This window comes from Euzebyales bacterium (assembly GCA_036374135.1).
In the GTDB taxonomy this organism is placed as follows: Bacteria; Actinomycetota; Nitriliruptoria; order Euzebyales; family JAHELV01; genus JAHELV01.
On sequence record DASUUK010000031.1, the window covers coordinates 1 to 56,431 of the forward strand.

The following is a 56,431-nucleotide window of genomic DNA, read 5'->3' on the forward strand; positions in this document are numbered from 1 at the left end:
CCGCAGGATTGGCGGCCTGAACCGACCGCAGTTGCTGGAGCGCGAGGTTCTGGCCGTCGGTCAGCACGAACCAAAGCCGACAGCGGCGCTGTGCGCGGCTTCGCCGCCGCGGGCTGCCGCCACCGCTGCCGATGCTGTGGAGCTGTGGTACGCGTCGTCACCGTGAAGGCGGACGCCATCAACATCGACGGCGAAGACGATCGGGTCGTCGCTGTCCTCGTCGGGATGCTCCCCGGTACACAGGAACCCGCTGGGCGCGACTTCTTCGTACCGCGCCTTCGCGTCCGCGTGTGGGGGATTGTCGCCCGGCTGGTTGGTGGTGGGCACGGGACGTGAGCTTGCGACGACCCAACCGGTCTCACCCGCGCTGTCCTCAATCGCGTCGAGAATGTCTTGCTTGAGCACCGGCTCGTCGTGACCCTCCTCGGCGAAGTACATCACCGACTTCGAGCTTCGAGCAGTGGTGCGGGGCGAGCAGGACGTCCCACGCCGTGTTCTCAGGATCCCGGTTGTATTCGATGAACACGCGCTTGAGCGGCGGATAGTCCAGATCGCCGAGCAGCATCACGCGGCCACTCATGTCGCCCTCCGTCAGCGAGATCTGCATCCCCAGGCTGGTGGCGTTACGCGCCCTAGTGCTGTCGTCACCGAACGGTGAGTGGAGGAACGCCTGGAACGTCCCGGCGAGGTCAGCGCCGTCCAGCTCCGTGATCACTTCACCAGGCCGCCGCTTGTAGCGGGGCGGCAGCTCGGCGTAGCGATCCTCATCCAGGATGTCGTCGTTGCCGATGACCATGACGCGATCGCCGGAGCTGGCGTCACCGTCGAGACAGATGAGATCGACGCGGCGCAGCGCCTCATCCACGAACGCCTGCGCATCCTCGGACAGACTCTCGTGCTCCTCGTAGTCGCGGAACACCCGTGGTGTCGCCCACAGCTCGCCGATCGTCAACTCGCCCGCGTCGACCAAGTCCATCAACGCGGTGAACCCGCGGCAGTGATCCAAGTCGGCGTGGGTCAGCGCGAACACTGCCAGGTACTTGTGGTCCGGGTCCGCAGGATCAGGCGGCAGAATGTCCATGAGGGAATCCACGACCGGGTGGACCGGTGTCTCATCGTCGTCCGCTGCGGCTTGGTGATGGATGTCGACCTGGACGAACAGATTGTCATTGACCTTGATCGTCGTGCTGTCACCGGTGCCGACAGGCCAGAACACGAACGCGCGGGCCGGGAGCTCGATCTCCATGGAAGATCCTCTGCAGGTCGCCTCGCCCAGGACGGCTTCGGCGACGGTCGAACATACGTGCGATCGAGTATGCCGCACACTACCAAGGGTGGCCTGTCCGTTCGGACGGGGCCACGACCCTGGGACGAGGCCCATGGCGCGGACATCCCACGGCGTCACCGTCGAAGGGCGACCGAAGCGCGACCCGCTCCAAGTGCAGACTCGCGCGGCGAGCGCACGGACGGGCCCTGCGCGGCTGCCGTCCAAGCAGTCAGATGCGGCCGTCACTGCCGCGGCGGCGACGGACGCGGCGTGGCAGACCTGCGACCACGCCGCACGGCTCGACTCGCTACGTCGCCGTAGGCGCGACCGTAGGTGGGCGGGTTAGTATGATGTTGTCATACCAAGGGAGATTGCCGCTGATGGCTGTCAAGAAGGTCGCCGTGACGTTGCCCGAGGAGCTGTTCGACATGGTCGAGCGGGCTCGCAAGATCGAGCACAGGTCGCGTTCCGAGGTCATCCAGGAGGCGTTGCGGACGCACTTTGGCGAGCCCGTGTACGTCCCGACCGATGAGGAGCGGCGCATGCTCGACCGTGCGCTGGCGGACCTGCGTGACCATCCCGAGTCTGGGCGGTCGTGGGACGACGTCCGTAGTGAGCAGTGGCCGACTGAGTGAAGCTGCTGCTTCGGCCGGCGGCGGTCGACGACATCCGCGCTGCGCGCGAGTACTACGCGGACGCGGACCCAGGCCTCGCCGAGCGGTTGGCCGAGGACCTCGATCGGTTGTTCGCGATGCTGGAGGCGTTCCCCCGCAGCGCCTCGGTGGTCGAGGGCTATGAGTCGGTCCGGCGGGCGCTGCTGCGGCGGTTCCCGTACGCCGTGTTCTACCGGTTCACCGAGCCCGACCGGATCGATGTGCTGCGTGTCGTGCACACCGCGCGGTCACCGGCGACCTGGCCGGAGGAGTCGACCTGATCTCTGGAATCGAGCGCCGTCCGACGCCCCGCGTGTAGCAGTTCTGTAGCAGTCACCCCTCCGCACCCGGCTCCGAGGTGCATCGAAGTGGTGCGTGATGTTACGGAATGTGGGTCGCTGAGGCGCCTAGAGCAGCCTGCAAAGCCCTTATTCGCGGGTTCGATTCCCGCCCCGGCCTCCTCGGCGCGATCGCACGGTCCGCGGCGGGCGATCAGCGGCGCGAACGGGGCGCCAGGAGTACTGGATGTTCGTGCTGGTCAACACGGTGATCGCCGTCGTGCTCGGCCTGATCGACCGCGTGCTGTTCGGTGAGAACCTGCCGGTGCTCAGCGGGCTGTACGCCGTCGTCGTGCTGGTCCCCGCTCTCGCGGTGGCCATCCGGCGGCTGCACGACACCGGCCGGTCGGGGTGGTGGCTGCTCATCGCCCTGATCCCGTTGATCGGCCCGATCGTCCTGTTCGTCTTCTACGTGCTGGACAGCAACCGCGACCCGAACCAGTACGGCCCCTCGCCGAAGTACAGCGCGCGGGCCGCCGCCTGATCCCGGCGTCGGTCCCGGCCCGACCGCTCGACGAGCCGGCTTCGGGTCGGTCTGTCCGCAGCGACGGCTCGCGCGTGTAGCTCCCCGGCGGGAGCGGGTACGTATGCAGGGTCGGATTCGACACATGTCCGCGACCTCCGGAGGAGCGACGTCGTCATGCGCACCGAGACCATCAAAGGCACGTCCGTGCCGGCACTGGGCTTCGGCACGTTCCAGCTCGCCGGCGACGAGTGCGAGGGTGGCGTACGCCACGCGCTCGACGTCGGCTACCGCCACATCGACACGGCGCAGGCGTACGGCAACGAGGACCGCGTTGGCGCGGCGCTGGCGGGCAGTGGCATCGACCGAAGCGACATCTTCCTGACGACGAAGATCGACAACGACAACCACACCCCCGAGGATGTGCGCTCCTCGACCGAGGCGAGCCTGCGCAGGCTGCGGACCGACTACCTCGACCTGCTGCTGATCCACTGGCCTGTGGGTGGCACGCCGCTCGAGGACACCCTCGACGCCATGGCCACGCTGCGCGACGAGGGCAGGGTCCGCCACATCGGCGTGAGCAACTTCCCGCCCGAGCTGATCGAGCGCGCGGTCGATCATGCGCCGGTCTTCGCCAACCAGGTCGAGTACCACCCGTTCCTCGGGCAGGACGAGCTGATCGACCTGGCGCGCAAACACGACCACCTGCTGACCGCGTACTCGCCACTGGCGCGCGGCAAGGTCTTCGGCGACGAGACACTGGAGGCGATCGCCGCGGACCACGGAGCGAGCGCCGCACAGATCGCGCTGGCGTGGTTGATCGCGCAGGACCACGTGGCGGCCATCCCGAAGGCCACGTCGCCGGAGCACATCACCGCCAACTTCGCGGCGTCCGGCATCGACCTGTCCGACGACGAGATGGCGCGGGTCGCCGCCCTCGAGCGAGGTGAGCGCCTGATCGACCCGCCGTTCGCGCCCTGGTAGGGGTGCCTTCGCGTCCGCGGCGCCGGCACGCCGGCGCCGCGGCACGTTTCACGCCAGGAACGGCGACGCCGCGATGAACGGCGCCTCCTGCTCCGCGAGCGGAGTGGACGGTGGCGCACCGCGGATGAACTCGTCGCTGATCCGGTACCAGTTCGCGGTCGCGCGCAGCCGTCCCAGGATCGAGTTGACCCCCCACTGGATGCGGTTGAGCAGCAGGTAATCGGGCGGGAGGTTCAGCTGACGCAGCAGATCGAGGTATCCAGCGCGCGGATCCGTCGTGGAACGGATGACCTCGCGGGCGAACTCCGGTGTGTACGTCCACGGCGCATCGGCGAGGATGGGCCGGTTGAACATGCGGAACCACGCCATCAGGCGATTCCGATCGACCTCGCGTGCGCCACGCTCGGGCAGGAAGCCGGCGCGGTCGAGCAGCGCGGTGAGCTCCTCGACGTCGGCGCGACGGACCGAGTGCAGCTGCTCGCGGATGGCGTCCCGGGTGGCGGACGAGAACAGCTTCACGCTGCCGAAGTCCAGGAACACGACGCGGCCGTCGCCGGGGAACAGATAGTTGCCGGGGTGCGGATCGCCGTTGAACAGCCGGAACCGGTGCAGCGAGCCGTGGACGAAGCGGTAGATGATCTCGCCGTACCGCTGCCGCTCCGCCTCGGTGCTGGTACGCATCATCTCGTCGAAGCTCGCACCCCGCGCGTGGTCCATCACGATGATCCGCGGCCGGCAGTACTCGGTGTGCACCCGCGGTACCGTGATGAAGGGATGGTCGTCGTAACGCTCGTGGAACGCCGCCTGGTACTCCGCCTCGCGCTGGTAGTCGATCTCGTCCACCATGCGGTCGCGCAGCTCGTCCATCAGCGGACGGATGCGCAGGTTGGGCGAGATCATGCGCGCGAGCGGCGCGAACAGCTCGGCGTTCGCCAGATCCGACTCGATGGCCTCGGCGATCCCGGGGTACTGGACCTTGGCGACGACATCGGTCCCGTCCGGCAGGCGCGCCCGATGGACCTGGCCGATGCTCGCGCTGGCGAGCGGTCGGTCGTCCCACGCCGCGAAGACCTGCGCGGGATCCGCGCCGTACTGCTCGGTCACCACGCCCCGGATCGCGGCGGGATCGGCCGGCGGGGCCGCGTCACGCAGATCGGCCAGCACCTCGTGGTACGTCGCCTGTGCCTCGGGCGGCAGATCCAGATCGACGAAGCTCGCCAGCTGCCCGATCTTCATCGCCGCGCCCTTCATCGAGCCCAGCAGGTCGAGCATCTTGTCGGCCGTGGCCGCGTGGAAGCGCAGGTCGGCCTCGTCGTGGTCGCCGATGCCCCGCAGACGCGAGACCAGGTAGTTCGCGCTGGTGGATGCCGACAGGCGCGCCAGAGCTGCGCCTCGTGAAACACGCGACGCCGTGGAATGATCCTCCAAGGACATGCGCCCATGATGCCCCGTGGACACGACCGCATCGCTGACGCCCCGGACACGGGTGTCACGTCGGCGACGCTGCTGGGCCGTGCCCACCGGTTGTCCGGTCAGGTCGCGGTCGCTGACGCCGGGGGTCGGGCGGCCGTCGGGCTGGCACGGGGGTGGATGCCGAAGCCGTACGCGTACGTGGATCCCAACGAGGACGTCGTGGCGTGCTCGGTGGCAGACCACGGCCACCTGTTGATCGTCGCGGACGGCCACAACGGCCATCGGGCGTCACACGTCGCGGTGGCCGAGGTCATGGACACCTTCGCCGATGCCGTGCCGGAGCACTTCGACCAGGACACCGTCCTCGATGTCTCGGAGGCCGTCGAGCGGCGCATTGCCGCCGCCAACGCCGCCGACGGGCCGCGGTCGCGCACCACGATGGTCGTCGCCCTGCGCACGGCCACCCAGCTGTGGTGGTTCGCAGCGGGTGACTCGGCGCTGACGATCGTCAGCGCTCGCCGCACGGGCCCACTGCCGGCTGCGACCCGCTGGTTCTTCGGTGACGGTCTGGACCGCGGGGCGCTCGCCCGGTCGCTCGCGTCGGGGCGGATCGCGGTGCCCGACGGAGCGTGGGTCGTGCTCGCCACCGATGGCTACACGGACTACCTTCCCGACCACCTCACCGTGTCGTCGGCCACCGCCGTCGCCGTCGCCGGCGTCGACGAACCCGCGGATGCCGCGCATGCGCTGCTCGACCAGGCACGGCGTGGCGGCGCCGGCGACAACGTCGGTGTGGCCGTCAGCGCGGCGTGGTAGAAGCGACAGATGGACACGACCTCGATCCCGATCACGACAGGTGAGCAGTTCAGTGTCGTCGACATCACGGGCCCGGTCTCCGAGTGGGTGCGGGGACGCGGAGATGGTCTCTGCCATGCGATGGCGCAGCACGCCACCGCAGGTCTGGGACTGATGGAGACGGGATCGGGAAGCGAGATCGACGCACAGAACGTGCTGCGGCGGCTGCTGCCGGCCGACGACCAGCACTACCGGCATCAGCACGGCAGCGCCGGGCACGGGGGCGACCACGTGCTGCCGCTGTTCGTCTCACCGTCACTGACGCTGCCGGTGATCGACGGCCAGCTGGCGCTGGGAACGTGGCAATCGGTTGTGTTCGTCGATCCGAACGTCGACAACCCCAGACGGCGCGTCCTGCTGGCGTTCCTGCCGGGGTGAACCGGGGCCGAGATGAGCCAGACCGTCCAGTCGAGCGACGTCGTCGCGGGGGTCCTGGAGGAGCTGCGCCATCCGCTGCACGCCCTGGGATCCGACCTCGCAGAGGTGGTGCTGCGTCGCCACCCCCACGGGCTCCCGGCTGATCCCGAGACGCGTGTCGCCGTCATCGCCAAGGGTGCGCGGTTGATCGCTGAACGGTCACGCGGGACGCTGGCACTGGAGGTCTACAACCCGTCGACCAACGCCGGCTCCGTCATCTCGGTCGTTGTCGAGGACGCGCCGTTTCTGATGTCGACCGTGGCCAGCCGCCTCGAGCTGTCCGGTCTGCAGATGGCGAGCCACGCGTATCCCGAGTTCGGCGTCGAGCGGGACGACGACGGGACCATCTGCGGTCTGCGGTCGGCGCGTGGCGCGGAGGAGCGCCAGACCTGGATCCACGTCGAGCTCGACCGCAGGCTCGACGAGGACCGCATCGAGAGGCTGCGCGACCAGTTGCGAGGTGTCCTCGGCGACGTGCGCCGGGCCACCGGCGACTTCGACGCCATGCGGGCGCGGGTCGAGCGCATCGCCGACCGCGTCGCCGAGCTCGACGAGGCCGAGGAACCGCACGCGCTGCTGCGCTGGCTCCTCGAGGACCACTTCGTCTTCCTGGGAGTGGTCGACCATCGGCACGCCGACGGCGAGACCACCGTCGTGGGTGGCAGTGAGCTCGGGGTGTTCCGCCGGCCCGACGACAGGCCAGACGACCACGCATCCGGACTGGTGATCGACGTGGCCGGTCCGGTGGCGGCCGATGGTCCGCTGCTGTCGGTCTCGCTGACGCACGAGCGCAGCACCGTCCATCGCAACGAGCGCATGATCGACATCGTCGTGCGCCTCGACGACGCGGACGGCGTCACGACGGCACACCGCATCGTGGGGCTGTTCGCGAAGAAGGCCACGTCGGAGCCCGTCACGGCCATTCCGGTGCTACGCGGCTGGGTGGACGAAGTCACGGCGGCTGAGGACGTCGTCGCCCACTCCCATGACGAGCGGATGCTGCGGTCCGTGCTCGAGGCGTTGCCCAAGGACGCGCTGTTCACCACCGGTCCGGAGCAGTTGGCGGAGGTCTTCGACGCACTCGTCCGCGACGAGCGCGCGACCATCCGCCTGCTCACCTGGACGCACGAGCCGTCCGCGGCCGTGGTCATCGTCATCGCCGTCCCCCGCGCCCGGTTCGACGCCGACCTGCGGAGCCGCATCGACGAGCTGGTCGCCCGACGCCTGTCGTGTGTGCAGGCCGAGCCGTTCGTCGGGATCCACGAGGGCCAGTCGCTGCTGACCTACGTCCTCCAGGCCGACGCCGACGTCACCGAGGGCATCGACGAGCTGACCGACGGCCTGCGCGCGGAGATCGTCGAGCTCAGCCGGACGTGGGGTGAGCGCCTGCTCGAGGCCGCCCGCGCGGCCGGCCGTGCCGATGAGGTCGCACCGTGGATCGATCGGCTGCCGGCGACCTACCGCGACAGCATCACGCCGGACGAGGCCGTCGAGGACTGCTGCGCGCTCGCGGCGCTGGCCGCCGACGCACAGGAGCACGACGGCGAGCCCGAGCGTGATGTTCAGATGCGGGTGACGATCGCCGACCGCTCGGGCGGCGCCGGCCCCGCACTCGACCTGCGGTTCAAGCTGTACCGGCGGGGTCCGGCGGTCGAGCTGTCACGGTTCGTGCCCATCCTGGAGAGCCTGGGTCTGGTCGTGGTCGAGTCCGTGCCGCACGTGCTGCACCACGGTGAAGCTGGCCACGACGGGCTCGATCTGCGCATCCACGACTACGGCGTGCGGCTGCGGGTGGAGACCGAGTTCCACCTCGATGACGACGGCCGCCGCCTGGCCGGCGCCGCGTCGGCGATCTGGGCCGGCCACGCCGAGGCGGACTCGCTCAACCAGTTGGTGCTGCTGGCGGGGCTGCACTGGCGGGACGTCGCGGTGATCCGCGCCTACCGGCAGTTCCGCCGCCAGGTCGGGACCACGTTCTCCGCGCAGTTCCAGAACGACGCGCTCTGCGCCTACCCCGAGATCGCCCGCGCGCTGCTCGAGTACTTCGTGGCCCGGTTCCGTCCCGGCGTCGCCGGGGGTGACCGCGTCGAGGACAGCCGCGCCTGGCTGCTGTCCCAGCTCGAGGGGGTCAACCGGCTCGACCAGGACCGCATCCTGCGCGGGTACCTGGAGCTGATCGACGCCACGGTCCGCACCAACCGGTACCGCGACCCGCGGCCGCCGCAGATCGCGCTCAAGTTCGACTCGTCGGAGATCCCCGACCTGCCGAAGCCGGTGCCCTACCGCGAGATCTTCGTCTACAGCCCGCAGATCGAGGGCGTCCACCTCCGCGGTGGAGCCGTCGCGCGAGGCGGTGTCCGCTGGAGCGACCGTCAGGAGGACTTCCGCACCGAGGTGTTGGGCCTCATGAAGGCTCAGATGGTCAAGAACGCGGTGATCGTCCCCACGGGGTCCAAGGGCGGGTTCGTCTGCAAACGTGAGGTCCCGGCGGACGAGATGGGCGACGAGGTCCGACGCCAGTACGAGGCGTACATCCGCGCACTGTTCGACGTGACCGACAACATCGTCGACGGCGAGGTGCGTCATCCCGAGGAGGTGGTCTGCCACGACGGTGAGGACGCGTACCTCGTGGTCGCCGCCGATCGCGGGACGGCGGCGCTTTCGGACGTCGCGAACACGATCAGCGGGGAGTACGACTACTGGCTGGGTGACGCGTTCGCGTCGGGTGGCTCGCAGGGCTACGACCACAAGGACATGGGTATCACGGCGCGCGGTGCCTGGGTGGCGGTCCGGCACCACTTCCGCGAGCTGGACATCGACGTCCAGAGCGAGCCGATCAGGATCGTCGGCATCGGCGACATGTCGGGTGACGTGTTCGGCAACGCGATGCTGCGCAGCCGCGCGGTGAAGATGGTCGCAGCGTTCGACCACCGCGACATCCTCATCGACCCCGATCCGGACCCCGAGGCGTCGTACGAGGAGCGCAGGCGGCTGTTCGAGAAGCCCGGCGCGACCTGGCAGGACTACGACCGCGACGCGATCAGCGAGGGCGGTGGCGTCTGGTCGCGGGCGATCAAGCGCATCGAGCTGACCGACGAGGTGCGTGATCTCATCCGCAGCGAGGAGAAGTCGCTGACCCCGCCCGAGCTCATCCGCGCACTACTGCGTGCGCCGTCCGATCTGCTGTTCGCGGGCGGGATCGGGACGTTCGTCAAGGCGTCGTCCGAGCGTCACGCCGACGTCGGCGACCGCGCGAACGACGCCGTGCGGGTCGATGCCGATCAGGTGGGCGCCCGCGTCATCGGTGAGGGAGGCAACCTGGCCGTCACCCAACGCGGGCGGATGCAGTACGCCCGTCGCGGGGGGCGCATCAACCTCGACGCCATCGACAACGCCGCTGGCGTCGACACGTCGGACCGCGAGGTCAATCTCAAGATCCTGCTGCGCCAGGCGATCGACGCCGGTGAGCTCGAGCCCGACGACCGCGACCAGGTGCTCGCCGACGTCACCGACGACGTCGCCGACAAGGTGCTTGACGACGTCGCTGCGCAGACACGACTGATCAGCGAGGAATCGATCGACAGCGCGGCAGAGCTCGACGCGTACGAGCAGCTCATGGGCGACCTCGAGTCCTCGGGCCGCCTCGACCGTACCGTCGAAGCCCTGCCGGACAGCGAGGAGATCGCCAGGCGCCAGCAGGCCGGCGGGGGACTGACGCGCCCCGAGCTGGGACTGCTGGTCGGCTACGCCAAGTCCGATCTCGCAGCTCGCCTGGCCGACAGCGACCTGCCGGGACGCGACGGTCTCGGCGCGTTGACCGACCAGTACTTCCCCGACGCGATCATCGACCGGTTCGCCGACCTCGTCCAACAGCACCGGTTGCACGACGTGCTCATCGCGACGCTGCTGGCCAACGACCTGATCAACCACCTGGGCATCACATCGGTGAGCAGGACCGTGCACCAGCTGGGCTGCAGCGTCGCCCAGGTGGCGGGCGCCTACTGGCTCGCGCGGCAGGTCAGTGGTGCGGCCGGCGACTGGGAGTGCATCGAGGGGATGGATGACATCCTTGCACCGGGCCTGCAGCGGCAACTCAAGAGGCCGGTCGATCTGCTGGTGGGAAGCTACACGCGGCGCTACGCGTCCCGCCGGCTGCCCGACGACCTCCAGGCGCGGATCGAACGCGATCGCAGCGCGTTCCTCGAGCTCGAGGACGTGTGGCCGAGCGACCCGCCGCACGGGGTTGCCGTCGAGCGACGCGATCTCGTGTCGGCGGTCGTCGACGCCGGGGTCGACCGAGACGTGGCTGAACGTCTCGTGTCCCGGCCGGACCTCGTCTACGTGCCAGATGTCGCCGACATCGCCGCCGAGCGTGAACGTTCCGTGCAACAGGTCGCCGCGGCCTTCATCGAGGTCGGCCGTGAGCTGCCGCTCGAGCAGCTCCGCGTGAAGATCAACGCGACGTCGCCCGAGGGGCGCTGGCAGCAGTGGGAGCAGAAGACGCTGCTCGACGAACTGCACAGCGTGCGCCGGCTGGTCGCCCGCCAGGCGATGGACGCTGCACCCGATCTCGACGGTGGGGACGCCGTGGGGCGTCTGCTGGATGATCGCACGCAGCAGGTCGAGCGCATCTGGAGCCTGTTGGCGGCGATGGCTGAGGACGAGGACACCACCGATCTGGCCCAGGCGTCGGTCACGATGTCAGCGCTGCGCGGCGTGCTCGAGTAGCAGGGTCAGCGCTCGTCGATCGGCGTGAGGTCGCGCTTCTGGGCGCCTGTGTAGATCTGTCGGGGCCGGTTGATCCGCGTGTGCGGGTCGTGCGTCATCTCCTTCCACTGCGCGATCCAGCCGGGCAGGCGCCCGAGGGCGAACAGCACCGGGAACATCGGCAGGGGGATCCCCATCGCTCGGTAGATCAGCCCCGAGTAGAAGTCGACGTTGGGATACAGCCGGCGCTCCACGAAGAAGTCGTCGTTGAGGGCGACCTCCTCGAGGCGCTTCGCGATGTCGTACAGCGGATCGCTGCCCACGAGCTTGCCGACGACGCGGTCCGCGGTGTCCTTGATGATGCGGGCCCGCGGATCGTAGTTCTTGTAGACCCGGTGACCGAAGCCTGGCAGGCGGAATGGGTCGTCGGGGTCCTTGGCGCGCGCGACGAAAGCGTCGACGTCGTCATCCGACGCCTCGATCATCATCAGCGTCTTGACCACGTCCTGGTTGGCGCCACCGTGGCGGGGGCCCCACAGGGCCGTGATGCCCGCGGAGATCGAGCCGTACAGGTTGAGATGGCTCGACCCCACCATGCGGACCGTCGACGCCGAGCAGTTCTGCTCGTGGTCGGCGTGGAGGACCAGCAGCATCTCGAGCGCCTCCGCAGCGTCCGAGTCAACGACGTACGGCTCGGCCGGCACCGCGAACATCATGGACAGGAAGTTCTGGGCGTAGTCGAGATCGTTGCGCGGATAGATGTAGGCCTGTCCGATCGACCGCTTGTAGGACCAGGCGGCGACAGTGGGCAGCTTGGCCATCAGCCGGAAGATCGAGATCTCGACGTCCTCGGGGTCGCTCGGATCGTAATGATCCTGATAGAACGTCGACAGCGCGTTCGTTGCCGACGACAGGATGGCCATGGGATGGGCATCCGCCGGGAAGGCGTCGAAGAAGGGACGCATGTCCTCTCGCAGCAACGTGTGTCGCGTGATGTTGGTACGGAACCGCTCGAGCTCATCAGAGGTGGGCAGCTCACCGTGGATCAGCAGGTAGGACACGCCGAGGAAGCTCGCGTCGGTCAGTTCCTCGATCGGGTAGCCGCGGTAGCGCAGCACGCCCTGCTCGCCGTCGATGAAGGTGATGGCGCTCTGCACGCTGCCGGTGTTCGCGTAGCCCGGGTCGTAGGTGATGAGTCCGGTGTCCGAACGCAGCTCGCGGATGTCGATCGCCCGCTCGCCCTCGGTGCCGACGATGACCGGAGCCTCGAACGTGGTCCCGTCGAGCTCGATCCTTGCGTGTTCGCTCATCCCGCAACGCTTTCCGCCGGCGACCTGGTGACGATGACGGGCGACGCCGCCCCGGCGCGAGCCTACCCGCTGCCTGGAAACGGCGAACTGACGCGGCGATGCGCACCCGACGGCGGCGCGGCGGCGCCGTGATGCTGAAGGACCACCACCTCGACACCGCGGTCCGGGAGCGGCTGCGCACCCACCTCGGGGCGCTGTATCCGACCGACGAGGTCGATCCGACGCTCGACCGATTGTGGTGGCTGCTCGAGCGCTTCGCCGCCGACGTCGGGGATCGGGTTGCCCGCGACACGCTGTTCGACGAACGTGACGTCGCGCTCATCACGTACGCCGATCAGATCAGTGAGCCCGACGAGCCGCCCCTGCGATCATTGCGTGAGTTCCTGTCGGAGCGGGTGGCCGGCGCCATCACCGGCGTCCACCTGCTTCCGCAGTACCCGGCTACGTCCGACGACGGCTTCGCGGTGGCCGACTACCACGCCGTGGATCCGGCCCTGGGCACGTGGCACGACGTGACCATGCTGGCCCGCGACTTCCGGTTGACCCTCGACGCCGTCATCAACCACGTCTCTGCGCGCGGGTCATGGGTCCGCGAGTGGCGTCGCGACGCCGAGGCGTTCGCCGACTTCCTGATCGAGCTGCCCTACGACGCGGACACGTCGTCGGTGACCCGGCCGCGCACCACACCACTGCTGACGCCCATCGAGACGACGTCGGGCTTGCGCTTCGTGTGGAGCACGTTCAGCGCCGACCAGCTGGATCTCAACTACGCCAACCCCGAGGTGCTGCTCGCCGTCAGCGAGGTCTTGCTCGACTACGTCGCCAAGGGCGCGAGCATCCTGCGGCTCGACGCGATCGCGTACCTGTGGAAGGAGCTCGGCACCACCTGCATCCACCTGCCGCAGACGCATGAGGTCATCCGGCTGTGGCGCACGATGTTCGACGCCGTCGCACCCGGCACGCTGCTGCTGACCGAGACCAACGTCCCTCACGCCGAGAACGTCTCCTACTTCGGTTCCGGAGACGACGAGGCGCACATGGTGTACCAGTTCCCGCTGGCGCCGCTGACGCTGTCAGCGTTCCACCTGGCGGACACGTCCCAGTTGCAGGAGTGGCTCGCCACGATCTCGACGCCGTCGCCGCAGACGACGTTCTTCAACTTCCTGGGCAGCCACGACGGCATCGGTGTCCGTCCCGCGGAGGGCCTGCTGACGCCGGCCGAGATCACACACCTGTGCGACCTCGCCCAGGCCCACGGCGGTGGGGTCTCGCACCGGTCGAACCCCGATGGCTCCCAGTCGCCGTACGAGCTCAACACGGTGTTCTTCGACGCACTCAACCCGGTCGGGTCGACCGAGACGCTCGCGCGGCTGCTGAAGCGGAACCTCGCCGCACAGTCGATCCTGCTGTCGCTCGCTGGCATGCCCGCGATCTACGTGCACGCGCTGCTCGGCAGCCGCAACTGGCACGAGGGCGTCAGGCAGACCAAGCGGCTGCGGTCGATCAACCGCCAGAAGTTCGATCGTGGCGCGCTGGAGGCGGAGCTCGACGACCCGAGGTCCATGCGTCACCACGCGTTCCGCTCGTTGCTCTCGCGGATCAGGGTGCGCACGCACGAGCCGGCGTTCCACCCGTCCGGTGCGCAGCGCATCATCACGTCGCCGCGCACGCTGCTGGCCTACGAGCGCAGCGCGCTGGACGGGTCGAGCCACGTCCTGTGCGTGCACAACGTCACCGGGCGCCCGCAGGCGTTCGTGGCGGACGCGTCGGACGGCGTGACCGCGCGAGGCCGACTGGTCGATCTGATAAACCCGAACCGCACCGCTACCGCCGACGCGCACGGTCGCGTCTCGTTCACACTCGAGCCGTACGGTGTCGCCTGGATGCGCCAGAAGCGGTGAGGGCCGCACGGGGCGACGGCGTGAGAGTCGGCCCACCCGTGGGGAGATTGTCGCGTCCCGGCGTTGACAGGTCTCCCCACAGGGGTTGCCGGCTACCGGTGGGGAAGTTGTCGCGTCCCGGCGTTGACAGGTCTCCCCACAGGGGTTGCCGGCTACCGGTGGGGAAGTTGTCGTGTCCCGGCGTTGACAGGTCTCCCCGCAGGGGTTGCCGGCTACCGGTGGGGAAGTTGTCGTGTCCCGGCGTTGACAGGTCTCCCCGCTAGCGCACGGTGGCGATCGGCGGGCGTTCGACGTCGGTCACCTCGGTCGGTTCGAGCGTGATGCGGCCGTCGGCGTCCCGGCCGAACTGCACGTAGCGCGGGTCGAGCGCGTCGGCGAAGGTTGCGCGCTCCGCCGCCGCCAGCCGTCGCAGCGCGACGGTGGCGATCGCATACGACATCCGCGACAGGTTGTACAGCGTCTGGTTGCGGTGCACGCGTCGACCGACGTCGACCTGGGCGATCGCATCGGCGCCGCGCAGCGCGAGGATGTCGATGAGCAGGCCGATCTCGACGCCGTAGCCCGTGAAGAACGGCACCTGCTCCAGCACGGTGCGGCGTCCGGCGTACTCGCCCGACAGGGGCTGCACCAGTCCCGCCAGCGACGGCCAGAACAGGTTGAGGAGCGGTCTGGCCATGAGCTCGGTGACCCGGCCGCCACCGCTCGGCTGCAACCCGCCGCCGGCGTCGATGGGGCGATCGTAGAACGCCTTGACGAAGTCGATGCCATCATCGAGCAGCAGGGGAGCGACGATCCCCCAGACGAACCGTGGGTCGGGGTTGCGGATGTCGGTGTCGACGTAGGCGACCACGTCTCCCGTCGTGACCCGCAGGGCGCGCCACAGCGCGTCGCCCTTGCCGCGGGCGTGTCCGAAGTCGGCGAGGATCGCACTGTCGTCGTGGACGGTCGCGCCCGCCTCAGCGGCGATCCGGACCGTGCCGTCGGTCGACGCGCCGTCCAGTACGACGACCTCGTCGACCAGCCTGCCCTTCAGGCGCATGCCTGCCTCGACCACGCCGCCGATTGTCATCGCCTCGTTGCGTGCGGGCAGGACCAGGCTGACGGTCGTCCCTGTGGCGTGCCTGGCGGCGACAACCCGATCCAGATCGAGGTCGTCGGTCGAGAACGTGCGCCGCGCGAACCAGTCGGTCAACGCCAATCTGTCCCCGCCCTCCGGCTCGCTGCGCTCGCCCTCACGCTGTTGGTCCCTGCCCTCCGGCTCGCTGCGCTCGCCCGGCACGGGCACCGCCGGTCAGCCTTCGCTCGCTCCCTCGGCCGCCGCACCGGCCTCTGACGTGTCCGCGCCCGGCTCGGACGGCGCCTCGTCGCCCCCGGCGGCCGCCTCGGCCGAATCGGATACCGTGAACGTGCCCTCCATGGTCGCGCGGTGACCGGGCACACTGCAGTAGTAGGTGTACTCGCCAGCCTCCAGCGTGACCGTGGCCTCGTCGGTGTCGCCGCCCGCCGCATCGAGGACCGTCTCGTCGCCGAGCTCCTCGATCGTGACGTTGTGCTCGATCGCCCCGTTGTTCTCGAACGTCAGATCGACGTCGCCGGTAGGCAGCTCGGAGGGTGCGGACTCGTACTCGATGTCGATCGCGACGAAGACCGGCTCGTTCGACGCGGTCTCGCCGCCGCCCTCGCCGTCACCGCCGCCGCCCTCCTCCGAGGCGCTGTGCTCTTCGAGGTCGCGCATGCCCGCCGCCGATGCGGCCGCCCCGGCCCCGACGAGCCCGATGAGGCCGATCGCGAGGGCGACGCCGAGGGACCGGGCCGAGATGCGCTTGCGCGCCTCGACCCAGAACGCGGCCAGCATGATGTAGCCGGCTGCGAGCAGCGCGACGAAGGAGGCCCCCAGCTCGGACACCGTGAGCAGAACCCTCGACAGGCTGATGCCGACCAGCAGCATCACGCCGATGATCGTGACGGGCAGCACGAACGGTGTGAAGAAGCGGTCGCGGAGGTCGTCGCCCATACTGTGTTCCTGTCCGGCGGAGCCGTTATTTGGTCGTTGGGAGTCGAGCGTTAGCGGGAGGACCAAGCTCGTGGAACCAGGCCCCACGACGCTCTTTCGATCGAACGCGGTCGGGGCCGGCTAGAAGTTGCCGCCGGCGTACAGCATCAGACTGATGGTCGCGGCGTAGACCGCGAGCGCGAGCACCAGGCCAAAGAAGAACAGCCGGCGGTACCAGCCGCTGTCGAAGCGCAGGTGCATGAACCAGAGGATGACCAACAGGAACTTCAGCACCGTCAGCACGATCAGTGCGGGGATGGCGACGTTGGCCGACAGCGAGGCGAACGAGATCGTCACCTCGATCGCGGTGAAGACCGCGAGGATGATGCCGATGACGATGTACTGGGAGGCGTCTGGATGATCCGCATGCTCTCGGTCGTCGGTGTCGGACACGTCCGTACCTCTCCTCTCTGGGTGCTATGGCTCAGGTACTACGGCGCACGTGCTACAGCGTCGCCTGCTCGTAGGGGATCAGATACACGGCTGTGAAGATGACGATCCACACGATGTCGACGAAGTGCCAGTACAGCCCGATGTTCTCCACGACCTCGCTGTTCTCGGAGGTCAACCGGCCGCTCATGGACCGTGACCACAGCGTGATCAGCATCAGCACGCCGACCGTGACGTGGATGCCGTGGAAGCCGGTCATCAGGTAGAACGCCGAGGAGAACGGGCTCGTGTCGAGTCGCATGCCCTCGTTGACGAACACCGTGAACTCGTAGATCTGGCCGGACAGGAAGACCGAACCCATCATCGCGGTGGCGAGGATCCAGACGCGGAACGCGCGGTCGTCACCACGTTGGATAGAGGACAGCGCCAGCACCATGCCCAGCGACGACATCAGCAGCACGAACGTGCTGACCGACGTGAACGGGATGTCGAACAGCGCAGGCGAGATCTCCGGCTGGCCGTTGTAGCGCCCGTAGTAGACCAGGTACGCCGAGATCAGCGCCCCGAAGAACAGGCACTCCGAACCCAGCAGGGTCCACATGCCGATCTTCTCGTTGGACAGCCCGAGGCTCGTGGCGTGCGCCTCGTGACTCGCCTCGGCGGTCGTGAGCTCTGCCATGCCCTAGTGCCCTTCCTCGGCGCTGGGTTCGAACGCCCAGGCGAACAGCGAGCCGACGGTGATGACGCTGCCCACCGCCAGCATGACGATCATCAGGTTGCCGCTGGTGAACAGCGCCCAGCCCATGATCGGCAGGCCGACCGCCGACATGGCCGGGAAGACCGACGGATCCGGCATGTGTATGTCGGAGTCCTCGACCTCGCGCACCACGATGGCGCCTGAGCCACCGGCCGGAACACGGACGTAGTCACCGCTGTCGGACACCGCGTGCTTGCGGTGCCACAGCTCGTCGCGGGCGCTGATCTGGGGGATCTCGGCGAAGTTGTAGTGCGCGGGCGGCGACGTGGTCATCCACTCGACGGTGCGCGCGTCCCACGGGTCGTCGCCCGCCAACTTTCCGCGCCGCAGCGACACGACGACGTTGAGCAGCAGCAGTGCGATGGACGCGGCGATCAGGAAGGCGCCGTAGGTGATGATCAGGTTGAGCTGCTCCCAGCCGAACCCGGCGTAGTACGTGTCGATGCGCCGCGGCATGCCCCACAGGCCCAGGAAGTGCATCAGGCCGAACGTGACGTTGAAGCCGATGAGCAGTGTCCAGAAGTTGATCTTGCCCCACGTCTCGTTCATCAGGCGGCCGGTGACCTTGGGGTACCAGTAGTAGATGCCGCCGATCGCGCCGAACACCAGGCCGCCGAACAGCACGTAGTGGAAGTGCGCGACCACGTAGTACGAGTCGGTCTGCTGGTAGTTCGACGGCACGACCGAGTGCGTGACACCCGACAGGCCGCCGATCGTGAACATCGCGACCGCGCCGATCGCGAACAGCATCGCGCTGGTCAGACGGACCTTGCCGCCCCACAGCGTGCCTACCCAGTTGAAGATCTTCACGCCGGTGGGCACGGCGATGAACATGGTCGTCAAACCGAACGCCGTGTTCGCGACCGGACCCATGCCCGCGGCGAACATGTGGTGCGCCCACACGCCCCAGCCCAGGAAGCCGATGGCCACTCCGGCAAACACCATCGCGGTGTAGCCGAAGATCGGCTTGCGGGAGAACGTCGGGATGATCTCGGAGATGATCCCGAACGCGGGCAGGACGAGGATGTAGACCTCCGGATGCCCGAACAGCCAGAACATGTGCTCCCACAGGATGGGATCGCCGCCGGCAGCGGGGTTGAAGAAGTTCGCGCCGAACCGCACCTCGAACATCAGCTGCCACAGCGCGATGCCGATCACCGGCAGCGCGAACAGCAGCAGGAAGGCGACGATCAGCGTCATCCAGGTGAACACCGGCATGCGCATCAGCGTCATGCCGGGAGCGCGCATGTTGAGGATGGTCACGATGAAGTTGACCGCCGACGCCAGCGTCGCGATGCCGGCGATCTGGAGCCCGACCGAGTACAGCAGCATGCGGCCGGAGTGCACCTGGTAGGCCAACTCGCCGGAGCCGCCGCCGGTGGTGTAGCCGGACACGTCGGGGCCGACGGTCGTCGACAGCGGGGCGTAGTTGAACCACCCACCGTCGGGCAGCCCACCCAGCACGATGCCGGAGTACATGAAGATGCCCGCCGCGCAGAACACCCAGAAGCTGAACGCGTTCAGGCGTGGGAACGCGACGTCCCGCGCGCCGATCTGCAGCGGCATGATGTAGTTGAAGAACGTCGCACCCAGCGGGATGCCGACGAAGAACACCATCGTGATGCCGTGCATCGTGTACAGCTGGTTGTACAGCTCAGGTGACAGGAAGTCGTTCTCCGGCACGGCCAGCTGCACGCGCAGCAGCAACGCCTCGACGCCCGCGACGACGAAGAAGAACATCGTCGCGATGAAGTACATCATGCCGATCTTCTTGTGATCGGTCGTGGTGACCCAACTCCACAGGCCGGTCGTTGCCTTTGGCCGCTGGAGGATCCTCAGGCCGGTCGAACCGGTGTCAGCGGGGACTGCGGTCATCGGGTGCACCCTCTCGCGTCGCTATGGGCGGACATGGCGGTCACTCCAGCGTGTACAGGTAGGCCGACAGTGCGTCGATCTGCTCGTCGGACAACCCGAGGTTGGGCATCTGCGACCCAGGCTTGACCTCCTGGGGGTTGCGCAGCCACGCGGCCAGCTGCTCGGGATCGTCGACGTCGAAGATCCCGCCCGCGAACTTGTTGCGGCTGGCGAAGTGCGTCAGGTTCGGACCGATGCGGACCTCAGCCGCCGCGCCGCCCGCCGCGGACTCGTAGCCGTCGATCGCGTGGCAGTTGATGCACGTCTGCGACTCGAACAGCTCCTGGCCCTCCGCCGCGAGCGCGTCCGTGGCGGGTTCGGCGGGCTCGGTCTGCGACGCCAGCCAGGCCTCGAACTCGTCGGGTTCGTGGGCGATGACCTCGAAGCGCATCCGTGCGTGGCTCAGGCCGCAGAACTCGGCGCACTGGCCCGGGTACGTCCCGGGCTCGTCGGCCTGGATCGTCAGCGGGCGCGTGTGCCCCGGGACCACGTCCTGCTTGCCGGCGAGCCGCGGCACCCAGAAGCTGTGGATGACCCCGTTGCTCACGGGCTGACCTACCTGGGGCTCCTGATCGAAGCCGGGATCGGGCTGCGTGGCCGACAGCGACTGCATGTTCAGCGCGACCGGGCGGTCCGTCGGGATGTGCAGCTCGTTGGCGGTGATGACGCCCTGACCCTCGTCGCCGAGGTACTCGAACGCCCACCAGTACTGCTTGCCGACCACGCGGACGTCGAGTGCCTCCTCGCCGGGGTCCTCGGCGAGCTCGAAGATCGTACGCACCGTCGGCACCGCGATGCCCACCAGGATCAGCGCTGGGATGATCGTCCACAGCAGCTCGAGCCGCGTGTTCCCCGCGACCTGCTTGGGGATCTCGTCGCCGCCCTTGTCGCGGAAGCGGAACACGGCGATCAGGATCAGGGCCTGCACGATCACGAACACGACGACCGCGATCCAAAAAACCAGATCCCACAGCTGGTCCTGGCTCTGCGCGACCGGTCCGGCGGGGTTCAGTGCGCTCTGCGGCAGCTCCTGCACGCCGCACCCGGCGATCGGCACGCCGAGCACGATCGTCCACGCAGACCACCGACGCCTCGCGGCCCTCATGTCATGAATCCGGCGCGGGTAGCGCTGTGACACTGACGCGTCCTCTCTGGTGGTCTGCTGTCCGGCGGAGCCGGTCCGCCAGTCGTTCGTGGAACCAGGCCCCACGAATTGCCTGTTGCCGCCTGCCTCGCGGGCCGGCGGGCAGTGTACGACGCCGCTCGTGGCTCGCCTCGATGGTGGGGGGCGGCCGCCCGTGGCGTCGTTGCCGCTAGTGTGACATGCCGCCGGGCAGGCCCCAACCCGCGTACCGTCGAGGCGTCACCGCCGGCCGCCGCGACGTAGCGCCATGCCCGTCAGCAGCTCGAGCACGACGCGGTTCGCCAACCGCGCCGTGATGTCGGCGGGCTGGTCGTAGTGCGGTGCGACCTCGACCAGGTCGGCGCCGACCACGTCGGTCTCGCGCCCGATGCGCTGGACTGCGTCCAGCAGCTGGCGCGCGGTCAGCCCTCCGGGCTCGGGCGTGCCGGTGCCCGGCGCCATGCCCGGGTCGACGACGTCGATGTCGATCGACACGTACACGCCCCGCGCGCCGTCGCCGATCGCCGTGGCGACCGCCTCGTCGACGACAGCGTCCAGGCCCCGCCGCGTGATGTCCGCCATGAACCAGCTGCGCATCCCCTGCGCCCGCATCCAGGCGACCACGTCCGGTGGCGGCCAGTAGCCGCGCAGCCCGATCTGAACGAACCGGGAGCCCGGCACGGCGCCGGACTCGATCAGTCGGCGCATCGGCGTGCCGTGGCCGTGCAACTGTCCGTAGTGCGACTCGGCCGTGTCGGCGTGCGCGTCGAAGTGCACGAGCGCGACGTCGCCGGCGCCGATCTCCCCGGCCACTGCCCTGGCGCTCGGGAACGTCACGGTGTGGTCACCGCCCAGCAGCACAGGGACTGCATCGGCGCGCCGGATCGCGGCGACGACCTGCTCGATGCGTTCGAGCGACAGTTCGGTGTAGCCGGGGACGACCGCCACGTCGCCCACGTCGACGACGTCGAGCGCCGCCAGCGGATCGATCCCGGCCGTCAGGTGGGGCCGCGCACCGTCCCGGTCGAGGTAGTCGCCCGTGCGGATCGCCTCCGGGCCGAACCGTGCACCCGGCCTCGCGGTCGTGCCCCAGTCGAACGGGGCACCGACGATGGCGACCATGCCGGACCGCAGATCGCCGAGGTCCGCCGGCGGCACCCCGGCGAACGCGGGGTGGAGGTGGGCGAGGTGCGCATCGGCCGGTGGCGTGGGCGGGACCGGGGTCGCAGGATCCGCCGGACGTGGGCGGTCCGGTCGGGACGGCGTGTCGTTGCGGGGTGTGGGATCCGCCGGGGGCGTGGGATCGGTCATGTCGTCGGCTCGCTCGAACGGTGGGTTCAGTGCCGCATGAGGCGCTCGGCGATGCTGCGCCCACTGGGCGGGCGTCCGGTCCGCTCCGCGCGCCGGTCGATGTGCGACAACGCCCGCTGGATGTAGCGGGCGCCGATCCAGCGCAGCGGTTCGGGCTCCCAGCGGCGTGAGCGGTGACCAGCCATCGGCAGCGCCGTCAGTGGTGACGGTCGCCCCGTGATGAGATCGGTCAGCGTGCGCCCGGCCAGGTTGCTCGCGGCGACCCCCTGGCCCGTGTAGCCCCAGGCGCCGGCGAGCCCGGTGGCGGGGTCGTAGGTGAAGTTGGGCAGCCAGTCGCGCGGCATGCCCAGCGGGCCGCCCCACTCGTGGCTGATTCGTGCGTCGCGCAGCACAGGAAACCACGAGGTCAGCATGGACCGCAGCAACCGGTGGGTCGTCGCGTGGCGGTCGAACCGTGCCGCGACGCGCGAGCCGAAGTGGTACGGCGCGCCACGACCACCGAACAGGACGCGTCCGTCGGGTGTCCGCGACAGGTAGTCGACGGTCAGGCGGTGCGACGACAGGCACTCGTGGCCCTGCCAGCCGATCTCGTCCCAGCTCGCCTCGTCGAGGGGCTCGGTCAGCACGATCAGCGAGTAGACGGGCAGCACCGACCGCCGCAGGCCGGGCAGCCGAGCCGTCCACGCTTCGGTCGCGGCCACCACCACGCCGGCGTCGAGCCGACCGTGGCGCGTGTGGACGGTCGCGCGGTCGGTGGTGCCCGGTCTGATGGGGTCGATGCGCGTGACGGGCGTGCGTTCGAAGACGTCGACACCGCGTCCTTCGACCGTGGACGCCAGGCCACGCACCAGACGCCCCGGGTGCACGGTCGCGCAGTGCGGGTCGAACAGCCCGCCGTGAGCACCCGCGATGCGCACCCGCGCGCGCACCTGCTCGGCGGTGAGCTCGCGGATCTCGTCGTCGACCCCGAGGGTGCGGTAGGCCTCCGCGGAGGCACGCAGGCCCGCGACCTCGTGGACGCCGCGGGCGACGCGCAGCATGCCGCCCTTGCGGAACGCCGCGTCGATGCCCGTCATCTCGCACGCGCGCCCGACCTCGTCGACCGTGTCGCGCATGGCGGTCACGACCGCGCGCGCCCGGTCGCGTCCGTACCGCGCAGCCAGCCCTGACGCGGACAGGCCGATGCCCGACGAGCACCACGCCCCGTTGCGTCCGGAGGCGCCGAACCCTGCGATCTCGGCCTCACACACCGCGATCCGCAGGTCGGGGTCGCGCAGCGACAGGTACCAGGCCGTCCACAGCCCAGTGAAACCGCCACCCACGATCGCGATGTCGACGCCATGGCGGCCGCGCAGGGCCGGCCTGGGTCGGAGGTCGCCCGCGGTCGCGAGCCAGAAGCTGACGTCGGAGTAGCGCATGATCGGGGCGCAGCCTATGCGACCCGCCCGCCGCTCCGCTGTGCCGCCCGCGCTCCGCAGGCCCGCCCACCGACCCGAAACGGACACCAGGGACACACCCGACCGTGTCACCGGTGTCCGGTTCACGTCGCTCGACCGGCTCCCGCACTAGCGTTGACTGCGATGATCACCGCACCAGCCTGGATCGACCCGCACGGCGCGGTGCGCGCCGTGGCCCCCACCGACCTGGACCGGACCTGGGACGCCATCGTCGTCGGTGGTGGCCACAACGGCCTGACCGCGGCCGCGTACCTCGCGCGGGCCGGTCGCCGCGTGGTCGTGCTGGAGCGCCGCGACCGGGTCGGCGGTGCCGCCACGCTCGAGGAACCGTGGCCGGGGCACCGGGTGTCGCCGTGTGCGTACCTGTCGGGCCTGCTCCATCCGGTCGTCGTGCGGGAGCTCGAGTTGCGACGGTACGGGTACGACGTCGTCGTACCGGACCCGGGACTGGTGGTGCCGCTGCCAGACGGCGAGGTCTTCGTCGAGTGGGGCGACCACGATCGGACGCTGGCCGAGGTGGCCCGCCTTGCACCGGGTGACGTCGACGGGTTCGCGCGCTACCAGATCCTGCTCGACCGCATGGCCGACGCGCTGCGCCCGCCCGACGACCGGGACGTCTGGCTCGGCACCCCTCCCGACCGCGATGAGCTGGCCGAGCGGCTCGATCACGACGCCGAGGCGCTCGACGTGCTGTTCGAGCTGTCGATGGTCGATCTGCTGTCCAGATACCTTGACGACCAGCGGCTGATCGACGCACTCGCCGGCCAGGGGATCATCGGCACCTACGCGTCGCCCTACGACCCGGGGACGGCCGCGGTGCACTTCCACCACTCCTGCGGCTGGACGAACGGCCGGCGCGGCGCGTGGGGGTTCGTCCGTGGCGGCCTGGGCCAGGTGTCGTTCGCGCTCGCCGGATCGGCCGCCGCCGCCGGCGCCGTGATCATCACCGGCGTCACGGTCGCCAGGATCCGTCCGGGGGTGGGCGTCGAGTGCGACGACGGCACCGTCCTGCGCGCGCCGGTCGTCGTCAGCAACGCCGACCCGGTGCGCACGCTCGGTCTGCTCGACGACCCACCCGCTGCGTTCGCCGACCGCGTGCGCGCGCAGCCGACCGACAGCGCGGTCGTCAAGGTCAACCTCGCGCTGTCGGGCGCACCGGTCTTCCCCGGCGCGCCGCCCCGCACGGCCGTGGTCAACGCCACCGGCGGGGCCGCCGCCCTCGACGCGTCGTTCCGCGCGGCCGTGCGGGGCGACGTGACCGACGAGCTGTGGGCCGAGCTGTACGTGCACACGGCCTACGACCCGACGATCGCGCCGCCCGGTCGGCACATCGTCAGCGCCTTCTGCCAGTACGCCCCGTACACGTTCGCGCGCGGCGACTGGCACAGCCGCCGCGACGACGTCGGCGACCGTGTCGTGGCGTCGATCGAACGGATCGCGCCGGGGTTCGGAACGCTCGTCGTCGACCGCGAGGTCCTCGGTCCACCGGACATCGAGGCCCGCATCGGGCTCACCGGTGGGCACATCTTCCAGGGCGAGTGCCGGCCGGAGTGGCTGTGGGACCGCCGCCTGCCGGCGCGCACGCCGGTGCCGGGGCTGTACCTGTGCGGCGCGGCGACGCATCCGGGCGGCAGCGTCATCGCCGCCAACGGTCGCAACGCGGCCGGGCTCGTGCTGGAGGACACCGGCACGCCGCACGGCTGACCGAACGGCCCACGGCGCCGCACGCGGCATCATACGATCATGGGCGCACCGCACCACGATCGTGCGGCGCGTCAACCTTGCCGGCACCGCCGGACGACGATCTCCCGATGGACAGGACGGTGCAGTGGGCGTACAGCTGGCTGTGGAACCGGACGTGCGGCGATGAGCGACGTCAGCGCCGTGCGCCTCAGCGGGGTGACCAAGCGCTTCGACGAGGTGACCGCCGTCGACGCGATCGACCTGGACATCCGCGACGGTGAGTTCTTCTCGCTGCTCGGGCCGTCCGGCTGTGGCAAGACGACGACGCTGCGCATGATCGCCGGGCTGGAGTACCCGACCGCGGGCACCGTCAGCATCTTCGACGAGCAGATGAGCCTGCGTCCGCCGAACAAGCGCCCGGTCAACACCGTCTTCCAGTCCTACGCGTTGTTCCCACACATGTCGGTGCACGACAACGTCGCGTTCGGCCTGCAGATGCGCCGGCTGGACCGCGACGAGACGCGACGGCGCGTCGGCCAGGCCCTCGAGCTCGTCCAGCTGACCGGGCGTGAGCGGCGCCGACCGAACCAGCTGTCGGGTGGACAGCAGCAGCGCGTCGCACTGGCGCGCGCGTTGGTCAACGAACCGAAGGTGCTGCTGCTCGACGAGCCGCTGGGCGCGCTGGACCTCAAGCTGCGCCAGGCAATGCAGCTCGAGCTCAAGGACCTCCAGTCGCGCGTGGGCATCACGTTCGTCTACGTGACCCACGACCAGGAGGAGGCGCTGACCATGTCGGACCGCATCGGCGTCATGGACGCCGGCCGGTTGCTGCAGGTCGGTGCCCCCGAGGAGATCTACGAACGCCCGACGTCGCCGATGGTCGCCGACTTCATCGGCGACACGAACATGCTGAACGCGACCGTGAAGGGCCCCGATCAGGTCGCCCTGGGTGACGGCCAGGTCGTCGCCGTGACGACCGACGCCCCGGCCGGCACGAAGGTCACGTTGACGCTGCGCCCCGAGCGGCTGCACGTCGAGGCGGCCGACGCCACGGTCGAGCCGCACCACAACGCGTTGGACGCGAAGGTGACCCGGCGCGTCTACCTGGGCAACGCGGTCAGCTACGACGTCCGTGCCGGAGACCTCGATCTGCGCGTGCGCCACCGCAACGTGCCGGGGCGACCGCGGTACGGGGTGGGCGACGCCGTCCAGGTCCACTGGAGCCCCGACGCCGCGGTCGCGGTGTCCGCCTGATGGCCCAGACGCTGGTTCCCGACCCCGAGGCGTCGCCGGAGGCCGACGCCGGTCTCGAGCACGCGGCCGCCGCCGAACGCTCGCGCCGGGGTGCCTGGATCGCCCTGCCGCCGGCGCTGTACCTGGTCCTGCTGTTCGCCCTGCCACTGGTCATCGTGCTCGTGTACTCGTTCGCGACACGCGGCAGCACCGGGCAGACCATCCTCGCCGACTGGAACATCGCGTCCTACACGCGGCTGCTCAACCCCCTCGTCCGGGAGATCGCGCTGCGGTCGGTGGGCTACGCGTTGCTCACGACCGCGCTGTGCCTGGCCGTGGCGTACCCCTTCGCGTACTACATCGCCACGCGCTCGCTGCGGGTCCGCAACATCCTTCTCGTGCTCGTGATGATCCCCTTCTGGTCGAACTTCCTCGTCCGCACCTACGCGTGGCGCCTGCTGCTGTCCTCGTCGGGGCCGCTGTCGCAGCTGACCGAGGCCATCGGGCTCGGACAGACACGGCTGCTGTTCACGCCGGTGGCCGTCGTGCTCGGGCTGGTGTACGGGTACATGCCGTTCATGATCCTGCCGCTGTACGCGGCGATCGAACGCATCGACCTGGGACTCGTCGAGGCCGCGCGTGACCTGTACGCGTCCGGGCCCCGGGCGTTCTGGCGCGTGACCTGGCCGCTGTCGCGGCCGGGCGTGATCGCGGGCTCGATCCTGGTGTTCATCCCGAGCCTCGGCGCCTACGTCACGCCCGAGATCCTCGGGGGCTCCAAGACCACGATGCTGGGCAGCTACATCGTCCGCCAGTTCCTCTCGGCGCGTGACTGGCCGTTCGGGTCTGCGCTGTCGTTCGTGGTCATGGCGTTGATGCTGGCGGCGACGCTGATCTACTTCCGCACCGGGGGGCGAACGCTGTGAGCGCCTCATGTAGCGGCAGCGGTAGGCACACATCATGAGCGTCGCCGACGGGTCGACGGTCAGGCCGCGCGGGGCGGCACGGCGCCTGCTCGCCGCCAACGCGTGGCTGGTGTACCTGTTCTTCTACGCACCGATCGTCGTGCTGATCGTGCTGTCGTTCAACAGCAACCGCCTGGCGGGCATCTGGCAGGGCTTCACGCTCGACTGGTACGCCGAGATGCTCGACAACACCGCGGTGCTCCGGTCGATCCGCAACTCGGTGATCGTGGCGTTGTTCTCGACGGTCGTGTCGACCGCGCTCGGCACGGCCGCCGCACTGGCGATCGAACGGTTCCGCTTCCGCGGCCGGCAGGCTTTCGACGCACTGCTCTACCTGCCGGTGATCGTCCCCGACGTGACGATGGCAGTGATGCTGCTGCTGTTCTTCGTGCGCACAGCGGACGCGCTGTTCGTGGTCAGCGGTGCGCAGGTGCGGCTCGGGCTGACGACGATCACGCTCAGCCACATCGCGTTCAACATCTCGTTCGTCGCCATCGTCGTGCGCGCGCGGCTGGCGGGCATGGATCCGGTGCTCGAGGAGGCCGCGGCCGACCTGTACGCCGACCGGTGGCAGACCTTCCGCCGGGTGACGCTGCCGCAGATGATGCCCGGTGTGCTCGCCGGCGCGCTGCTCGCTCTGACGCTCTCGCTGGACGACGTGGTCATCACGAGCTTCGTGTCCGGGCCGGGCTCGACCACGCTGCCCGTCTACGTGTTCGGTCTCGTCAGACGTGGGGTGACCCCGCTGATCAACGCCGTGTCGACGGTCATGCTGGTGGCGTCGATGGTCCTGGTGTTCGGCTCGGTGGTGTTGCAGCGCCGGCGCGGACCGACGTGACACCCTGGGACGGGCCCGCGGTTTGCACGCCGGCCCCATTCGTGGCAGACAACAACGCACAGACCGACAAAGGAACGTTCATGCGCAAGCTGATCGCCATGCTGGGACTGCTGACGCTGGTGCTGGCCGCCTGCTCGGGCGCGTCCACCAGCGTGGAGGACCAGGCTGCCGGTGGGGGAGGCGACGAACCGGAACGCGAGGCCAGCGCAGCAGCCTCGGACGGAACTGAGGTGGCGGAGGCCGAGACCGTCCAGTGCGATGCGGGAGAGGTCGACGGGGAACTCGTCCTCTACAACTGGACGGAGTACATCGATCCGGAGCTGATCGACAAGTTCCGCGACGAGTTCGGCGTCGATGTCATCGAGGACTTCTACCCGAGCAACGAAGAGATGCTCGCCCGCGTCCAGGGCGGCGGGAGCGGCTTCGACGTGGTCGTCCCGTCCGACTACATGGTCGGCATCATGATCGATCAGGACCTGCTGCTGCAGCTCGACAAGGATGCGATCCCCAACGCCGAGAACGTGGCTGAGGACTTCACGGAGCCACCGTTCGATCCGGAGCTGGCGTTCTCCATGCCCTACCAGTGGGGCACGACGGGTCTCGGCCTGAGCCTGGCCGACACCAGTGACGACCCGGAGGCCACCTGGGGCTGGATCTTCGACCCGGAGATGGGCGGCGACCTCGACGGCCGGATCTCGATGCTCGACGACCCGCGCGAGGCGATGGCGGCGGCCCTCAGCTACCTCGGGTACTCGATCAACTCGACGAACGAGGACGAGATCCGCGAGGCCGCCGACCTCATCGCCGAGACGACCGACCGGCTGGCGGCGTTCGATTCCGACCAGTACGAGGACCTGCTGATCAGTGGCGAGACGGCCGTGGCGCACGGCTACTCGGGTGACTTCTTCCTGAACTTCGACGAGAACGACGCATGGGACGACTTCGTGTACCTCATCCCGCAGGAGGGTGCCGTCCGGTGGGTCGACACGATGGCGGTCCTGGCCGACGCACCGCACCCGTGCACCGCGCACGCGTTCATCAACTTCATCCTGGATGCCCGTAACGGCGCGCAGCTGACGAACTGGAACTTCTACGGGAGCCCCAACGCGGCGGCGGAGGAGTTCATCGACGCCGAGATCCTGGAGGACCCGGCCATCTACCCGCCCGAGGACGTGCTCGAGCAGTTGCAGTTCCTGGAGGACACGGGGGAGACCGAGACGCTGTACACCGATCTGTTCACCGAGGCCAAGAGCTGATCGTCTGACGCGACGGACGGGGCCGCCCGCCTGCGGCCCCGTCCGTCATCGTCCGTCCGTGCGCGTGGGTTCGCGGCGCGTACGTCGACTGTCACCCGCGGCGACGGTCGAGCGACTCCTTCAAGCGCCGCCACAGGTCTTCGCGCACGTCCATCAGCGCGTCGCGCAGCGACTGCTCGTGCGAGGTCACGACGATGCGTGGCATGTACGGCAGCCGCGCCTCCAGCGTGACCTTCTGTGCCGGAGTGTCGCGGTCCTTGACGGTGAGCTCCATGTCGACGGCCTCGGCGCCGTAGCGTTGCAGCTGCCGGTCGAGCTTGCGCAGCAGTTCGAGGATGCGGGGTCGTTCGGACTCCTCGAACCCGAAGCCGATGCGCAGCTGGTCGAGCGAGGCGCCGCGCCGGCCGCCGTCGGACCCACCGGGCGGGTCGTCGAGGACGATCGCCGACAGGCGCTCGTGCACCTCGGTCGCCGACAGGCCACTCTCCCGCTGGATCGTGTGTACGAGCGCGTCGAGGTCGTCGCCGGCCGCCTCGACGTCCTGTCGCGGTACCTGGGGGAAGGCCGAGAGGACAGGCGAGCGCAGCTCGGTGAAGCGCGTCTGCCACGTGCGGGCGTCCAGTGTTGCCATCGTCGCCTCCTTCGCCCCCGCAGCGGTGCGGGGAGTATGTAGAGTGCTGCCCGCCCGCCGTCCCGCACAACCCCGGGGAGCGCACGTCGTGGATCTGGTGACCAACCCCGAGCTCAGCGACGACCTCCGGTCGCGGCTGATCTCGCTGTGGGTGACGGTCGCCAACGCAGGGGGCGCGGTCGGCTTCGTGGCCCCCACCACCATGGACGAGGTCGCACCGGTCGCGCACGGGGCGTTCGACCGTGTCGTCGCAGGTACGGACGACCTCGTGGTCGCGCTCGACGGTGTGCAGCCGGTCGGCATGGGGTTCCTGGAGCGCAACGACACCCGTCTGCAGGGCCATGTCGGTCTGGTGCGGCGTCTACAGCGGGCGCCGTCGCATGCCGGGCGCGGGATCGGCGACGCCATCCTGTCGTCGCTGGAGCGCGTCGCGCGTGATCGGGGGCTGACGCTGATGACGCTCACCGTGCGCGGCGGCACCGGTCGGGAGCGCTTCTACGTCGATCGCGGGTACCGCGTGGACGCACGGTTGCCGGATCGCCTCCGTCTCGACGGCGGCCGCCTCGTCGACGAGTTGCGCCTGTCCAAGGCGCTCACCGGGCGGGGTGCGCGGCTGGCGGTCCGACAGCTCGACGCGGGTCTCCCGCTGCCGCGATACGCGCACCCAGGCGATGCGGGCCTTGACCTGTTCGCGCGCGGCACCGTCACGCTGGGCGCGGGGGAGCGGGCCCTGGTGCCGACCGGCGTCGCCGTCGCGATCCCGGACGGCCATGTCGGGCTCGTGCATCCCCGGTCGGGCCTGGCGGCTCGCCATGGTGTGACGATCGTCAATGCGCCGGGCACGATCGATGCCGGCTACCGCGGCGAGATCAAGGTCATCCTCGCGAACACCGATCGTCGGGCGCCGGTGACGTTGCAGCGCGGCGACCGCATCGCCCAGTTGATCGTCCAGCGGGTGGAGACCGTGGAGGTCGTGCCGGTCGCGGCGCTGCCCGCCGCCGCGCGTGGGACCGACGGGTTCGGTTCCACGGGCGCGTGACGACGGCGCGCCACCCGCGCTGGGTCACGTCAGATCGTCGTCGATGCCGCGCGCGGCCCGCAGGCCGCTGTGCAGGCACCCACCGAGGAACGTGCCCTCCAGCGACCGGTGGCCGTGCATGCCGCCGCCGCCGAAGCCGGCGACCTCACCGACCGCGTACAGGCCGGGCAGCGGCGAACCGTCGCCGCGCAGCGCGCGGCTCGACAGATCCGTCTGCAGCCCGCCGAGGGTCTTGCGTGTGAAGATCCGCATGCGCATCGCGATCAGCGGCCGCGCTGGCGGATCGAGGATCTGCTGGTTGCCGGCGGTGCGCATGAGCTTGTCGGGCAGGTAGCGCCGCGCGGTGGCTACGGCCGCCAGTTGGGCGTCGTTGCCGAGGCCCGTCGCGGCCTGTCGGTCGTAGGCCAGGACCTGGTGTCGCAGCGCCGCCTCGTCGATGAGGTCGTCGCCTGCCACCGCGTTCATCTCCCTGACCAGCGTCGCCGGATCGTCGGCGATGACGATGTCGGGACTGCGATCGAGGAACGCCTGGATCGGCTCGGCGGGCCGCGGCAGCACGCGCTTGAGCAGCAGCGCCACGCTGCGCTCGGTCAGGTCGGGGTTGTGCACCGAACCCGACAGCCGCAGCTCCGATGCCGCGATGCGGTGGTTGAGCAGTAGCCACGAGTGCGGACTGCCCGTCGTGGTCAGGTGCTTGAGCGCGCGCAGCGTGTCGAAGCCCGGGAACAACGGCGGCGGCAGCCGCCTGCCGCGGGCGTCGAGCCACAGCGATCCCGGGCCGGCCAGGACCCGCACCGCATGCTGCGACCAGACCGGCGTGTGGTGGGGGAGTCCCTCCGGATAGTTCCACATCCGCCCGGTGTTGGTCACCCGCGCGCCCGCGTCCCGCGCCGCGAGCAGGCCGCTGCCGTCGACGTGGTCCGGCACGCCCTGCAGCAGCTCATCGGGCGCCGGTCCCAACTCGTCCGGCCACCACTGCCGTACCAGATCGTGGTTGCCGCCGATGCCGCCGGTGGCGACCACCACCGCGTCGGCCCGGACCGTCACCTCGTCGCCGTCGACGCCACTGCGGGCCACGCACCCGGTCACACGGCCGTCCTCGGTGAGCAGCCGTTCGACGCGGTGCGCGAATCGCAGGTCGATCCGTGCCTCGCTCTGATGTGTCTGGACACGCCGCTGGAACGGATCGAGGATGCCCGGTCCCGTGCCCCACACGACATGGAAGCGCGGCACCGAGTTGCCCGGCCCGTCGGCGAGGCCGCCACCGCGTTCCGCCCACTGCACAAGCGGGAAGAACTGCACGCCCAGGCTGCGCAGCCACGGCGACAGTGCCCCCGCGGCCGCCTCGACGTACGCGCGCGCCCAGCGCCGTGACCAGACGTCGTGCGGCCCGTCGTCGAACTCGGCGGACGCGAACCAGTCGGCCGTGGCCAGTTCCACGTCGTCGCGGATGCGCAGGCGGCGCTGCTCGGGGGTGTCGACCAGGAACAGGCCGCCGAGGGACCAGGTGGCCTGACCGCCCAGCCTCGCCTCGCCCTCGAGCATGATCACGCGGCGCCCCGCGTCCGCGAGCTCCGCCGCCACGACGAGGCCGGCGAGCCCCGCCCCGATCACGATCACGTCGGCCCTCACGTGCGTCACGTCAGCTCCTGTCGACCCGTCGGTGTCGGTCATCATGCCCGCAGGAGCGCGGGACCCACGAACGCCGGCACGTCCGGTTGCGCGTTCCGCGGGGCGTCGTCCGATCCGACGCGGCGTATCACAGGGCCGCCGATCCACTCGTGTTGGTGGGGACGCCCGGGGCTCCGGCGTCCGCGGGAGGCGACGTGATGATGACCGAGGTGCTTGTGGCACCCGACCGCTCAGGTGAGCGCTCGCAGCGGGACTGGTGCCAGGTCGCACGGGATCCAGTCGTGGCTGGTGCGGTGGCCGGGACGGACACGCCGCCGGTCGACTCCGACATCGTGGCGCGCGTGCTCGGAGGCACGCGGGTGTGGGTGCGCGGGGCGCCGATCGCGCGGTGGGGCACCAGCCGGGGGCTCATGATCTTCCGCTACCTGCTGCTGCAGGACCGTCCGGTGCCACGGGACCGCCTGATGGGTCTGTTGTGGCCCGGCTCGACGCCCGCGTCGGCGCGCAACAACCTCAACGTGGCGATCTACGGCCTGCGCCGCGCGCTGGAGGCCGGCGCGCCGGGCCCGCACGTCGTGTTCCGCGACGGCGCCTACCAGATCGCGCCCGATCGCAGCCTCTGGCTGGACGTGCGCATGTTCGTCGACGCGTGTGCCCGCGGGGCGCGAGCGTTGCGCGATGGGCGGGCGAACCGTGCCGAGCGCGTGCTGCGGGACGCTGTGACGCTCTACGGGGGACCGCTGTTCGCCGACGACACCGATGGCGAGTGGTACCTGGCCGACCGGCGGATGCTGGTCGAACGCCATGCGACCGCGCTGCACGACCTGGCCAGCCTGAGGCTCGACGTCGGCGATGCCGCCGAGTGCGTCGAGTTGGGCCGGCAGGTGCTACGCGTGGAGCCGTGCCGCGAGGTCACGCACCGGCTGCTCATGCGGGCGTACGCGCGCCAGGACCTGCACCATCTCGCCGTGCGCCAGTACCGCGAGTGCGTTGACACCCTGGACAGGGTGCTCGACGTGCGTCCGCACCCCGACACGACAAGGACGTTGGACGACATCCTCGACCACGCGTGACGCTCCGACGTCACCGAGGTGTCGCTCACAGCAACCGGCGACCGCCATCACCGGGCGGCGGAGTGCCGCCGCCCGGTGACGTGCCGAGCGGTCGGATCTACTCCCTGAGCCAGACCTGGTGGCCGTACTCGTTGCCGAGGAAGATGTCGTCGCCGCCGAAGTTCCCAACGTTGTGGGTGTTGCGGAACGTCCTGATCTGATTGGTGTTCGGCGAGTGCAGCTGCACCTCGATCTGGTCCAACTGGTACGCGTCGTCGCCGGCGTGCGACAGGTCACCCTGCTTACGGAGGTACACACCCGTGACATCGTGCAGTTCGATCCGGTAGTAGGACGGATGGTTGCGCTGGTCGGGCTTCTCGGACTTGTCGACGGTGAAGTCGACCGGCGGGAGGCTGCCGACGGCGTCCTCCTCACGACCGAGCAGGTAGCGGATCTGCGTCCCCGGCTCGAAGCCGTCGAATCCGGCGACGTTCAGGGGGAACTCGCGACCTCCGTCGGTGCCTTCCACGCCCACGTACAGCGTGTCGTCCGTGGCTGCGGACTGCGGGACGGCCGCGGTCCTCACGGTTACGTGGATCACTTCGATGTGTGCCATTGCTGGTCCTTCTCCCGTCTGCTGTGACGCCCGTCGTCGGGCGTCTCAGCGCACGGTAGGAGGCGGCGCATAGGCGTCGATTAATGGCGACTGCGGCACCGGTGAATCGTCGCCGGTCGCCGATCGCACCGAACGGGTCGAGCTCGTGAGCTACGTGACATGCCTGTTCATCCGCTGCCACCCGCGATCATCGCGCAGGCCGCGGTGACCGTGCAGTTGCTGTCGGCGGCTCATGTCGCCTCGCGCCGCAGCGGGGTGCGCGCCGTCGGCGCGGGTTCAGTCGGGGAGCGTTGCACCGGTGCGGGCCAGTAGACGTCCTCGAGCGTGGCTGGTGTGCCGGGCGTCGAGGCGTCGGGCGGCTGATCGATCAGGCCGATCGGCGTGTCCAGGGCGACCAGCCGGCCGTGGTCGACGATCGCGACGCGGTCGCTGAGCATCTCGGCCTCCTCCATGTAGCGCGTCGTGAGGATGGCGGTGGTGCCCCGCTCGGCTTGATGCGCCGGACGACGTCCCAGAGGTTGCGTCGTGCCAGTCGCTCGATGCGCTCGGTGTCCCACGCCTCCTCGGGTGGCAGTGGGAACCCCAGCGACTGCCGCACGTGCGCCGCCCACCCGAGCCGCCGCACGGCCCGGGTTGTCGGCGGCTCGTCGTGCCAGAGGCAGCTCCGCGATCCGGTCGGCCGGCAGCGGCCGCCCGTGTGCCACGACGGCGGGGGACGTGAGCGCCTGGATGGCCGCCGCGCTCGAGCCCGTGACGGTCGACGACGACGCCGATTCGGTGGAGGAACCGGAGGAATCGGAGCGGGGTCCGGAGCCGGACGCCACACCGCCACCGCCGCCGGAGCTGCCCGAGGAACTGGAGCTGGTGACATCGTTCGTCGTGTACCAGCCGCCACGAGCCGCGGACCCGATGACGATGGGAAGCGACGGCAACATCACCGCCCCGCTCAGCGCGCGCGTCGAGCTCGCGGTCGACCTCGACGTGGCCAGCGGAGTCGCGCAGCGGTTGCTGCGCCTCCGCGCCAAGCGGGTCGGAGCGCACCCCCCCTTTGCGACTCCATGGCAGCCGGGTCGCCGTGGGCCGGGACCCGACGACACCCGGGTCGTCGTGACGGGCCTGGATGCCGGGCTGTACCGGCTCCAGGTAGGTACCGTGTCGGACGACGACAACCATGAGGCGCCGGTGCAGAACGGCCCGTTGTTCGTCGTCGAGTGAGCCGCCGTCCCGGTTTGCACGACCGCGGAGGACGCGGCAGGATTGGGCACCCACGCGGACGTGGCTCAGTTGGTAGAGCACCACCTTGCCAAGGTGGGGGTCGCGGGTTCGAATCCCGTCGTCCGCTCCATTCTCATTGCGCGCAGCGCCTCAGACGGTGCGCGCCCACGGCGCCCGGTGTCGGCCGATCACGGCCGCTGGTCGTCAGTTCCTCCGCCGGTCGTGCTCTCGCGGTCGGGGCGGCGGGCGAACGCCGACGAGCGCCCGACCGTGCGGAAGCCGAGGCGGAGGTACCACTCGCGCGGCCAGTCGTCGGCGTCGGCGACCAGCGCGATCCCGGTGGCGCCGTTCGCTCGGGCCGCCGCGATTGCGCGGTGCATCACCGTCTGCGACCAGCCCCGGCCGCGCTGCTCGACGACCGTGCTGACCGCGTCGATCTCGGCGAGCGCACCGGCTGCGTGGTTGAGCAGCAGGCAGCGGCTGACCGGCGCCTCCGGTGGCGCGATGACGGCGCGAGCGTCACCGACGCGGCCCACTCGTCGCTCCCGCTCGATCATCTGATCGACGATCTCGTCGGAGTCCGCCCACGGCGCCTGCATCGTGATCTTCCGTGCGAGATCGAGCTGGTCGGCGATGGCGACCACGTGTGCGTCGCGCACCGACGTTCGGCCCCCAGTCGCTTCGTGGTACGCGTCGTGGTCCAACACCATTGTCTCCAGCCGTTCCTCCTCGTAGCCGGCGTCGACCAGGGCCTTCCGCAGCCGGTCGGCGATGTGTGTGTCGTCGATCTCGATGCGCCGGTGCCGCCACCCGGCCTCGGCTGCGATCCGGTCGATGGAGGCGAGCAGGATGTCGGCGTTCACCGCACGGGTGACCGCCATGAAGTTCAGGTCGTACACGTCCGTCAGGTCGTCGGCGATGAGCGCGACGGCGAACGGCAGGTCGAGCCTGCGCGAGGCGATCATCGTGCGCAGCTCGAGCGTCGCCTGCGCGAGCCGCTCGTGTGTCGCCAGGGCGTCGTTCACGGGTTCAGCTCCCGGTCCAGGGTCGACCGGAACCGCGGCGTGACCGCGGTTCCGGTCAAATGGGGTCGTGCACGGGTGAGCTGATGCTCGACCGCCGTCCGACCGGCCTGGGTGATGTCGTCGAGCAGCCGGTGGACGATCGAGCCGTCGGGCTGCTGCGTCCATCCGCCGACGACCGCACCGTTCCACCAGATCGTCGGACCGATGTTGCCCGTGTTGTCGAAGATCGCGTCACGGTGGGCCCCGATGTACCAGTCGCGCGCCGTCCAGCCCATCGGCGTCGGATCCAGGCCCGGGAGGAGGGCGGACCAGTCGTCCGGCTCGTCGACAGGGTTGACGTCGTCGGCGAGCACCAGCGCGGGGCTGCCGTCGTCGAGTTCCACGTCGACCGTGTCGAGCGCGTCGACGGCCCGGCGCGCCCGCGTGCGGGTCCACCCGGTCCACCACACCAGATCGTCGAACGTCGCCGGCCCGAACGCGGCCAACCAGTGGCGCGCCATGGTGACGCGCGCGGCATCCGCCGGCACGTCAGCGATCGGACCGCCGAGCCACTGGGTCGTCGGCTCCCAGCGGTACTGGCTGCTCAGCCACGTTCCGCGTGGTCGTCCGCGCATGATCAGGCCGTCGGCGGCGAGCAGCAGCATCACCCGGCTGGACATCCGCACCTCGGTGCGCCACCGCCCGGAGCCGACGGTGATCGTTCGTCGCAGGGCCGGGACCAGGTCGGTGAGCTCGGTGGTGTGCGCACCGCCGTTGGCGTTCAGCGCCTCGAGCGCCGCCTCCTCCAATCCCCGCAGCCACGCCGCCGGGTCGTCGATGCCGTTGGCGTCGATGGCACGCACCATGCGTCGGCGCTCGGTCGCGGCCACGTCATTGGTGCTGGACGCCTGGACCGCGGCGGCCAGGTCGACGGGGATCACGAACATCGTCCGGCGCATGCCGAGCATGCGCACCAGCGTGCGGTCGTCATACAACGCTCGCTCGACGGCCTCGACCCCTGGCGTGCGCATCCGTTCGGCGGCGGCCAGGTGCACGGTCGCGGGATCGCTGGCATGCAGCGCGACCACGCTCCGCGCGATCGCAACGGGGTCGTCGATCCGTGCCGCCGGCACGAGGCGGTGGCGCCACGCGAGCCTCGCGCGGCGTTGTGCGTCACTGATCCGCAGGACGCTCACGGTGGTGTCGGCTCCCGACGGCGGTGCGGACACGTCACAACGTGGTGGACTCACCATGGTCGAGCACGGCGACCGTCGCGATGTCGCAGAAGCCGGCGAACAGGTCTGGGTCGGCAAGGAAGACGTCGTAGTGGATCGGGATGACGGTGCGCGCGCCGGTCTGCTCGACCATCACGTAGGTGTCGCGGAAGCTGACGCTCGGGCCGGCGATCGGCGCCGCCAGGATGTCGACCCGCGTGCCACCCGCCTGCACGGCATCACCGGGGTGCAGCAGACGCCCGTCGAGCACGAACCCGGTGTTCGGCGGGCCGTCTGAGCCGTCGACCATCTGGACGTGGGGCAGATCCAGCGCCGTGATCTCGAAGCCCGCGGCCGAGAACGTCTGGCCGCCGGTGACCTCGGCCGCCTCGATGTCGATCTGTCCGCACACGTCGGCGTTGGCGTGCACCGGCAGGCCCCGCTCGGCGATGGCGTCGACGGCGCGCACGTCGCAATGATCGGCGTGACGGTGCGTGAACAGCACCGCGTCGATCGCGCCGAACGCTTCGAAGGCCATCGCGTCCATCGCGACGTTGCCGGGATCGATGAGCAGGCGTCCGCCGTCGTCGTGCTCGATCAGGATGCAGGACTGCGGGTACTTGGTCAGTCGCACTGTGGTCCTCCCCGGCGTCCGTGTGGCGGCGGCGCTGTCCTTCGTGGATGCTAACGGTTCCACGCCACCGGCGGACCGCTCACTCACGCCGTCAGCCGGCCGGGAGCGGCCGCGTCCTCGCCGTCGGTGACGACGGCGAGCAGTTCCGCGCCGGTGGCGCCGGGCAGGCGGTTCGCCACCACGGACCAGCGCCGTGTGCCACCACGTGCACGCCGGTGCGGGTCGAGCGCCCGGTCGACGGTGTCCATGAGCTCAGCGACGTCGTGCCAACCGTCCGCTTCGACGATCACCTTCAGTTCGAACAGTTCAGATGGCACGGACGTGTCCTCGTCGGGGGCCGGCGGCCCGGGTTGGTCGGGTGGTCGGATGATGTCGCAGCTGGTCAGGCCGCTGACACCTGGTCGTCGATGAAGTGCAGGCTGCGCTGCCAGGCGCGTTCCGCGGCCTCGACGTCGAAGACCGCGATGTCGGCGTTGCTGAACCCGTGGCGGGTGCCGGGGTAGTGGTGCGCGACCACGTCGACGTTGCGGTCGCGCAGATCGGCGACCAGGCGTTGTGGCTCTTCACCGTCCCAGCCGTCGTGCTCCGCCAGGTGCAGGAGCAGCGCCGCGTCGATCGCGTGGCGCTCGTCGTCCGACGGCAGGGCGTAGTAGGCGACCGTCGCGTCGACGTGCCCGCCTGCGACGAGCCCGAACCCGAACTCGGCCCCGGTCGAGAACCCCACGAGGACAGCCGGCCCGCGGCGGTGCCCCAGGGTGTCGAACGCGGTCACGGCTGCCATCAGCACGCGCGTCGCGCGCGCCGCGGTGAGCGTCTCGAGCAGCCGCGAGGCCTCGGCGTCGGATCGCGTGGACGCGCCCGCGAACAGGTCCGGTGCCACCGCGACGTGGCCGTGCGCAGCCAGTTCATCGCACAGGAAGCGCACGTGGGGCAGCAGCCCGTACGCGTCATGGCAGACGAGGACGCGGGCACGCACTGTGCCGTCCGGCTCGGCGACGTACGCCCTGGCGTGCCGCTCGTCCAGACGGATGACCGCACCCATCACCGGACCTCCCGACATGATCGAACACATGTTCGATACGACGGTAGCCGAGGCCGAGATCGCTGTCCAGCCGATGGCCGGTCGGGCGGGGTCTGTTCCGCTGGAGCCTTCGGCCGATGCGCCGTTTGGGTGGGGATCGCTCCCCGGTCAGTTCATGGACGGATCGTCGGGCACCGTCGTGAACATGCCGCCCTGGCGGGTGAGCACCGAGCGCCACAACCCGGCCGGTTCGGCCGCGCGCACATCGGCGGGCTCCGCGTCGACGACGAACCACGCCCCGGACCCGATCTCCTCCTCCAGCTGGTCGGCGGCCCACCCGGCGTAGCCGACGAACAGGCGCAGCGCGCGCAGCTGGGTCCGCGCGGTCTCGACGTCGTCGGTCAGGTCGATGACGCCGATGCCGGTGCGCACGGCCTGCCATCCGGGCAGTTCGACGTCGTCACCGGTCGCCAGCCCGATCACGGTGTCGGGGCCCACCGGTCCGCCGCGGAACATCACGGCAGGTGGCGACAGCAGCGGCGCCCAGCGCGCCAGGCGGTCGGGCAGGTCGGCGACGCCGGGGCGGTTGAGCACGATCCCGGCCGCGCCGGCACCTGGATCGTGGGCCAGGACCAGCACCACGCTGCGATGGAAGCTGCCGTCGGTCAGGTCGTGCGAGGCCACGACCAGACGACCCGTCAGTGGACCCACGGGGTGTTCGCGCGGTGCGCAGAGGTGGGGCCGGCAGTGATGCACATGGTCAGCGCTGATCCGACGAGTGGCCGGGAAGCAGCCGCGCCGAGGGATCGACGACGGTCGCGGCGTTGTTGACGGCGATCGCCTGAACGGGAAGCATCCGGCGCTCGTCCGCGAGGTCGTCGAGTCGCGGCACGAAGTACATCAGGCCGCGCCCCTCCCAGTCCCCGGAGTCCGGCGGGGGGCGCTCCGGCCGCGAGTCGAGAATGCCACGCTCATCCCGCGGAATCCGGCATAGTAGGCGGCGTACAGGCCGGCGGGGCCGGCGCCGATGATCAGCAGGTCACGCTCGTGCATCTTGCTCGTCACGTACCGCATCCTTCCCGTTGGCGTGGCTGCGCGGTCGTGCCCTGGAACGCGGCCCGGGGCGATTGTCACACGCCTGCAATGTGCGGTCGAGGTCGCTGAAACATCACCGCGGTATCGTCAAGCCAACATCACTTTCGGTAGGAACGACCATGCACTACGTGCTCCGGGTGTCGCTTCCCGACAGACCGGGATCGCTCCACGCGCTCACCGGCGCGTGTGTCGCTGCGGGCGCTGACATCGTGTCGCTCGACGTCATCGAGCGCAGCGGCGGCATCGCGGTCGACGACCTGTGCGTCACCCGCGTCACGGACGCTGATGATCTGCGACGACGAATCGATGATCTGCCCGGCACCGTGGTCGCGTCGCTGCGGCCCGTCGCCACGGCGCGAGACGACGACGGCGTCATCGCCCTCGCGGCGGCGATGGTCGCCGACGGGCGCGGCGCCGTCCGCCTGCTGGTCGACCGCCTGCCGGGCGCGCTGTGGGCGTCGTGGTCGGTCGCGGTCGCCAACGGCTGGAGCGGGCTGGAGGTGCTGGCCGCCAGCACGGGCGCGCTGGCGCCGACGGCCGGCGGGTGGTTGCCGCTGACGACGCCGCGCCGGCTGGAGTTGTCCGATCTGCTGGGTGACGCCGCGCACGCACACGAGGACCTCGAGATCGCCGCGGCACCGCTCGGCCAACCGGCATCGGCCGTCATCGTGGCCCGGCGCGGTGGTCCGAGGTTCGTGGAACGCGAACTGCGCCAGCTGAAGCTGCTCGCGGAGGTCGCGCTCGCCACCGAGGTCGCCCACACACCGCGCCGACCGGTGGAGCGCATGGCGCCGACACAGTGGGCGCGCGCCCAGCCCTAGGCGTCACAGGGTGGGCGCCCGCCGCTGCGGGGTCGTACGCTGTGGATCCGCCGACGAGGAGGCCACCGTGGAGGCGATCGAGGCGCTGGCGCGCGCCAGGCGGCAGGGCAGGCGGGTCGCTCTCGTGACAGTGCTCGCCGTGGAGGGCGACGCGCCGTCGCACCCCGGCGCCAAGCTGCTCGCGGACACGTCCGGTGCCATCGCCGGCACGCTGGGATGCTCCGAGTTCGACACCGCCGGAGTCGAGCTGGCGCGGCAGGCGCTGGCCGGCCGCCGCACCGTCCGTGAGCGGCTGCAGTTCGGCGGCCACGGGCGCGAGCGCGCGATCGAGCTGTTCGCCGAGGTGGTCGAGCCCGATCCGGGGATCGTGGTCGTCGGCGCGAACCCCGTCGGACGGGCGCTCGCCGATGTCGCGATCGCCGTCGGGCGGCGGGTCCGGCTGGTCGCGACGGCGGGGGGCGACGTCGGCGAGCGCCCCGGCATGGAGGTCGTCATCGGCGATCCCGCCGACTACCTGCGGACACAGTCACTGGCACCCACGGACGCCCTGGTTGTCAGCGATCACGACGCGCCGTGGGTGGACGACGTGCTCGAGCTCGCACTGACGGGCGACGCCGCGTTCGTGGGCATGCTGGGCAGTCGCCGGCACGCGCCGGAGGCGGTGAGCCGCCTGCGCGAACGCGGCGTGGATCCACGGGCGCTGGGGCGGCTGCACTCGCCGTGCGGGCTGGACATCGGCAGCCGCACCCCCGGTGAGATCGCGCTGTCGATCGTCGCCGAGATCATCGCGGCCGAGCGCGAACGGGACGGTGGCCCGATGACGATCGACTGGTCAACCCGCGACTGACGTCACGGCCGTCCGTCGGAACGCGCGCGACACGGCCGCGATCACCTCGTCGTCGGATGGCCCCTGTTCGCTGATGTCGGCCAGGCCGACGGCGGCGCCGCAGATCTCGTCGTCGTCCGGGTCGGCGCCGAGCGCGGCCAGCAGCGTCTGCGGACGCCAGCTCCGCAGCAGGCCACACTGCACCATCGCGCCGTGGCGCCGCCGCCGTTGCGCCAGCCCGACGAGCTTGCGCCCGTGCCAGAACACCTCGCCCCGTCCGCGAGTGGCGTAGCAGACCGCCGCCAGCAGCTGCTCGCGGGCGGATCCGCGCCGTCGTGCCGTGGACGGGCCGTCGTGGACCGTCAGCCCGGTGACGCCGAGGTCGCGCAGACCGTCCTGCCACGCCGTGCCCACGTGGTCGAACGCCTCGGTCAGTCGCCCCGATCCCCAGGGATGGCCCGCCGGCAGCAGAACGTCCAGCGCCAGCACGTCGGGCGAGAGCCACACGGCGCCGCCACCGGAGAAGCGGCTGACGACCGCGCTGCCGACGTCACTCAGCCGCACGTTCCCCTGTCCCCGCCCGAGCACGATCGCCGCCGCCGTGCTGCGGTACCAGCGCAGCGTGGGTACCGGCAGGTCCGCCAGTGCGTCGAACGCGGCGACGCCGTCGTCGAGCAGCGTCGCCGCGTCGTCGACCTGCAGGGGCAGGACCCGCCACGCCTCCGTCATGCCGTGGCAACCGCTGTGCCCAACCGCGCGCGTCGGAGCGCGAGCGCCGTCCCGAGGCCGGCCAGGTGGGTGACCGCCGCCGCGATCAGTCCGACCTGGTAGGCGCCCGTCACGTCGACCGACCATCCGAAGGCGGGCGCGCCGACCCCGAGGCCGACGAGGAACCCGAACATCACGATGCCCGAGCCCGCGCCCGCGGCACGCTCCGGCAGGCGGGCGATGACCGCGAACATGCCGACCGAGTTCCACGATCCCGAGCTGCCGCCCAGTGCGGCGGCGCCGAGCCACAGCAGCGGCGGCACCCGTGACGACGCGATGATCGCGCCGACGGCCGCGACGCTGATGGCGGCCAGGATCGCCAGCGTGCGCGGTGCGTCGCTGCGATGCTCGGCGAACCAGCTCCAGCCGATGCGTCCGGCGACGCCGAACAGCCCCGCGGCGGACACCAGCAGCCCGGCGATCCTGGGATCCCATCCGAGCGCGGTGCGACCGTAGTCGGGCAGGTAGGTGAACACCGCCGACCAACCGGCACCCATCAGGAACCCGTACGTGGCGAGCCGCAGCAGGAACGGCGAGCGCGCCAGCGTGCCCCGGTCCATACCGTCGTCGGACCCCGACGGTATGCGGTCGTCATCGCCTGTCGGCAGGATGCGGCGACTGAACGCCAACCCGACGATCGGCGCCAGCGCGGCGAGGAGCAGCGTCGGACGCCACCCGATCGTCTCGGCGCCGAGCGGCAGCAGCGATCCGCCGAGGAACACGCCGACCTGCACGCCGGACTGCTTGATCCCGGTCAGCGCTCCACGCCCGCCGTCGACGCCGTGCAGCGAGATCAGCTTGTTCGTCGCAGGGTTGGCCATGGACTGGGCGCCGCCTGCCGTCAACGCCGCGACCATCACCAGCGCGTAGACCGGTGACAGCGCGATGGCCGCCAACGCGGCCCCACTGAGGCCGAGCGTGACCAGCAGGGCGTTGCGGCCACCGATCCGGTCGCTGATGCGACCCATCGGCGGGGACAGCACCGCGCCGACGACGGCGGCCGTGGTCACCAGCGCGCCCAGTTGCCAGCGCTGCAGGCGGAAGGCGTCGAGCAGGGCACCGGACAGCACGGAGAACGTCGTGAACGCGAAGGTCGACGACGCCATCGTGACGGCCAGCAGCGCGGCGAACCCGGCGCGGTGCGGTGTGGCCCCGGAGGCCGTGGTCACGCCGGACCGCCCGCCGCCACTGGCGGACGCGACAGCGGCGGTCGGTCGCTGGGCATTGCGGCCACCGTACCCGCACCGGTGGCCTGCGACGCGCCGGCGTGCAACCGCTACGGTGCTGACGTTCCCACCCCGTCGTCGCGGCGCGGTGGTTCGACCTGCCGCCGACGCCGGTGGCGCCACCCGACGACGGAGGAGGACGATCACCGTGCTTCAGCGCCGGCGATCGTCGCCCGCGCGCCTGATCGCCCTGTCCTTCCTGGCGGCGATCGCCGTCGGCGCCGTGCTGCTGTCACTGCCGATGTCGCACGCTGACGGGGTCCGCGTCACCGTGCTCGACGCGTTGTTCACCGCGACCAGCGCGGTCTGCGTGACCGGCCTCGTCGTGGTCGACACCGGCACCGCGTTCAGCCGCTTCGACCAGTTCGTGATCATGGCGCTGTTCCAACTCGGTGGCCTCGGCCTGCTGACGCTCGGCACGGTGCTGACGCTGGCGACCGGCCGCCGGTTGGGATACGGCGCGCGGATCCGCATCCGGGAGCAGGTCAGCGCCACCGACCTGGGCAGCGTGCTGTTGCTGGTGCGGTCGATCGTCGTGCTGGTCGCCGTCGTGGAAGGCGTCGGCGCCGTGCTGCTGGCCGGCCCGTTCGTCCGCGCGGAGGGTTGGACGGCCGGCGTCTTCCACGCCGTGTTCCACAGCGTCAGCGCGTTCAACAACGCCGGCTTCGCGCTCTACGCCGACAGCCTGTCCGGCTTCGCATCAAACCCGCTGATGAACGCCACCGTGATCGGCCTGATCGTGATCGGCGGGCTCGGGTTCGTGGTGATCGTGAACCTGATCGGGCACTACCGACCGTCACAACGTGCCCGGGTGACGTTGCACACCCGCATGGCCGTCAGCATCACGATCCTCCTGGTCGCGGCTGCCGCCGTGACCTTTCTGCTGCTGGAGTGGGGCAATCCCGAGACGTTGCAGCCAATGGCGGTGCCCGATCGCCTGCAGGCGAGCCCGTTCCAGGCGGTCACGCCGCGCACGGCGGGCTTCAACACGCTCGACTACGCGAGCATGAACACGTCCACGGTGCTGTTCACCATCCTGCTGATGTTCATCGGCGGCAACCCGGGATCGACGGCTGGCGGCATCAAGACGCTGACGTTCTTCGTGCTGGTGATCGCGGCGTGGAGCGTCATTCGTCGCCGTCCGGACATCTCTGCCTTCAACCGGCGGATCGCTCCGGGCACGGTGGTGCGCGCCGGCGTGATCGGCTTCAGCGGTGTGATGGTGTGCGGTGCGGCGTTGACGCTGCTGGCGATCACCGAACCCGACATCACACTGTCCGCGCTGCTGTTCGAGACGGTCTCGGCATTCGGCACCGTCGGGCTGTCGCTGGGCGCGACCGCTGACCTCAGCCCCTTCGGCCGCATCGTTATCATGCTGTTGATGTACCTCGGTCGCATCGGGTTCATGACGTTCGCGCTGACGCTGGTCGCAGAGCACCCGGCCCGGGAGATCCGCTACCCGGCCGAGGACGTCGTGATCGGATGACCACCAACCAGTACCTCATCATCGGCGCCGGCCGGTTCGGCGCCGCGATGGCAGAGACGCTGTCGAACCTCGGCCACGAGGTGGTGGTCGTCGACAACGACGAGCAGGCGATCGACGCCGTCGTCGACAAGGTCACACACGCGGTGATCCTCGACGCCACCAACGAGGATGCGCTGGCCAAGCTCGGCATCGCCGAGTTCGACACCGTCGTCGTGGCCATCGGGCAGAACCTGCAGGCCAGCATCCTGGCGACCGTGGCCGCCAAGGGCGTCGGTGCGCGCCACCTGATCAGCAAGGCCGACACCGCGCTCACCGCGCGGGTGCTGGCCAGCGTCGGTGCCGACGAGGTCGTCAGACCGGAGCACGACATGGGCATGCGACTGGCACGCCAGCTCGCGACGCCGGGCATCATCCACGCCTTCGAGCTGGGGCAGGACCACCGGGTCGCCGAGGTCGAGATCATCACGCAGGAGCTGCAGGGCAGCCTCGCGGACCTCTCGCTGCCTCGCCGCTTCGGCGTGCAGGTGATCGCAGTGCGCCGCGATGGCGGCCTCGCTGTCAATCCCGATGCCGACTACGAGCTGCTCACCGGAGATCGCCTCGTGGTCGTCAGCGGTCACGACGACTTCGACCGGTTCCACGCCCACGTGTCGAAGCGGCAGACGTGACCGAGGCGTCGTGGAGCGGTCGTGCGATGTCGCTGCTCCGCCGCGCCAGCGGCGTCGCAGGCGATCTGCTGCATCGTCGACGGGTGGTCATGAACCTCACGCTGGGTCTGCTGTTCGCCGGCCTGCTCGTCGACATGACGACCACGCAGGATCTGGTCGTCGCGATCATCTTCAACATCCCGATCGCCGTATCCGGTCTCGCGCACTCGCGTCGCCTCACGACGTGGACGATCGTCCTCGCGCTCGCCGCGAACGTGGCCGCCGCGTACGAGAACGCGCTGGTGTTCTCGCGGTACGACGCGATCACCCTGGTCAACCGTGGCCTGTCGGCGTTGTCATTTCTGATCGTCGGCGGCATGACGCTGTTGCGTGTGGGCGCGGTGGACCAGGTCGAGCACCTCGCGGTCGTGCGTCGGGCCGCGGATCGCGAGCGCGCGCTGCGGCGGTTCGCGACGGATCTCGGCTCGGCCGATGACGCGGACAACCTGGTTGACCGTGCCGCGCTGTCGCTGCGTGAGCTGCTCGAGGCTGACGCACTCGTCATCGCGACGCTCGACGGCGAACGGTTCACCGAGCCGCGGTGGGCCGACGGCAACGCGGGCGATCTGGCCGAGCCCGGGCAACTGGCGTCATGGGCGGTCGACGCGATCCCGACGACGGAGGCGCCGGCGATCACGGTGCGAACCGAGCGCGGGCTGATCACCAGTGGCCGGTGGCGGCGGGCCGAGACCCACGATCTCATCGTCGTGGCCGACCGCCCGCAGGCCGACAAGCCGTCGGTGCTGCTGTGCGAGGCGCTCCACGCGCTCGTGCCCCTGCTCGAACGTGTGGACCGGCAGGAATCGGACGCGCCGTCGACGGTGCCTCCCGACGCCGCGTCGACGGTGCCACTCGACTCGGCCGAGGCCGCGCAGGCCTGACGGCGGCCTCGTCTCGCGGCCGTGGCTGCCGCGCGGGACGCCGATCAGGTGCGCGCACGCCGCCGGCGGTCGATGGCGGCGTTGATCTCGCCGCCGAACAGCACCGCGACGCTGGACAGGAACACCCACAGGACGGTCGCGACCAGGGCGCCCAGCGCGCGACCGACCGAGGTCAGTGCGTCCGTCGACAGCTCCAGACCCTGCCCCGGGTTGATGCCGGCGGCCAGGTAGGCGCGGAAGCCGGCGGCAGCCACCAACCACGCGAGCACGGCGACGACCGCGCCTGGCAGCGAGTGGCGCCACCCCAGGCGCCGTGCGGGCACGAAGCGGTAGACGACCAGCAGGAAGACCGCGAGCACCGCGCCGAGCACCGGCCAGCGGAACACGCCCCACAGCACCGTGAACGTCGAGCTCAGGTCGAACTGCTCCGCCAGCTCCCGTGCGCCGCCCAGCAATGGTCCGAACACCAGCAGCATCACCTGCACGGTGATGACCACCAGCGAACTCAGCGCGAGCACCACCGCGATCGCCCGACGCTTGAGGACCGTCCGCGCGCCGATGGCGTCGTAGGCCAGATCGAGCGCCAGCACAGCGGGCAGGAACACGCGGCTGGCCAGCCACAGCCCGGCCACGAGACCCCCGATCGCCAGACCACCGCGCGCCTGCTCGAGCTGGGCCTGCACGTACGGAGCGGCGACGTCGACGACCAGGTCGGGGCCGAGGATGATCGTCATCACCTCGGTGACCACCCGCTCGGTCTGCTCGACGCTTTCGGGTCCCGCCCACGGCTCGATGTAGCCGAGCACGCCGCCGAACGCCACCGTGAACGGGACCAACGCCAGCGATGCGAAGAACGCCATCTCGGCCGCCAGCCCGGTGATCCGGTGCTGCAATCCTGCGCGCAGCGCGTCGACCAGGATCTCCCACGGGTTGTAGCCGCGCAGCCGCAGTCCCTGCCGTGCGGTCCAGGCATCGACACGACCGCTCATCGTGTCGTCCGTCGTCATGTGCGGGTGCCGTGGACCGCCATGATGCGAGGATACCGGGCGACCATCACACGCAGTAGGGGTGCCCGGTCGTGCGGCGTCCGCGTCGTCCACCTTGGTCGCCCGGGCCGGCATGCCGCCCGACGCGTCGATGCCTGCCAGCCGCCCGACGCCCCGGTCAGCGAGCCACTCGACTGACGATCACGATCCATCCGGTGCTGACACCCGCAGCTCGGATGTCTATGATGCTTATCTGCGCGGATACGAAGATAAGAGAGGCGATGAACAACTCGGGACGCGGACCCGGTGCTGTGGCGGGGGAACGCGGTCGGCACGACGGTGAGACCCCGCATGGTGTCGGCGGAAACGGTGATCACGTCGGCCATGACGCCCACGACAACGGGCACGACACGGGCGTGCGTGCGCGCCTGCTTGAGCTGGTCCGCCCACACAGCCACGATCCGGCCGCCGCGACCGACAGCGCGCTCGAGGCAAGCACGGAGGGCATCCGCGCGGTCAAGCTCTCGCTGCTCGGCCTCGGAGCGACGGCGCTCGCGCAACTGGCCATCTATGCCGTGAGCGGCTCGGTTGCGCTGCTGGCTGACACGGTCCACAACTTCTCGGACGCGCTGACGGCCATCCCGCTGTGGATCGCGTTCCGTGTCAGCCGCCGCGCCGGCAGCGACCGCTTCACCTACGGCTACGGCCGCGCCGAGGACCTCGCAGGCCTGTTCATCGTCGCCATGATCGCGCTGTCGGCGGTGGTGGCCGCGTGGGAGGCCGTCGATCGTCTGCTCGAGCCGCGCCCCGTCGCGCACGTGTGGTGGGTGGCCGCCGCCGGAGTGGTCGGTGCGCTCGGCAACGAGGCCGTCGCGCGCTACCGCATCCGCGTCGGCCGCCGCATCGGCTCGGCCGCACTGGTCGCCGACGGCCTGCACGCCCGGACCGACAGCCTGACGTCGGGTGCCGTGGCGGGCGGCGCGCTGGGGGTCGGACTCGGCTTCCCGATCGCCGACCCCGTGGTCGGCCTGGGCATCGCGACCATGATCCTGGTCGTGCTCCGGCAGGCGGCGCGTGACGTCTTCGGCCGGCTGATGGACAGCGTCGATCCGGCGTTGACCCGACGCGTCCGTGATGTGGCGGCGGGCGTCGACGGCGTGCGGTCGGTCGACGCATCGCGCGTGCGGTGGATCGGCAACCGCCTGCGCGCCGAGCTCGACGTGCGGTGTGACGGGGATGCCACGCTGGCGGTCGCGCACGATGTGGCGACCACGGTCGAGCACGCCCTCGTCCACCACGTGCCCCGGCTGCGGTGGGCCACCGTGCACGTCGGGCCGACCGGCGACGGTCACCACGACGCGATCGCGCACCACGACCGGTGACGACGCCGCCCGACCACGTGCACGCGTTCGCCTATCCGGCGGACGACGCCGTCGACATCGCGGCCGAGACGTTCCGGATGCTCGGCGATCCGACCCGCATCCGCATCGTGCTGCGCCTGCTGGAGGCCGGCGAGCTGTCGGTCAACGCGCTGGCCGACGCGGTCGGCCGCACGCCCAGCGCGATCTCCCAGCACCTCGCCAAGCTGCGACTCGCCCGTCTGGTGGCCACGCGTCGCGACGGCACGACCGTGCACTACCGCATCGACAACGTGCACCTGCGGCAGCTCGTCGAGGACGCGTTGTTCCACACCGACCACGTCGAGCGCGGTCTGGGCGACCATCCTCCGACGCGCTGAGGCGCGCCCGCGGACGTCCGCGCGTTGGGGGACACCTTCAGTGGCGGCGTCCGTGAGCGGCTGGTTCGTGCCGCAGGACACGACGCGCGGCACTCTCCGCGCTGGGCAACCCCGGCGCGACGTGGCACGATCGTGCACATGGCCAACAGATCCGCCAGGGCGCAGCACCTGCGTGACCTCGCGCAGCTGCGCCGCGTGCGCGACCGGATCGACCGGGAGTACGCGCAGCCGCTGGATGTCGAGGCGCTCGCCCGGGGCGCGCACATGTCGGCCGGGCACCTCAGCCGTCAGTTCCGGCTCGCGTACGGCGAGTCACCGTACGCCTACCTGCTGACGCGGCGCATCGAGCGCGCGATGGCGTTGCTGCGTCGTGGTGACCTCAGCGTCACCGAGGTCTGCTTCGCGGTCGGTTGCGCATCGCTGGGCACCTTCAGCACCCGGTTCACCGAGCTGGTCGGGGTGCCGCCCAGCGTCTACCGGCGCCAGGGGGCGCGTGCGACCGTGGGGATGCCGTCGTGTGTGGCGAAGCAGGTGACCAGACCGATCAGGAATCGAGAAGCGCGGGTCGCGGGTCGCTCGTAGGGTGACCGTCATGGACATCACAATTCACCACAGCTTCCTTCCGCAGAACGACCCGGACGCCGCACTGGCCTTCTACCGCGACACCCTCGGCTTCGAGGTCCGCAACGACGTCGGCTACCAGGGGATGCGCTGGATCACGGTCGGCCCGCCCGGCCAGCCGGGCACGTCCATCGTGCTGTTCCCGCCGGCGGCCACTCCGGGCCTGACCGACGACGAGCGTCACACCATCGACGAGATGATGGCCAAGGGCACCTACGCCACGGTCGTCCTGGCGACCAAGGACCTCGACGGGGCGTTCGATCGGCTGCAGGCCGGCGACGCCGAGGTCGTCCAGGAGCCGACCGAGCAGCCGTACGGCATTCGCGACTGCGCCTTTCGTGATCCGGCGGGCAACCTGGTCCGGATCCAAGAGCTGCACTGAGCCCTTCCGCGGTCGCAGCGCCCCGCTCCTGCGCGCAACGTCGCCGCGACACCGCGCACCGGTCACCCACGACGTCCATGTCCGGGTGACCGGTTCGTCGCGCATCAGGTTCGGACGGTGTGCGCCGACCACGTCGTACCGTTGCTGGCAACACATGGAGGGCACGATGACCACGGCCACGAAGGCGGACGCGCACGCGCACGCGGTGCACCCGGCCGACAGCCACGATCTGATCCGCGTGCACGGCGCGCGCGTGAACAACCTCGCCGACATCAGCGTCGAGCTGCCGAAGCGCCGGCTGACGGTGTTCACCGGCGTCTCCGGCTCGGGCAAGAGCTCGCTGGCGTTCGGGACGATCGCCGCGGAGTCGCAGCGACTCATCAACGAGACCTACAGCGCGTTCGTGCAGGGCTTCATGCCGACGCTGGCGCGTCCCGAGGTCGACGTGCTCGACGGCTTGACCACCGCGATCGTCGTCGACCAGGAGCGGATGGGTGCGGACGCGCGCTCCACAGTGGGCACCGCCACCGACGCCAACGCGTTGCTGCGCATCCTGTTCAGTCGGCTCGGGGAGCCGCACATCGGTCCACCCAGCGCGTTCGCTTTCAACGTCCCGTCGGTCAAGGCGAGCGGTGCGATCGCCGTCGGCGGCGGCAAGGCCCAGAAGGTCAGCTTCTCCCGCACTGGCGGCATGTGCCCGCACTGTGAGGGACTCGGCACGGTCCCTGACATCGACCTGACCGAGGTCTTCGACGACGCGAAGTCGCTGGCCGAGGGCGCGATCAAGGTCCCGAACTACACCGCGGACGGGTGGATGGTGACGCTGTACACCGAGTCCAGCTTCCTCGACCCGGACAAGCCGATCCGTGACTACACCGCGCAGGAGTTGCACGACTTCCTCCACCACGAGGGAGCGAAGGTCAAGGTCAACGGCGTCAACCGGACGTACGAGGGCCTGCTGGTGCGGCTACAGAAGTCGATGTTCTCCAAGGACCGCGATTCGCTGCAGCCGCACATCCGACGGTTCGTGGAGCGTGCGGCCACCTTCAAGGCCTGCGCCGAGTGCGGCGGCACCCGCCTGGCCGAGGCGGCGCGGTCGTCGAAGATCGCCGGCATCCACCTCGGTGAGGCGGGTGCGATGCAGGTCAGCGATCTGGCGGCGTGGGTCCGCGACCTCGATGAGCCGTCGGTGGCGCCGTTGCTCGAGGGGTTGGGACAGATCCTCGACTCGTTCACCGAGATCGGGTTGGGCTACCTCGCGCTCGACCGGCCGTCAGGCACGTTGTCGGGCGGCGAGGCGCAGCGCGTCAAGATGATCCGCCACCTCGGCTCCTCGCTCACCGACGTCACCTACGTCTTCGACGAGCCGACGATCGGGCTGCACCCGCACGACGTGGCGCGGATGAACGACCTGCTGCGGGCGCTGCGGGACAAGGGCAACACGGTGCTCGTCGTGGAGCACGAGCCGGAGACGATCGCGATCGCCGACCACGTGGTCGACCTCGGCCCCGGTGCCGGCACCGCTGGCGGCACGATCTGCTACGAGGGGACGGTCGAGGGGCTGCAGTCAAGCGGCACGGTCACCGGCCGCCACCTCGACGACCGGGCTGCGCTCAAGGGGACGGTGCGCGAACCGACCGGTGCCCTGGAGATCCGCGGCGCGACGACGCACAATCTGTGTGACGTCGATGTCGACATCCCGCTTGGCGTCCTCTGTGTGATCACCGGCGTCGCGGGCTCGGGCAAGAGTTCGCTCGTGCACGGCTCGATCCCTCGCGGCGACGGTGTGATGGCGATCGACCAGAGCGCGATCCGCGGCTCGACGCGGAGCTATCCGGCGACGTACACCGGACTGCTCGACCCGATCCGCAAGGCGTTCGCCAAGGCGAACGACGTGAAGCCGGCGCTGTTCAGCGCCAACTCCGAGGGTGCCTGCCCCACGTGCAACGGCGTCGGCGTCATCTACACGGAGCTCGGGTTCATGGACAGCGTCGCCTCCACCTGCGAGGACTGTGACGGGAAGCGGTTCCAGGCGGCGGTGCTCGAGTACACCTTCGGTGGTCGCAGCATCGCTGAGGTGCTCGCAATGTCGGTGGCCGAGGCCATGGAGTTCTTCGGGGCCGGCGCGGCGCGCATCCCGGCGGCGCAGCGGATCCTGCAGCGGCTCGCCGATGTCGGACTCGGCTACCTCCGGCTCGGGCAGCCGCTGACCACGCTGTCCGGCGGTGAGCGGCAGCGGCTCAAGCTCGCCACGCACATGGCCGACAAGGGCGGCGTCTACATCCTCGACGAGCCGACCACCGGCCTGCACCTCGCCGACGTCGAGCAGTTGCTCGGTCTGCTCGACCAACTCGTCGACTCCGGCACGTCGGTCATCGTCGTCGAGCACCACCAGGGGGTCATGGCCCACGCCGACTGGATCATCGACCTGGGTCCCGGGGCCGGCCACGACGGCGGACGGATCGTCTTCGAGGGCACCCCCGCCGATCTGATCGCCGATCGCTCGAGCCTGACCGGCGAGCACCTCGCGGCCTATGTGGGCGCCGACATCTGAGTGGGTGACATGCCAGACGACAGGCGTCCAGATCCCGCCCACGACGGCGCTGATCTTGCCCACAGCGCGGGCGATCCCACCGACGAACTCGCAGTGGCCAGTCGCGGGACCGCTGCATCCGCGCCGACACCGACCGCCGGGTACATGCTGGCGCCGGACGAGGGCGTCGACGGTCGCGGTCCCGAGGTGAAGTGCTCGAACCGGTCGACCGGCGGCAGTCTGGCCATGTACCGCACCGTCGTCGACGGTGACGGACCGCCGCTGCACGCGCACGCGCACGAGGACGAGACGATCGTCGTCCTCGAGGGCAGCATCGAGTGCCAGTGCGGCCACGACACGTGGAGCGGCGGCTGGGACGGTCCTTTCATGCCGCGCGGGTTGTCCCACACCTTCCGCTCGCTCGACGGTCCGGCCACGATCCTGTTCCTCGTCACCCCGGGCCACCTCGACGACTTCTTCCGCCTGCGGGAACGCGCCGTCGACTCCGCCCAGGTCGCCGAGCTTCTCCGACGGTTCCTGTAGCGCGACAACGTGCCCGCTACCGGTCGCTGGCGGCTCGATCAACCACCTCGGCGTGGAGACCGGGACGTCCACCGAGGTCGTGACCACCGAGCAGCGCTGCGGGCCGCGGACTGTCGACCGGTGGCATCGATGCGGCCGAGCGCTGCTACGTACAGAAGACCGAGACGTGGGTCGACGGGTCCCGACGGCACCCGCTGGAAGTGGTCGTTCGGCCAGTCGGCGGTCTGGCCGCGGTTCGGTGAGCCCGCCCGTTCTCGTAGGGATTTCGGGACGGCCATAGCCCGACGCACTCGGGCAGTGCCGAGTGCGGTTGGCGGTAGACGCGCAGCGGGCAGCAGAGATCTTGGGGCGGGTGGACGCCGCCCGCGTGGGCCTTCGCGCCGGACGGGTACGACTCGCGGGTTTCCAAACGATCCTCAGCACCCTCGTACCGAAGGCAGCCGCCGAGTTGTCCCGGTCGCACCCGGAAATCGAGTTGACCTTGTCGATGCTCACCCGGTCGACGGCCTGACGATGCTGCGCTCCGGACACGTCGACATCGCCTTGATCTTCCGGCACGCCGACACTCCGCTGGAGGAGGAAGGAATCAGACTCACCCACCTGTTGGACGCCCCCTGTACCTCGTCAGTGACAACCCCATCCGGACGCCGGGCATCCACACCACACAGCTCACCGACAGCACCCGCCAGATCTATGCCGCCACCTACGGCAACCCGCCGGACCCACCCGCCACGACCGCGCTGCTCGAGATCCTGGCATCAGTGGCGTGACACTCCAAGCCCCGGGTACCGAGCCCACGGTTCATCCCGAACACCGCAGGTTTGCGGCAGCCGGCATGGAGAAACGCGGTCATCTGGCGATCGAAGGAGGGGGCGCCACGGTGCCGAAGCGTCCGAGGCCCGAGTAGCGCAGGCCTCGCCGGACCGACGGGTCGCCACCCGGGATTCGCGACGTTCGGCGTTGCCAGTCTCATTGCGGTCCTTGCGGCGAGGGACCGCAGAAGTGTGCACGTCCCGCACCGTGGGAGAGCCCCCGGACGCCGCTAGACGGCAGACTCTCGGCTGGCCCGGTCGCGGTCACGGCGTCCCGCGAAAGCTCCCACGACAACGAGGCCGACCGCCGCACTAGCGCCAAGAACGGCAAACCCAGCACCCGGGCTCTGGTCGTGGCCGAAGCCGCACGGCACGACGTAGTTGAGGACGGAGAAGCACTCCGGCGGGTCAGAATCGTTCCCGTTTGCAGGAAACAGCAGAAGGAACACGAGCACGCCTCCGAACAGAGCTGCCGCTCCCGTGGCACCGAGGCGCTTCAAGCTACCTCCCTGGAGATCAGACGAAGCTGCCGTACGCGGACGTCGATGGTCGTGCCTGGGGAAACGGATCGGACGGATATGCGCAGGTCAGACGTGGTTTGTGGGGGCGGCAGGTGTCGAACCTGCGACCTCTCGCTTGTAAGGCGAGCGCTCTTCCGCTGAGCTACGCCCCCTCGGGGCCGCTCCAGCCTAGTGCCTCAGAGGAGGACGCCACGAACGCGGAGGGCGTGGGGTGAGCGTCACGCGTGCGCGGAGGAGGATCAGCCGTCGGTGATCCACGCGACCGACAGCGGCGGCAGGTGGATGCGGCCCTCGGCGATCGTGACGTCCCAGACGTCCAGCACGTCGCGGGGTTGGCCCAGCAGCACGCGCCGGCACAGGTCGGCGTCCGCCGACTGCGGGTCGTCGGCGACGTTGGCGAGCCCGAGCATCGTGCCGAAGCGCGGGTGGCTGCGCATCCACGCCAGGACGTGCGGGTTGTCGTGACGCAGCGGTGCCACGGTCGCGTCGAAGTCCTGCAACTGTGGCGTGGTCGCCCGCGCGCGCCCCAGCTGGCGGAAGCTGTCGAACAGGCGGCCCTCGAGCGTGGTCGGGTCGTCCCGGCGCGCGGCCGCGTCCCAGTCCATGCGGGGGCGGTGCATCCAGCGGTTGTCGGCGGCGTGCTCGGGGCGCTCCAGGTACCAGTGGTCGTTGCGCAGCCCGATCTCGTCGCCCATGTAGAGCAGCGGGATGCCGCCCCAGCCGTAGATCACCGCGTGCAGCAGCAGCAGCCGCGAGATCGCTGCGTCGAGCAGTGTCGGATCGTCGCGTTCGAGCGCCTCCTCGAGCCCGGCGAGCGACGCGGCGGTACCCGACGTCCGGGCGTCGCCGGTCGCCGGGTTGAGACCGAAGCGCGCGCCACGGGCGAACGACCCCGGGAAGTCCCCCGCGTAGAAGTCCACGAGGAACGACCGGTGACCGAAGCCGTCGGCGCCCACGGTCGCCGCGTCCTCCTCGGTGATGGTCCAGCCGATGTCGTCGTGACACCGGATGTAGGTCATCCACGTCGTCTCCGGTGGAGGTCTGCGCATGCGCCCCAGCGCGTTGGTGGCGAGGCCGACGTCCCGTGATGCCACCGACGACCACAGCAGGACCATCAACTGGTTGTGGTACGCGAGATC

Annotated in this window: 55 protein-coding genes and 2 tRNA genes (1 of these 57 cut by a window edge); 28 read left to right on the forward strand and 29 right to left on the reverse strand. The window is 70.2% G+C overall.

Annotation, left to right across the window (positions count from 1 at the left end; translation table 11 throughout):
* Positions 1–60: 60 nt before the first annotated feature.
* Positions 61–441: a hypothetical protein gene (locus VFZ70_04185; protein ID HEX6254989.1), complete on the reverse strand. Its 381-nt coding sequence runs from the start codon at positions 439–441 to the stop codon at positions 61–63.
* Positions 374–1,246: a hypothetical protein gene (locus VFZ70_04190; protein HEX6254990.1), complete on the reverse strand. Its 873-nt coding sequence runs from the start codon at positions 1,244–1,246 to the stop codon at positions 374–376. The genes VFZ70_04185 and VFZ70_04190 overlap by 68 nt, the downstream gene beginning before the upstream one ends.
* Positions 1,247–1,647: 401 nt before the next feature.
* Here VFZ70_04190 and VFZ70_04195 point away from each other — a divergent pair, with 401 nt between their 5' ends.
* From VFZ70_04195 to VFZ70_04210, 4 genes are all read left to right on the forward strand, one after another.
* Entirely contained in the window at positions 1,648–1,902 is a 255-nt protein-coding gene (locus VFZ70_04195; GenBank protein ID HEX6254991.1) for a ribbon-helix-helix protein, CopG family, read from the forward strand.
* Positions 1,899–2,201: a type II toxin-antitoxin system RelE/ParE family toxin gene (locus VFZ70_04200; protein HEX6254992.1), complete on the forward strand. Its 303-nt coding sequence runs from the start codon at positions 1,899–1,901 to the stop codon at positions 2,199–2,201. The genes VFZ70_04195 and VFZ70_04200 overlap by 4 nt, the downstream gene beginning before the upstream one ends.
* Positions 2,202–2,337: 136 nt before the next feature.
* Positions 2,338–2,742: a DUF805 domain-containing protein gene (locus VFZ70_04205; GenBank protein HEX6254993.1), complete on the forward strand. Its 405-nt coding sequence runs from the start codon at positions 2,338–2,340 to the stop codon at positions 2,740–2,742.
* 156 nt (positions 2,743–2,898) lie between these two features.
* Positions 2,899–3,705, forward strand: a complete 807-nt coding sequence (locus VFZ70_04210; GenBank protein ID HEX6254994.1) for an aldo/keto reductase — start codon at positions 2,899–2,901, stop codon at positions 3,703–3,705.
* Positions 3,706–3,753: 48 nt separating this feature from the next.
* Here the strand turns inward: VFZ70_04210 and VFZ70_04215 are convergent, their stop codons facing one another.
* Complete coding sequence (locus tag VFZ70_04215) at positions 3,754–5,139, reverse strand: AarF/ABC1/UbiB kinase family protein (GenBank protein HEX6254995.1); 1,386 nt, start codon at positions 5,137–5,139, stop codon at positions 3,754–3,756.
* Positions 5,140–5,145: 6 nt separating this feature from the next.
* On the opposite strand from VFZ70_04215, the gene VFZ70_04220 reads away from it, so the two are divergent.
* The 3 genes from VFZ70_04220 to VFZ70_04230 are packed head-to-tail and all read left to right on the forward strand — an operon-like array spanning position 5,146 to position 11,118.
* A complete protein-coding gene (locus tag VFZ70_04220; GenBank protein HEX6254996.1) occupies positions 5,146–5,934 on the forward strand; it encodes a protein phosphatase 2C domain-containing protein in 789 nt (262 codons plus the stop codon).
* A 9-nt stretch (positions 5,935–5,943) separates the two neighbouring features.
* Entirely contained in the window at positions 5,944–6,351 is a 408-nt protein-coding gene (locus VFZ70_04225) for a YjbQ family protein (protein HEX6254997.1), read from the forward strand.
* Positions 6,352–6,363: 12 nt separating this feature from the next.
* Positions 6,364–11,118: an NAD-glutamate dehydrogenase domain-containing protein gene (locus VFZ70_04230; GenBank protein ID HEX6254998.1), complete on the forward strand. Its 4,755-nt coding sequence runs from the start codon at positions 6,364–6,366 to the stop codon at positions 11,116–11,118.
* Between the two features lie 5 nt (positions 11,119–11,123).
* Here the strand turns inward: VFZ70_04230 and VFZ70_04235 are convergent, their stop codons facing one another.
* A complete protein-coding gene (locus tag VFZ70_04235) occupies positions 11,124–12,407 on the reverse strand; it encodes a citrate synthase (GenBank protein HEX6254999.1) in 1,284 nt (427 codons plus the stop codon).
* 98 nt (positions 12,408–12,505) lie between these two features.
* On the opposite strand from VFZ70_04235, the gene VFZ70_04240 reads away from it, so the two are divergent.
* The gene (locus VFZ70_04240) at positions 12,506–14,308 is read left to right on the forward strand and encodes an alpha-amylase family glycosyl hydrolase (protein ID HEX6255000.1); all 1,803 of its coding nucleotides are present in this window, start codon (positions 12,506–12,508) and stop codon (positions 14,306–14,308) included.
* Positions 14,309–14,567: 259 nt separating this feature from the next.
* Here the strand turns inward: VFZ70_04240 and VFZ70_04245 are convergent, their stop codons facing one another.
* The 8 genes from VFZ70_04245 to VFZ70_04280 form a co-directional block, all read right to left on the reverse strand.
* On the reverse strand, positions 14,568–15,593 hold the full coding sequence (locus tag VFZ70_04245; GenBank protein ID HEX6255001.1) for a glucosyl-3-phosphoglycerate synthase: 1,026 nt from the start codon (positions 15,591–15,593) through the stop codon (positions 14,568–14,570).
* 6 nt (positions 15,594–15,599) lie between these two features.
* Complete coding sequence (locus tag VFZ70_04250) at positions 15,600–16,322, reverse strand: plastocyanin/azurin family copper-binding protein (GenBank protein HEX6255002.1); 723 nt, start codon at positions 16,320–16,322, stop codon at positions 15,600–15,602.
* Positions 16,323–16,442: 120 nt separating this feature from the next.
* A complete protein-coding gene (locus VFZ70_04255; GenBank protein HEX6255003.1) occupies positions 16,443–16,754 on the reverse strand; it encodes a cytochrome C oxidase subunit IV family protein in 312 nt (103 codons plus the stop codon).
* A gap of 52 nt (positions 16,755–16,806) precedes the next feature.
* On the reverse strand, positions 16,807–17,430 hold the full coding sequence (locus VFZ70_04260) for a cytochrome c oxidase subunit 3 (protein ID HEX6255004.1): 624 nt from the start codon (positions 17,428–17,430) through the stop codon (positions 16,807–16,809).
* A 3-nt stretch (positions 17,431–17,433) separates the two neighbouring features.
* Positions 17,434–19,383, reverse strand: coding sequence for a cytochrome c oxidase subunit I (ctaD, locus tag VFZ70_04265; protein HEX6255005.1), 1,950 nt, complete (start codon positions 19,381–19,383; stop codon positions 17,434–17,436).
* Between the two features lie 40 nt (positions 19,384–19,423).
* Positions 19,424–20,527 (reverse strand): c-type cytochrome, encoded by a 1,104-nt coding sequence (locus VFZ70_04270; protein HEX6255006.1) that lies wholly within the window; start codon positions 20,525–20,527, stop codon positions 19,424–19,426.
* Positions 20,528–20,785: 258 nt separating this feature from the next.
* A complete protein-coding gene (speB, locus tag VFZ70_04275) occupies positions 20,786–21,856 on the reverse strand; it encodes an agmatinase (GenBank protein HEX6255007.1) in 1,071 nt (356 codons plus the stop codon).
* A gap of 26 nt (positions 21,857–21,882) precedes the next feature.
* On the reverse strand, positions 21,883–23,274 hold the full coding sequence (locus tag VFZ70_04280; protein ID HEX6255008.1) for an FAD-dependent oxidoreductase: 1,392 nt from the start codon (positions 23,272–23,274) through the stop codon (positions 21,883–21,885).
* 162 nt (positions 23,275–23,436) lie between these two features.
* Here VFZ70_04280 and VFZ70_04285 point away from each other — a divergent pair, with 162 nt between their 5' ends.
* The 5 genes from VFZ70_04285 (at position 23,437) to VFZ70_04305 (ending at position 29,288) form a co-directional block, all read left to right on the forward strand.
* On the forward strand, positions 23,437–25,017 hold the full coding sequence (locus tag VFZ70_04285) for an NAD(P)/FAD-dependent oxidoreductase (GenBank protein ID HEX6255009.1): 1,581 nt from the start codon (positions 23,437–23,439) through the stop codon (positions 25,015–25,017).
* Positions 25,018–25,179: 162 nt separating this feature from the next.
* A complete protein-coding gene (locus tag VFZ70_04290; GenBank protein ID HEX6255010.1) occupies positions 25,180–26,250 on the forward strand; it encodes an ABC transporter ATP-binding protein in 1,071 nt (356 codons plus the stop codon).
* Positions 26,250–27,155: an ABC transporter permease gene (locus tag VFZ70_04295; GenBank protein ID HEX6255011.1), complete on the forward strand. Its 906-nt coding sequence runs from the start codon at positions 26,250–26,252 to the stop codon at positions 27,153–27,155. The genes VFZ70_04290 and VFZ70_04295 overlap by 1 nt, the downstream gene beginning before the upstream one ends.
* Before the next feature lie 34 nt (positions 27,156–27,189).
* Positions 27,190–28,032 carry an ABC transporter permease gene (locus VFZ70_04300; protein ID HEX6255012.1) on the forward strand — a complete coding sequence of 281 codons (843 nt, stop codon included), beginning with the start codon at positions 27,190–27,192 and terminating at the stop codon, positions 28,030–28,032.
* Between the two features lie 80 nt (positions 28,033–28,112).
* Positions 28,113–29,288 (forward strand): spermidine/putrescine ABC transporter substrate-binding protein, encoded by a 1,176-nt coding sequence (locus VFZ70_04305; GenBank protein ID HEX6255013.1) that lies wholly within the window; start codon positions 28,113–28,115, stop codon positions 29,286–29,288.
* Between the two features lie 91 nt (positions 29,289–29,379).
* On the opposite strand, the gene VFZ70_04310 is transcribed toward VFZ70_04305, so the two are convergent.
* Positions 29,380–29,919 (reverse strand): hypothetical protein, encoded by a 540-nt coding sequence (locus VFZ70_04310; protein HEX6255014.1) that lies wholly within the window; start codon positions 29,917–29,919, stop codon positions 29,380–29,382.
* 88 nt (positions 29,920–30,007) lie between these two features.
* On the opposite strand from VFZ70_04310, the gene dut reads away from it, so the two are divergent.
* Positions 30,008–30,958 carry a dUTP diphosphatase gene (gene dut, locus VFZ70_04315; protein ID HEX6255015.1) on the forward strand — a complete coding sequence of 317 codons (951 nt, stop codon included), beginning with the start codon at positions 30,008–30,010 and terminating at the stop codon, positions 30,956–30,958.
* 24 nt (positions 30,959–30,982) lie between these two features.
* On the opposite strand, the gene VFZ70_04320 is transcribed toward dut, so the two are convergent.
* Positions 30,983–32,599 carry an FAD-binding dehydrogenase gene (locus tag VFZ70_04320; GenBank protein HEX6255016.1) on the reverse strand — a complete coding sequence of 539 codons (1,617 nt, stop codon included), beginning with the start codon at positions 32,597–32,599 and terminating at the stop codon, positions 30,983–30,985.
* Positions 32,600–32,787: 188 nt separating this feature from the next.
* Between VFZ70_04320 and VFZ70_04325 the strand changes: the two genes are divergently transcribed.
* A complete protein-coding gene (locus VFZ70_04325; protein ID HEX6255017.1) occupies positions 32,788–33,663 on the forward strand; it encodes a BTAD domain-containing putative transcriptional regulator in 876 nt (291 codons plus the stop codon).
* Between the two features lie 97 nt (positions 33,664–33,760).
* Here VFZ70_04325 and VFZ70_04330 read toward each other — a convergent pair whose 3' ends face one another.
* Positions 33,761–34,258 carry a hypothetical protein gene (locus VFZ70_04330; protein ID HEX6255018.1) on the reverse strand — a complete coding sequence of 166 codons (498 nt, stop codon included), beginning with the start codon at positions 34,256–34,258 and terminating at the stop codon, positions 33,761–33,763.
* A 230-nt stretch (positions 34,259–34,488) separates the two neighbouring features.
* Complete coding sequence (locus VFZ70_04335; GenBank protein ID HEX6255019.1) at positions 34,489–34,695, reverse strand: hypothetical protein; 207 nt, start codon at positions 34,693–34,695, stop codon at positions 34,489–34,491.
* 280 nt (positions 34,696–34,975) lie between these two features.
* Between VFZ70_04335 and VFZ70_04340 the strand changes: the two genes are divergently transcribed.
* Together VFZ70_04340 and VFZ70_04345 are read left to right on the forward strand one after the other, a co-directional pair.
* On the forward strand, positions 34,976–35,473 hold the full coding sequence (locus VFZ70_04340; GenBank protein HEX6255020.1) for a hypothetical protein: 498 nt from the start codon (positions 34,976–34,978) through the stop codon (positions 35,471–35,473).
* A 54-nt stretch (positions 35,474–35,527) separates the two neighbouring features.
* Positions 35,528–35,603 (forward strand) — tRNA-Gly (locus tag VFZ70_04345).
* A 58-nt stretch (positions 35,604–35,661) separates the two neighbouring features.
* Here the strand turns inward: VFZ70_04345 and VFZ70_04350 are convergent.
* From VFZ70_04350 to VFZ70_04385, 8 genes are all read right to left on the reverse strand, one after another.
* Positions 35,662–36,498 carry a hypothetical protein gene (locus VFZ70_04350; protein HEX6255021.1) on the reverse strand — a complete coding sequence of 279 codons (837 nt, stop codon included), beginning with the start codon at positions 36,496–36,498 and terminating at the stop codon, positions 35,662–35,664.
* A complete protein-coding gene (locus tag VFZ70_04355) occupies positions 36,495–37,673 on the reverse strand; it encodes a winged helix DNA-binding domain-containing protein (protein ID HEX6255022.1) in 1,179 nt (392 codons plus the stop codon). The genes VFZ70_04350 and VFZ70_04355 overlap by 4 nt, the downstream gene beginning before the upstream one ends.
* 34 nt (positions 37,674–37,707) lie before the next feature.
* A complete protein-coding gene (locus tag VFZ70_04360; GenBank protein HEX6255023.1) occupies positions 37,708–38,325 on the reverse strand; it encodes an MBL fold metallo-hydrolase in 618 nt (205 codons plus the stop codon).
* Between the two features lie 83 nt (positions 38,326–38,408).
* Positions 38,409–38,642, reverse strand: coding sequence for a hypothetical protein (locus VFZ70_04365; protein ID HEX6255024.1), 234 nt, complete (start codon positions 38,640–38,642; stop codon positions 38,409–38,411).
* A 65-nt stretch (positions 38,643–38,707) separates the two neighbouring features.
* Positions 38,708–39,367, reverse strand: a complete 660-nt coding sequence (locus VFZ70_04370; protein ID HEX6255025.1) for a dienelactone hydrolase family protein — start codon at positions 39,365–39,367, stop codon at positions 38,708–38,710.
* A gap of 147 nt (positions 39,368–39,514) precedes the next feature.
* Entirely contained in the window at positions 39,515–40,057 is a 543-nt protein-coding gene (locus tag VFZ70_04375; protein HEX6255026.1) for a YqgE/AlgH family protein, read from the reverse strand.
* A gap of 49 nt (positions 40,058–40,106) precedes the next feature.
* A complete protein-coding gene (locus tag VFZ70_04380; protein ID HEX6255027.1) occupies positions 40,107–40,247 on the reverse strand; it encodes a hypothetical protein in 141 nt (46 codons plus the stop codon).
* Entirely contained in the window at positions 40,247–40,411 is a 165-nt protein-coding gene (locus VFZ70_04385) for an NAD(P)/FAD-dependent oxidoreductase (protein HEX6255028.1), read from the reverse strand. Before VFZ70_04385 ends, VFZ70_04380 begins: the two co-directional genes overlap by 1 nt.
* A 149-nt stretch (positions 40,412–40,560) precedes the next feature.
* On the opposite strand from VFZ70_04385, the gene VFZ70_04390 reads away from it, so the two are divergent.
* Together VFZ70_04390 and VFZ70_04395 are read left to right on the forward strand one after the other, a co-directional pair.
* A complete protein-coding gene (locus VFZ70_04390; GenBank protein HEX6255029.1) occupies positions 40,561–41,262 on the forward strand; it encodes an ACT domain-containing protein in 702 nt (233 codons plus the stop codon).
* Between the two features lie 67 nt (positions 41,263–41,329).
* The gene (locus tag VFZ70_04395; protein HEX6255030.1) at positions 41,330–42,109 is read left to right on the forward strand and encodes an XdhC family protein; all 780 of its coding nucleotides are present in this window, start codon (positions 41,330–41,332) and stop codon (positions 42,107–42,109) included.
* Here the strand turns inward: VFZ70_04395 and VFZ70_04400 are convergent.
* Positions 42,095–42,817, reverse strand: coding sequence for a hypothetical protein (locus VFZ70_04400; GenBank protein ID HEX6255031.1), 723 nt, complete (start codon positions 42,815–42,817; stop codon positions 42,095–42,097). The two genes, VFZ70_04395 and VFZ70_04400, sit on opposite strands and share 15 nt — an antisense overlap.
* Positions 42,814–44,025: an MFS transporter gene (locus tag VFZ70_04405; GenBank protein ID HEX6255032.1), complete on the reverse strand. Its 1,212-nt coding sequence runs from the start codon at positions 44,023–44,025 to the stop codon at positions 42,814–42,816. The genes VFZ70_04400 and VFZ70_04405 overlap by 4 nt, the downstream gene beginning before the upstream one ends.
* Positions 44,026–44,230: 205 nt before the next feature.
* On the opposite strand from VFZ70_04405, the gene VFZ70_04410 reads away from it, so the two are divergent.
* From VFZ70_04410 to VFZ70_04420, 3 genes are read left to right on the forward strand one after another with little or no spacing between them, the layout of a single operon-like run.
* Entirely contained in the window at positions 44,231–45,568 is a 1,338-nt protein-coding gene (locus VFZ70_04410; protein HEX6255033.1) for a TrkH family potassium uptake protein, read from the forward strand.
* The gene (locus VFZ70_04415) at positions 45,565–46,236 is read left to right on the forward strand and encodes a TrkA family potassium uptake protein (GenBank protein HEX6255034.1); all 672 of its coding nucleotides are present in this window, start codon (positions 45,565–45,567) and stop codon (positions 46,234–46,236) included. The genes VFZ70_04410 and VFZ70_04415 overlap by 4 nt, the downstream gene beginning before the upstream one ends.
* A gap of 26 nt (positions 46,237–46,262) precedes the next feature.
* A complete protein-coding gene (locus VFZ70_04420; GenBank protein HEX6255035.1) occupies positions 46,263–47,156 on the forward strand; it encodes a hypothetical protein in 894 nt (297 codons plus the stop codon).
* Positions 47,157–47,200: 44 nt separating this feature from the next.
* Here VFZ70_04420 and VFZ70_04425 read toward each other — a convergent pair whose 3' ends face one another.
* Positions 47,201–48,145 (reverse strand): YihY/virulence factor BrkB family protein, encoded by a 945-nt coding sequence (locus VFZ70_04425; protein ID HEX6255036.1) that lies wholly within the window; start codon positions 48,143–48,145, stop codon positions 47,201–47,203.
* A gap of 239 nt (positions 48,146–48,384) precedes the next feature.
* On the opposite strand from VFZ70_04425, the gene VFZ70_04430 reads away from it, so the two are divergent.
* From VFZ70_04430 to VFZ70_04455, 6 genes are all read left to right on the forward strand, one after another.
* Positions 48,385–49,524 carry a cation diffusion facilitator family transporter gene (locus tag VFZ70_04430; GenBank protein ID HEX6255037.1) on the forward strand — a complete coding sequence of 380 codons (1,140 nt, stop codon included), beginning with the start codon at positions 48,385–48,387 and terminating at the stop codon, positions 49,522–49,524.
* Positions 49,521–49,880 (forward strand): metalloregulator ArsR/SmtB family transcription factor, encoded by a 360-nt coding sequence (locus VFZ70_04435; GenBank protein ID HEX6255038.1) that lies wholly within the window; start codon positions 49,521–49,523, stop codon positions 49,878–49,880. The genes VFZ70_04430 and VFZ70_04435 overlap by 4 nt, the downstream gene beginning before the upstream one ends.
* Positions 49,881–50,018: 138 nt before the next feature.
* Positions 50,019–50,462 carry a helix-turn-helix transcriptional regulator gene (locus VFZ70_04440; GenBank protein HEX6255039.1) on the forward strand — a complete coding sequence of 148 codons (444 nt, stop codon included), beginning with the start codon at positions 50,019–50,021 and terminating at the stop codon, positions 50,460–50,462.
* 10 nt (positions 50,463–50,472) lie between these two features.
* Positions 50,473–50,883 carry a VOC family protein gene (locus VFZ70_04445; GenBank protein HEX6255040.1) on the forward strand — a complete coding sequence of 137 codons (411 nt, stop codon included), beginning with the start codon at positions 50,473–50,475 and terminating at the stop codon, positions 50,881–50,883.
* Positions 50,884–51,049: 166 nt separating this feature from the next.
* Positions 51,050–53,437 carry an excinuclease ABC subunit UvrA gene (locus VFZ70_04450; protein ID HEX6255041.1) on the forward strand — a complete coding sequence of 796 codons (2,388 nt, stop codon included), beginning with the start codon at positions 51,050–51,052 and terminating at the stop codon, positions 53,435–53,437.
* A 9-nt stretch (positions 53,438–53,446) separates the two neighbouring features.
* Positions 53,447–53,959 carry a hypothetical protein gene (locus VFZ70_04455; protein ID HEX6255042.1) on the forward strand — a complete coding sequence of 171 codons (513 nt, stop codon included), beginning with the start codon at positions 53,447–53,449 and terminating at the stop codon, positions 53,957–53,959.
* A 1,413-nt stretch (positions 53,960–55,372) separates the two neighbouring features.
* On the opposite strand, the gene VFZ70_04460 is transcribed toward VFZ70_04455, so the two are convergent.
* A tRNA-Val gene (locus VFZ70_04460) sits at positions 55,373–55,444 on the reverse strand.
* A gap of 87 nt (positions 55,445–55,531) precedes the next feature.
* On the reverse strand, positions 55,532–56,431 hold the 3' portion of the coding sequence (locus VFZ70_04465; GenBank protein ID HEX6255043.1) for an alpha-amylase family protein. The gene runs 1,068 nt beyond the window's last position; only the last 900 of its 1,968 coding nucleotides appear in the window; its start codon lies beyond the right edge, outside the window; its stop codon occupies positions 55,532–55,534.

What these genes read in the sequence shown, in the direction of transcription:
- VFZ70_04190 (HEX6254990.1), bottom strand. Translation starts at nt 1,246, where the DNA reads ATGGAGATCGAGCTCCCGGCCCGCGCGTTCGTGTTCTGGCCTGTCGGC.
- VFZ70_04195 (HEX6254991.1), top strand. Translation starts at nt 1,648, where the DNA reads ATGGCTGTCAAGAAGGTCGCCGTGACGTTGCCCGAGGAGCTGTTCGAC.
- VFZ70_04210 (HEX6254994.1), top strand. Translation starts at nt 2,899, where the DNA reads ATGCGCACCGAGACCATCAAAGGCACGTCCGTGCCGGCACTGGGCTTC.
- VFZ70_04215 (HEX6254995.1), bottom strand. Translation starts at nt 5,139, where the DNA reads ATGTCCTTGGAGGATCATTCCACGGCGTCGCGTGTTTCACGAGGCGCA.
- VFZ70_04220 (HEX6254996.1), top strand. Translation starts at nt 5,146, where the DNA reads ATGATGCCCCGTGGACACGACCGCATCGCTGACGCCCCGGACACGGGT.
- VFZ70_04225 (HEX6254997.1), top strand. Translation starts at nt 5,944, where the DNA reads ATGGACACGACCTCGATCCCGATCACGACAGGTGAGCAGTTCAGTGTC.
- VFZ70_04230 (HEX6254998.1), top strand. Translation starts at nt 6,364, where the DNA reads ATGAGCCAGACCGTCCAGTCGAGCGACGTCGTCGCGGGGGTCCTGGAG.
- VFZ70_04235 (HEX6254999.1), bottom strand. Translation starts at nt 12,407, where the DNA reads ATGAGCGAACACGCAAGGATCGAGCTCGACGGGACCACGTTCGAGGCT.
- VFZ70_04240 (HEX6255000.1), top strand. Translation starts at nt 12,506, where the DNA reads ATGCGCACCCGACGGCGGCGCGGCGGCGCCGTGATGCTGAAGGACCAC.
- VFZ70_04250 (HEX6255002.1), bottom strand. Translation starts at nt 16,322, where the DNA reads ATGGGCGACGACCTCCGCGACCGCTTCTTCACACCGTTCGTGCTGCCC.
- VFZ70_04260 (HEX6255004.1), bottom strand. Translation starts at nt 17,430, where the DNA reads ATGGCAGAGCTCACGACCGCCGAGGCGAGTCACGAGGCGCACGCCACG.
- ctaD (HEX6255005.1), bottom strand. Translation starts at nt 19,383, where the DNA reads ATGACCGCAGTCCCCGCTGACACCGGTTCGACCGGCCTGAGGATCCTC.
- VFZ70_04270 (HEX6255006.1), bottom strand. Translation starts at nt 20,527, where the DNA reads ATGAGGGCCGCGAGGCGTCGGTGGTCTGCGTGGACGATCGTGCTCGGC.
- speB (HEX6255007.1), bottom strand. Translation starts at nt 21,856, where the DNA reads ATGACCGATCCCACGCCCCCGGCGGATCCCACACCCCGCAACGACACG.
- VFZ70_04280 (HEX6255008.1), bottom strand. Translation starts at nt 23,274, where the DNA reads ATGCGCTACTCCGACGTCAGCTTCTGGCTCGCGACCGCGGGCGACCTC.
- VFZ70_04285 (HEX6255009.1), top strand. Translation starts at nt 23,437, where the DNA reads ATGATCACCGCACCAGCCTGGATCGACCCGCACGGCGCGGTGCGCGCC.
- VFZ70_04290 (HEX6255010.1), top strand. Translation starts at nt 25,180, where the DNA reads ATGAGCGACGTCAGCGCCGTGCGCCTCAGCGGGGTGACCAAGCGCTTC.
- VFZ70_04295 (HEX6255011.1), top strand. Translation starts at nt 26,250, where the DNA reads ATGGCCCAGACGCTGGTTCCCGACCCCGAGGCGTCGCCGGAGGCCGAC.
- VFZ70_04300 (HEX6255012.1), top strand. Translation starts at nt 27,190, where the DNA reads ATGAGCGTCGCCGACGGGTCGACGGTCAGGCCGCGCGGGGCGGCACGG.
- VFZ70_04305 (HEX6255013.1), top strand. Translation starts at nt 28,113, where the DNA reads ATGCGCAAGCTGATCGCCATGCTGGGACTGCTGACGCTGGTGCTGGCC.
- VFZ70_04310 (HEX6255014.1), bottom strand. Translation starts at nt 29,919, where the DNA reads ATGGCAACACTGGACGCCCGCACGTGGCAGACGCGCTTCACCGAGCTG.
- VFZ70_04325 (HEX6255017.1), top strand. Translation starts at nt 32,788, where the DNA reads ATGATGACCGAGGTGCTTGTGGCACCCGACCGCTCAGGTGAGCGCTCG.
- VFZ70_04330 (HEX6255018.1), bottom strand. Translation starts at nt 34,258, where the DNA reads ATGGCACACATCGAAGTGATCCACGTAACCGTGAGGACCGCGGCCGTC.
- VFZ70_04335 (HEX6255019.1), bottom strand. Translation starts at nt 34,695, where the DNA reads ATGCTCAGCGACCGCGTCGCGATCGTCGACCACGGCCGGCTGGTCGCC.
- VFZ70_04370 (HEX6255025.1), bottom strand. Translation starts at nt 39,367, where the DNA reads ATGGGTGCGGTCATCCGTCTGGACGAGCGGCACGCCAGGGCGTACGTC.
- VFZ70_04380 (HEX6255027.1), bottom strand. Translation starts at nt 40,247, where the DNA reads ATGTACTTCGTGCCGCGACTCGACGACCTCGCGGACGAGCGCCGGATG.
- VFZ70_04390 (HEX6255029.1), top strand. Translation starts at nt 40,561, where the DNA reads ATGCACTACGTGCTCCGGGTGTCGCTTCCCGACAGACCGGGATCGCTC.
- VFZ70_04400 (HEX6255031.1), bottom strand. Translation starts at nt 42,817, where the DNA reads ATGACGGAGGCGTGGCGGGTCCTGCCCCTGCAGGTCGACGACGCGGCG.
- VFZ70_04415 (HEX6255034.1), top strand. Translation starts at nt 45,565, where the DNA reads ATGACCACCAACCAGTACCTCATCATCGGCGCCGGCCGGTTCGGCGCC.
- VFZ70_04420 (HEX6255035.1), top strand. Translation starts at nt 46,263, where the DNA reads ATGTCGCTGCTCCGCCGCGCCAGCGGCGTCGCAGGCGATCTGCTGCAT.
- VFZ70_04425 (HEX6255036.1), bottom strand. Translation starts at nt 48,145, where the DNA reads ATGAGCGGTCGTGTCGATGCCTGGACCGCACGGCAGGGACTGCGGCTG.
- VFZ70_04430 (HEX6255037.1), top strand. Translation starts at nt 48,385, where the DNA reads ATGATGCTTATCTGCGCGGATACGAAGATAAGAGAGGCGATGAACAAC.
- VFZ70_04440 (HEX6255039.1), top strand. Translation starts at nt 50,019, where the DNA reads ATGGCCAACAGATCCGCCAGGGCGCAGCACCTGCGTGACCTCGCGCAG.
- VFZ70_04445 (HEX6255040.1), top strand. Translation starts at nt 50,473, where the DNA reads ATGGACATCACAATTCACCACAGCTTCCTTCCGCAGAACGACCCGGAC.
- VFZ70_04450 (HEX6255041.1), top strand. Translation starts at nt 51,050, where the DNA reads ATGACCACGGCCACGAAGGCGGACGCGCACGCGCACGCGGTGCACCCG.
- VFZ70_04455 (HEX6255042.1), top strand. Translation starts at nt 53,447, where the DNA reads ATGCCAGACGACAGGCGTCCAGATCCCGCCCACGACGGCGCTGATCTT.